The organism is Actinocorallia sp. B10E7, assembly GCF_039871655.1.
Classification (GTDB): domain Bacteria; phylum Actinomycetota; class Actinomycetes; order Streptosporangiales; family Streptosporangiaceae; genus Actinocorallia.
The window spans coordinates 165,966-223,636 of sequence record NZ_JBDPLZ010000007.1 but is presented as its reverse complement, the minus strand read 5'-3'; the positions used below and the strand labels follow the sequence as shown (position 1 = coordinate 223,636).

Here is a 57,671-nt window from a genome sequence, read left to right as displayed (position 1 = left end):
ATCGGCGGGGTCGAACGGCTCGGCGGCGGCGAGCCGATCGACGTGGTCGAGCCGCACGACCACCGCCACGTGCTGGGGACGATGCGCGACGCCACCGGTGAGGACGTCGCCGCCGCGGTCCGGGCGGCGCGCGAGGCCGCCCCGGGGTGGCGGGCGCTGAGCTTCGAGGACAGGGCCGCGGTCTTCCTGAGGGCCGCCGAGCTGCTGGCCGGTCCCTGGCGCCAGGTGCTCAACGCCGCCACCGTGCTCGGCCAGTCCAAGAGCCCCTACCAGGCCGAGATCGACTCCGCCTGCGAGCTGATCGACTTCTGGCGGTTCAACGTCGCCTACGCCCGCCGGCTGCTGGCCGAGCAGCCCGCCTCCCAGCCGGGCGTCTGGAACCGGATGGAGTACCGGCCGCTGGAGGGCTTCGTCCTGGCGATCACGCCGTTCAACTTCACCTCGATCGCCGCCAACCTGCCGACCGCGCCCGCGCTCATGGGCAACACGGTGGTGTGGAAGCCCTCGCCCACCCAGGGATTGTCCGCGCACTTCACCATGCGGCTGCTGGAGGCGGCGGGGCTGCCCCCCGGAGTGGTCAACCTGGTCACCGGCCACCACCACGCGATCGCCGAGGCCGCGGTGCCCCACCCCGATCTCGCCGGCATCCACTTCACCGGCAGCACCGCCACCTTCCAGAAGTTGTGGTCGGCGGTCGGGACGGGCATCGCCGGGTACCGCTCCTACCCCCGGCTGGTCGGCGAGACCGGCGGCAAGGACTTCGTGGTGGCCCACCCGTCGGCCGACCCGGGGCCGCTCGTGACCGCGCTGGTGCGCGGCGCCTTCGAGTACCAGGGCCAGAAGTGCTCGGCGGCGTCCCGCGCCTACGTCCCCCGCTCCCTGTGGAACCTGATCAGGGACGACCTCGCCCACGCCACCGAGTCGCTGACGATGGGCGACGTGGCCCGCGACCTCTCGCTGTTCATGGGCGCGGTCATCGACGCCCGCTCCTTCGCCAAGCAGCGGGCCGCGCTGGATCGGATCGGGCGCGACGGGGTCGAGCTGCTCGTCGGAGGCACCGCCGACGACACCGACGGCTACTTCGTCCGGCCGACGATCCTCACCTGCGACGACCCGTCGGACGAGCTGTTCACCAAGGAGTACTTCGGGCCGGTCCTGGGCGTGCACGTCTACGACGACGACGGCTACGAGGAGATGCTGGAGCAGATGGAGTCGGCGGCCGCCTACGGGCTCACCGGCTCGATCATGGCGAGGGACAGGGCCGCCATCGCCCGGGCCACCGAGAGGCTGCGCTTCGCCGCCGGCAACTTCTACATCAACGACAAGCCCACCGGAGCGGTCGTCGGGCAGCAGCCTTTCGGCGGGGCCAGGGCCAGCGGCACCAACGACAAGGCCGGCTCGATCTTCAACCTGGTCCGCTGGGTCAACGCCCGCACCATCAAGGAGACGTTCGTCCCGCCCGCCGACCACCGCTACCCGCACCAGGAGCGGACCGCGGGGGAAACCGGGGGGAGTTCGCAGAAGTAGGAGCTCCCGCCCATGGGTCGCGGGCCGGTTTCGTCCTACGATGTGCGCGTGCGCCGTGACCGTTTGATCCTCTGGAACCTGGACCACACCCTGCTCGACGCGGGGCGGGTGACCCGGGAGGCCTACGCCGAGGCGTTCACCGCGGTGACCGGCAGGCCCATGGTCCGGATGGCCCCGACGGCGGGGCGCACCGAATCGGAGATCATCTTCGAGACGCTGGCGTTCAACGGCGTCCGGACCGAGGACGAGCACCTGGACGCCTTCACCCGGGCGCTGGAGACGGCGTTCGCGGTCCGGAGGGACAAGGTGCGGGCGCACGCGCGGGTGCTGCCGGGGGCGGCCGAGGCGCTGCAGGCGGTGGGACGGCTGCCCGGGGTGGTCCAGTCGGTGCTCACCGGCTCGCTGGAGGCGACCGCCCGGATCAAGCTCGCCGAGCTGGGGCTCGACCGGCATCTGGACCTGTCCGTCGGCGGTTACTTCTCGCCGGTCTATCCCAAGGGCGCGACCATCGAGACGTCCCGGATCAAGGCGGCGCAGAAGTACGGCTCACCCGTCGCGGAGAGCGCGACGGTGCTGGTCGCCGACCACCCGCTGGACGTCCGGGCCGCGCAGATCGCCCGCGCCCGCTGCGTCGGCGTGGCCACCGGCACCGCCACCGAGACCGAGTTGCGCGGAGCCGGCGCCGATCTCGTCCTCCCGACGCTGGCCGACACCGCCGCTGTGGTCTCCGCCGTCGACAGGCTGACCCGGCCGCAGCCTTAGCGGCAGGCCTCCGGCCCGGGAGCGGCCTCGTGGGCGTCGTGCTCCGGGTCGTCCTGGCCGGAGTCGCCGGAGAGGGCGAACAGAGGGGAGCCCGGCCCCTGGGCGGCCATGGCGTCGCCCGGGTTGACCAGCGGGCACAGGTCGAGGGACAGGCAGCCGCAGCCGATGCAGCCGGTCAGGTTGTCGCGCAGCCGCAGGAGCACGGTGATGCGCTCGGTGAGCTCCCGTTCCCAGCCGCGTGAGAGCGCCTCCCAGTCCGACCGGGTGGGTGTGCGGCCCTCGGGCAGGACGGCCAGCGCCCGCCGGATGGCCGACAGCGAGATCCCCACCCCCTGGGAGCCCTTGATGAAGGCCACCCTGCGCAGCATGTCCCTGCCGTACCGGCGCTGGTTGCCGCTGGTGCGGCGGCTGTGGATCAGCCCCTCCTTCTCGTAGAAGCGCAGGGTCGAGGTGGCCACCCCGCTGCGTGCCGCCAGCTCACCGATGGTGAGCTCCTTCCTGATCCCCTCCGCCATGCCCAGACCCTAACCAAGCGGCACCCGCCGGTAGTTGTGAGTGAAATCACATGACGCTCCCGGGTCGTCCGGGAATCCCCGGTCGGGCCGGGGAACTGGAGGAAACTTCTGGTGGCAGAGCAACGAATGAGGGGTGCCGAGACGTCTGAGAGGGGAGGCGGCCGGGAACCGCGGTGACCGCTTCGGAGAAGTAACGATAGGAACGTCCTCTACTGCATGGAAGCCTCGCGCCGCTATACAGTCCATGCGAAACAAGGGTGTTTCAGACGGGGCTGAGGCGCGTAGGGGCTGTCCCACAGACAGGCGAGGCTTTGGTGTCTTTCATACAGAAGTCGGAATGACGGGGGATTGCTGGAGATGGTGGCGGCACTCAGATCTAGTGATCCGCTACGGCTGGGGCCGTACGACATAGAAGGCCGCCTCGGCGAGGGCGGCCAGGGGGTCGTGTACCTCGGAAGGCACTCGGACGGCGGCCAGCAGTTCGCGATCAAGCTGCTCCATCTGGAGTCCGACGACAAGGCCAGGGCGCGGTTCCTGCGGGAGGTCGAGGTCGCCAAGAAGGTGGCGCCCTTCTGCACGGCCCGGCTGTACGACGTCGGAGCGGACGGCGACCACTTCTACACGGTCAGCGAGTACGTGCCGGGTCCCAGCCTGCAGGCCAGGGTCCAGGAGTCGGGGCCGCTGTCGGGGGCGGAGCTGGAGCGGCTGGCCGTCGGCACCGCCACCGCGCTGGTCGCCATCCACCAGGCCGGGATCATCCACCGCGACTTCAAGCCGCACAACGTCCTGCTCGGCCCGGACGGGCCCCGCGTGATCGACTTCGGAGTCGCCAAGGCCACCTCGGCGTCCACCACGCTCACCAGCAAGGTCATCGGTACCCCGTCCTACATGTCCCCCGAGCAGGTCGAGGCCGACGAGGTGGGGCCCGCCAGCGACGTGTTCTGCTGGGCCTCCACCATGGTCTACGCGGCCACCGGCAACCCGCCGTTCGGCCAGGACTCGATCATGGCCGTGATCAACCGGATCGCCAACCACGAACCGGACCTGGGCGACCTCGACGGCCCGCTGCGGGAGCTGATCCTCGACTGCCTGGAGAAGGACCCCGCCGCCCGCCCCCGCACCCGCGACCTGCTGATGCGGCTGCTCGGCCAGGCCGACGGGATGCCCGGGGGCGCGCCCGGAGCCGTCCCGTCCGGCGAGACCACCGCGGTGCTCACCGTGGGCGCGGGGCTGGCCGACGGCGCCGACCCGAACGTCACCTCGCTCGACCCCGCGGCGGCCACCGGCGTCAAGGGCATGAGCCCGCAGGAGTGGGCCCGCCGCAACGGCGGGGAACTGCCTCCCGCCACGGTGACGGGCACCCATCCGCGCCGGGAGGCGCGCGCCCGCCGCGCGGCCAAGGTGCCGTGGTTCATCACGGCGGCCGCGGTGTCCTTCGCGGTCTTCACCGCGGGCGGCGCCGGCTTCGTGGTGTACAAGATCTCCGCGGACCAGGGGAAGATCTTCTCCCCGAAACCGGGCGAGACCAACAACGCCGAGGTCAACCCGCCGAAGAAGTCGCGCGGCCCCAGTTCGTCTCCCACGACGACCGACGAGAACGGCGACCCGGCCGTCTACACCACCACCGTGGTCCCGTCCCCGTCCTCCGGACCCTCCAAGTCCGGCGACGCCGACTCCGGCACCAAGGGCCCGCGGCCCAGCAACACCAGCAAGGAACCGGACGACCCCGCGGACCCGCCGCCCACGAGCAGGCCTCCCGTCCCCAGCCCGACCCAGACCCAGACCCAGGAGCCGACCCCGGACCCGACCACCCCGCCCGTGGACCCGGATCCCACCGTCCCCGTCAATCCCTGACGGGCTCGGCCGACCTTGGCCATCGCGGGGGAGAGCGGCACTAGGCTTGCTGAGGGTACGGGTTTCCACATCACAACGGAGTGATGAAGGGGTCGCTTCTCTCATGAGCAAACTCGATGTGGCCAAGGACGATCTGCTCCGCGAGGCCGCCGAGACCTGCGCCGACGCGTCCGAGCACGCCGCGGTGCTGCAGTTCCTCCGGCTCTACTACCGGCAGGTGGCTCCCGAGGACCTGCTGGGCAGGTACCCCGCCGACGTCCGCGGGCCGGCCCTGGCGCACCGGGAGTTCGGCCGGACGCGCCGGCCCGGCGAGGCCGGGCTGCGGGTGTTCACGCCCACGGTGGCCGAGCACGGGTGGGATCCAGGGTTCACCGTCGTCCAGGTCGTCAGCGACGACATGCCTTACCTCATCGACTCGCTGACCATGGAGCTGAGCCGGCAGGGCCACGCCGTGCAGCGGATCTTCCACCCCGGGCTGGGGGTCGACCGCGACGGGGAGGGGCGGCTGAAGCGGTTCCGGTTCAGCCGGGACATCATCGACGACATCGACGAGTCCTGGGTGCACATCGAACTGGACCGGATCGCCGACCCGGTGGTGCTGGCCGAGCTGCAGGCGGGCCTGGAACGGGTGCTGGGCGACGTCAGGGCGACCGACGAGGACGGCCCCGCGATGCGGGCCAGGGCCGCGTTGATCGCCGCCGACATCCAGAAGGACCCGCCGCCGCTGCCGCCCAAGGAGCTCGCCGAGTCGGTCGAGCTGCTGAACTGGCTGGCCGACGGGCACTTCATCTTCCTGGGGTACCGCGACTACGACCTGACCGAGGACGGGAGCGCGCTGCGGCCCGTGCCCGGCAGCGGCCTGGGCGTCCTGCGCGCCGAGAAGAAGGAGTCCGGCAGCTTCGCCGCGATGCCGCCCGAGGTCCGCGCCAAGGCGCGCGAGCCGAGGATGCTGGTGCTCACCAAGGCCAACAGCCGCGCGACCGTGCACCGGCCGCACTACCTGGACTACATCGGGGTCAAGCGCTTCTCCGGCGGCCGGGTGGTGGGGGAGCGGCGCTTCCTGGGCCTGTTCACCCACGTGGCGTACTCCGAGTCGATCTCCCACATCCCGGTGCTGCGCCGCAAGCTGGAGGAGGTGCTCGACCGGGCGGAGGTGAGTCCCGAGTCCTACAACGGGCAGGACCTCATCGAGATCCTGGAGGCCTACCCCCGAGACGAGCTGTTCCAGATCTCGGTCGACGACCTGGTGCCGATCGCGCTGGGCGTCCTGCGGCTGCGCGACCGCCGCCAGGTGAAGCTCTTCCTGCGCAAGGACGACTACGGGCGCTACATGTCGTGCCTGGTCTACCTGCCGCGCGACCGGTACACCACCCAGATCCGGCTGCGCATCCAGGAGATCCTGCGCAGCGCCTTCCACGGCGTCGCGGTCGACTACAGCGCCCAGGTGACCGAGGGCGTCCTGGCCCGGCTGCACGTGGTGGTGCGCGCCGAACGCGGGCACCCGCTGCCCGACGTGGACGTGGAGGCGCTGGAGCGGCGGCTGACGGCGGCCACCCGCTCCTGGACCGACGACCTGATCGAGGCGATCACGACCCGGCTCGGCGACGAGGCGGGGCGCCGCCTGTCGGTCAAGTACGGGGACGCCTTCCCCGAGGGCTACAAGGCCGACTTCCCGGCCGCCACCGCCGTCTTCGACCTCACCCAGCTGGACGCGCTCGGCGAGTCCCCCGGGGGCGCGCAGACGACCATGCGGCTGTATGAGCCCTACGACGCGTTCCCGGGGGAGATGCGGCTCAAGATCTACCACCGGGGCGAGCCGATCTCGCTCTCCCATGTGCTGCCGCTGCTGCAGAACATGGGCGTCGAGGTCGTCGACGAGCGCCCGTACGAGATCAGCACCGGGGACCGCAGGCGCTACTGGATCTACGACCTCGGGCTGCGCCACTCGATCTCGGAGGTCGAGGAGTTCCGTCTGCGCGAGTTGTTCCAGGACGCCCTGATGGCGCTGTGGCGCGGCGAGGTGGAGAGCGACGGCTTCAACGCGCTGGTCCTGCACGCGGGCCTCACCTGGCGGCAGATCATGGTGCTGCGGGCCTACGCCAAGTACCTGCGCCAGTCGGGCACCGCCTTCACCCAGAACTACCTGGAGCAGGTGCTGCGGGCCAACGCGCCGATCGCGCGGCTGCTGGTCGAGCTGTGGGAGTCCCGGCTGGACCCCGACCGCACCGAGGGCGAGCCGGAGCGCTCGGCCGCGATCGACGCCGGGCTGGCGGAGTCGCTGGACGGTGTCGCGAGCCTGGACGAGGACCGGATCCTGCGCAGCTTCACCGCCATGGTCAAGGCGACGCTGCGCACCAACTTCTGGCAGGGCAAGCCCTACCTGTCGCTGAAGTTCGACCCGTCCCGCATCCCGGACCTGCCGCAGCCCCGCCCCAAGTACGAGATCTTCGTCTACTCGCCCAGGACCGAGGGCGTGCACCTGCGCTTCGGCGCGGTGGCCCGGGGCGGGCTGCGCTGGTCGGACCGGCGCGAGGACTTCCGCACCGAGGTGCTGGGGCTGGTCAAGGCCCAGGGCGTGAAGAACACGGTGATCGTCCCGGCGGGGGCCAAGGGCGGCTTCGTCGGCAAGGCGCTGCCCGATCCCGCGGTCGACCGGGAGGCCTGGCTGGCCGAGGGCATCGCCTGCTACAAGGAGTTCATCTCCGGTCTGCTGGACCTCACCGACAACCTGGTGAACGGCGAGGTCGTGCCCGCGCCGAGGGTGGTGCGGCACGACGGCGACGACTACTACCTGGTCGTCGCCGCGGACAAGGGCACCGCCAGCTTCTCCGACATCGCCAACGAGGTCTCCCGGCAGTACGGCTTCTGGCTGGGCGACGCGTTCGCCTCGGGCGGTTCGGTCGGCTACGACCACAAGGCCATGGGCATCACCGCACGCGGCGCGTGGGAGTCGGTCGAGCACCACTTCCGCTCGCTCGGCCGCGACGTCCAGGCCGAGGACTTCACCGTCGTGGGAATCGGCGACATGTCCGGCGACGTGTTCGGCAACGGGATGTTGTTGTCCGAACACATCAAGCTGGTCTGCGCCTTCGACCACCGGCACGTCTTCCTCGATCCGGACCCGGATCCGGCCGTCTCCTTCGCCGAACGGCGCCGGCTGTTCGGGCTTCCGCGCAGCTCGTGGGCCGACTACGACACCGCGCTGATCTCCTCCGGCGGCGGGGTCTTCCCCCGGACCGCCAAGTCCATCACGCTCACCCCGCAGGTGAAGGCGGCGCTGGGCATCGGCGAGGAGATCGTCTCGCTCACCCCGTACGAGCTGATCAAGGTGGCCCTGCGGGCTCCGGTCGACCTGCTGTGGAACGGCGGGATCGGCACCTACGTCAAGGCCTCCACCGAGAGCAACGCCGAGGTCGGCGACAAGGCCAACGATCCGGTCCGGGTCGACGGCGCGGACCTGCGCTGCAAGGTGGTCGGCGAGGGCGGCAACCTGGGGTTCACCCAGCTCGGCCGGATCGAGTTCGCCAAGTCCGGCGGGCTGATCAACACCGACTTCATCGACAACTCCGCCGGGGTCGACACCTCCGACCACGAGGTGAACATCAAGATCCTGCTGGACCAGATCGTGCGCGACGGGCAGCTGACCGGGAGCCGGCGCGACGCCCTGCTGGACGAGATGACCGACGAGGTCGGCGCCATGGTGCTGCGGGACAACTACCGGCAGAACGTGGTGCTGGGCGGGGCCTGCGCCCAGGCCGGCGACATGATGCACGTCCACGCCCGCTACCTGCGCAAACTGGAGCGCGAGGGCAAGATCGACCGCAGGCTGGAGTACCTGCCGGACGAGAAGGCCATCGCCGAGCGGCGGCAGGCCGGCCAGGGCCTGTTCTCGCCGGAGTTCGCGGTGGTGCTGGCCTACTCCAAGCTCACCCTGGACCAGGAGATCCTCGCCTCGGACCTGCCCGACGACCCGTACCTGACACAGTGGCTGGTCGAGTACTTCCCGACCCCCCTGCGCGACAGGTTCCGCGAGCAGATGATGCGGCACCCGCTCCGGCGGGAGATCATCGCCACCCAGGTGGTGAACGACGTCGTCAACAACTCCGGCACCACCTACATCTTCCGGCTGAACGAGGAGACGGGCGCGTCGCCGGCCGACCTGGCCCGCGCCTACCTGGTGGCCCGCGAGGTCTTCCAGATGCCGCGGTTCTGGGCGGAGGTGGAGTCCCTGGACGGGCTGGTCGAGCAGCAGGTCCAGATCAGGATGCTGCTGGAGGCGCGCAAGCTCACCGAGCGAGGGGCGCGCTGGATGCTGCACAACCGGCGGGCGCCGTTCGACATCGAGGAGTCGATCGACTTCTTCTCCAAGGGCGCGCTGAGCCTGGTCGAGTCCCTGCCGGAGCTGCTCAGCGGACGGGACCTGGAGGCCTTCGAGGACCGGCGCGACGCGTTCGTCAAGCGGGGCGTCCCGGTCGAGATCGCCGATCAGGCGGCGATGATGGTGCCGGCGTACTCCACGCTGGACATCGTGGAGATCGCCCACGAGGCCGACCGCCCGATCAAGGAGGTCACCGAGGTCTACTTCGAGCTGGCCCACCAGCTGCAGCTGTCGCGGCTGCGGGACCGGGTCACCGCGCTGCCCCGGGACGACCGCTGGCGTTCGATGGCGCGCGGCGCGCTCCGCGACGACCTGTACGCCGCCCACGCGGAGCTGACCTTGGACGTGCTGCGCAAGACCGGCACGGCCGAGCCGGACGTCCGGCTGCAGGAGTGGACGACGAGGAACGCGGCGGCGGTGCGGCGGTCCCGGCAGACGCTCTCGGAGATCTGGGAGAGCGAGAGCTACGACCTGGCCACCCTGTCGGTGGCGTTGCGCGCGATCCGCACCCTGGTGCGGGCCAGCACCCTCCCCGACTGAGAGACGGCCGGATCCCGGCCGCCCGCCCCCGTGAAGAGCCGTGGAGCCGGGTGACAGGGCCCGGGTGAGAGAACAGAAGTACGCCGGTACGGAGCCGCAGCGGTCGGGAAGCTGCTCCGTACCGGCGTGGCCTTCGCGCCCGCCGATGGGCGTGGAGGGGTCAGCCGCTCTGCGCGGCGACCGTCTTGCGGTTGACGCCGACCACCGCGACCTGGCCCTCGCGGGGCACCGCGGCGAGGTACTGGACCAGGGAGGTCGAGGTCAGGCTCTTGCGGGCGACCTGGCCGCTTGGCAGCAGGCCCGCGAGTTCGCCGGCGACCGGGATCTTCTTGCCCTTGTAGTTCTCCTGCTGCTTGAGGGCGTACCAGGCGACGGCGCCGCCGTCCTGGGTGCGCAGCGCGTAGGCGGACTGCTCGGCCGGGGTGAACGAGGCGGAGAAGGTCATGCCCGACTTGCGCAGGCCCTTGCTGACCTTCTGCAGCACGTCGTAGGTCTGGGTGGTCTGCTGACCCGCCGCGAGGTGCTCGGCGCCCGCGGCCTGGGGGCCCTGGGTGAGCAGGGAGGCGTGCGCCCCGGGCAGGTCGGCGGGGCTGACCTGAAGGCCGTCCCGCGCCACCTGCGCGTAGCCGTCCTTGTCGAGCTGGATGCCCTTGATGGGGCTGGCGTTGCGGCGCTGCGGGTCGGCGGCGAGCTTCCACGCGCCGCCCTCCTCGAGGAAGAGCATGGCGTGCCTGATCTCGACGCCCCGGACGCGGGAGGCGGTGTCGACCACGAACCAGCGCGGGCCCGAGGCGATGCGGGGCACATAGAAGACCGGTTCGCTGAAGCTCGACGCCTCGGGTTTCTTGCCGTTCGCCTTGTACATCCGGTACGTCGCGGTGTCCATCTCCAGCTGGGATCCGGTGGTGATGGCGGGGAGCTGTGCCGGGTCGAGCGCGGTGTCGGCTTTCCGGTCGGCGGACTCGTACGTCTCGAAGACGCCCTTCGCCTTGTCCAGGCTGAGGGCTGGAGGCGGTGCCGCCTCCGCGTCCTTGGCCGCGCCGCCGCAGGCGGCGCTGAGGGCGAGCGGGAGAAACGCGAGCGCTGTGTACGCAGTGCGCATGGATGGCCTCGTTGGGTAAGGGACTTTGCGACGCGCAAGAGCATCGCACAGTGAGCACTCTATTACCCAGCGTTCAGGAACTTTCGATGCGAGTCGCCGCCCCGTCTTCGGCGATCACGGCCACCTTTTCGCGCTCCTTGCCCTTGCCGTCGGATTCGTCGGATTCGCCGGAGTTATTGGCCTTGCTGGGCTTATTCGGCTTAGGGGGTATCACCGCGGCGAACCGGAGGCTGCGGAACACGTGCAGCTCCCGGCCGGTGGGCTGCTCGCCGACCAGATGGGCGACGTCCTCGGGGACGTCGAGGGGGCCCTCCTCCTTCTGGCCGAGGCCCACGTCATGGGTCAGCGAGTACAGGACCAGGCAGCCGCCGTCCTCGGTGCGCAGCGGGAAGACCGGCTGGGAGGTCGCGGTGAACGTGCTGGTGTACTCCAGGCCGGCCTTGGCCGCCTTCTTCGCGGCCTTCTCGTTCTCGGTGTAGTAGCCCGTCGTGTACGGGCCCTCCTTCAACACCCGCGCCGAGTAGCTCTTGGGTCCGTCCTCGGCCACGGCGGCCTGCGGCGGGGCCACCAGGGAGGGAGCGATCAGCACGCTCTGGTCCTCGGGGGACAGGGCGGTGGCATGGCCGTCGGGGCCGACCTTCACCTTGGGGAGCTTGACGCCCCGGCCCGGCACCGCGACCAGGCTGAGCCGGAACCTGCCCTCGGCGGAGGACTTGACGAAGGCCATCAGGGTGGTCCTCCGGTCGCGGCTCACCGAGGCGACGAACCACTGCGGGTAGCCCTCCGCCTTCGGCACCCACAGCGTCGGCTTCCCGTAGACGTGGCGGGCGGGCGGGACGCCCTTGGAGGCGGCCTCGCGGTACTCGGAGGCGGTCACGGCCCGCTGGGAGTCGGACGCCCACGCCAGGGCCAGCCGCTCGTCGCCCGAGGCGCGGGCGAGATCGTCGTTGGCCGCCCAGACGGAGAAGGCCCGTGCGGCGCTCTCCGGCGTCAGCGGCAGGTCCGCGCTGGTGGTGGCGATCGCCACCGGACGGGCGTCGCGGGTCCTCTTCTCGCCGGCGCTGCACCCGGCGCCCAGCAGGAGCAGGGGGACCAGCGGGAGCGCCGTGGCCACCGTCGCGGTCGTGCGCACTGGCGCCCCCGTTTCGCTGTGGTTTCTACTCATGCCGGCGCTTGATTGTGCCATCACCCATCCTGCTCGGGTGGCCATGCCCAGCCGATAAGCTGAGCGAGTGGCAGCCATCGACCCCATGGAACAGATCAAGGAACTGGGCGCGACCCTCACCGGCATCGAGGCGGTGATGGATCTCGACGTCATGCGCCGTGACATCGCCGAGCTCAGGGACCAGTCCGCTGATCCTGACCTGTGGAGCGACCAGGAGCACGCCCAGAGCGTCACCCGCAGGCTGTCGAGCCTGGAGAGCGAGCTCGGGAAGGTCGAGTCGCTGCGCGGCCGGCTGGAGGACCTCGAGGTCCTCTACGAGATGGCCGCCGAAGAGGACGACCCCGACACCCGCGCCGAGGCCGACGCCGAGCTGGAGACCCTGGCCGCGGACCTGCGCACCCTGGAGGTGCGCACGCTGATGTCGGGCGACTACGACGTCCGTGAGGCGCTGGTGTCGATCAACGCCCAGGCGGGCGGCGTCGACGCGGCGGCCTTCGCCCAGCAGCTGCAGCGCATGTACCTGCGCTGGGCCGAGCGGCACGGCTACCCCACGGAGATCTACGAGACGTCCTTCGCCGAGGAGGCGGGCATCAAGTCCACCACCTTCGCGGTCAAGGCCCCCTACGCCTACGGCACGCTGCGCGGCGAGCACGGCACCCACCGGATGGTCCGGATCTCCGCCTACGACAACCAGGGCCGCCGCCAGACGTCCTTCGCGGGCGTGGACGTGGTGCCGGTCGTCGAGCAGAGCGACCACGTCGACATCAACGAGGACGACCTGCGGATCGACGTGTACCGCTCGTCGGGCCCCGGCGGGCAGGGCGTCAACACCACCGACTCCGCCGTCCGCATCACCCACCTGCCCACCGGCATCGTGGTCTCCTGCCAGAACGAGCGCTCCCAGCTGCAGAACCGGGCCTCGGCCATGAACGTCCTGCAGGCCAAGCTGCTGGAGCGCAAGCGCCAGGAGGAGGCCGACGAGCTCAACAAGCTCCGCGGCGAGGGCACCAGCTCCTGGGGGACCCAGATCCGCAGCTACGTCGTCCACCCGTACCAGATGGTCAAGGACCTGCGCACCCTCCACGAGGAGGGCAACCCCGAGCGCGTCCTCGACGGCTGGATCGACGACTTCCTCGAGGCCGAGATCCGCTGGCTCCGCAAGAGCGAAGCCGAGCAGAACTAGGATATTTGTCTGGTTTGTCGGCTTATGTCGATTTATATGTGATGAAGCCCGTCGAAGGCGGGGTCGCGTTCACGCCAGATGCGGGGCCAGGAGACCGAAGGCCAGGATCAGGACCAGGGCCGCGACGATCGCGAGCTGCTGGGGCGTGAAGGGGCCGTGGGAGTGGTGCAGCCGGCTCCGCGCGGCCCGGCAGCTGGGACAACGCCCCTCCTCCACGGGACCCGCGCAATAGGCGCAGATCAGGTGATCGCAGCTCATGATGCGCCCCCTTGATCCGAGTGTCCGACCGATGTCCCGAAGAGGGACTATCCATGCCAGTGTCACCCCTAGACTGCTCCAGAGCCAACTCCGAGGGGGACACCGTGGCCCATCAGCCCCTAGACTGGCGCACCGTGATGCAGCCGTGATCAATTTCGACAACGTCACCAAGGTCTACCCGAACCAGAACCGACCTTCCCTCCAGCACTGCAACGTCTCCGTTGAAAAAGGCGAATTCGTCTTCCTGGTGGGTCCGTCGGGGTCGGGCAAGTCGACCTTCCTCCGCCTGATCCTCAAGGAGGAGCGGCCGACGCAGGGCCATGTCTACGTGGCCGGCAAAGACCTCAACAAGCTGACGAACTGGAAAGTTCCCCATCTGAGGCGCCGGATCGGCTGCGTCTTCCAGGACTTCCGCCTGCTGCCGAACAAGAACGTCTTCGAGAACGTGGCGTTCGCGCTCGAGGTCATCGGAAAGCCGCGCCGGTTCATCGCCAAGGTGGTGCCCGAGGTCATCGACCTCGTCGGCCTCGAGGGCAAGCAGGGCCGGATGCCGGACGAGCTGTCCGGCGGCGAGCAGCAGCGCGTCGCGATCGCCCGCGCGTTCGTCAACCGGCCCATGATCCTGCTGGCGGACGAGCCGACCGGGAACATCGACCCCGCCACCTCCATCGGCATCATGAAGGTGCTCGACCGGATCAACCGGACCGGCACCACGGTGGTCATGGCCACCCACGACGCCGCGATCGTCGACGCCTTCCGCAAGCGCGTCGTCGAGTTGGAGGACGGCCGGATCGTGCGCGACCAGTCGCGCGGCGTCTACGGCCAGGCCTACTAAGGAACCCCCGATGAGACTGCATTTCGTGTTCCAGGAGATCTGGATCGGCCTGCGTCGCAACCTCACGATGACGATCTCCCTCATCATCACGGTGGCGATCGCCATGGCGCTGTTCGGCACCGGCATGCTGCTCAAGAGGCAGGTCGACTCCTCCAAGGGCTACTGGTACGACAGGGTCAGCGTCTCGATCTACCTCTGCTCCAAGAGCAGCTCCAACACCGGCTGCGCCAACAAGGACGCCACGGAGCAGCAGCGCAAGGAGCTCGAGGCGACGCTGGACGCGCTGCCCGAGGTCGCCGGCGTCGAGTACGAGAGCAAAGCCGAGGCCTACGAGCGCTTCAAGACGCTCTTCGCCAACACTCCCGGCTTCCTCGCGGCCACCAAGGAAGGCGACATCCCGGACTCGCTGCGGGTGCGGCTGGAAGACCCCTCGAAGTTCACCTCCGTGATCAGCGCGGCGGAGGGCTCCCCGGGCGTCGACCAGATCGTCAACGAGCGCGAACTGCTGGAGAAGCTCTTCCGCATCCTGGACGGCCTCCAGTGGGCGGCGCTGTTCCTGGCGCTGATCCAGGTGTTCGCGGCGGTCCTGCTGGTCGGCAACACCGTCCGGCTGTCGGCGTTCAACAGGCGCCGGGAGACGGGCATCATGCGGCTGGTCGGCGCCTCGAACATGTACATCCAGCTGCCGTTCATCCTGGAGGGCGCGATCGCGGGCCTGGCCGGCGGCCTCATCGCCGCGGTCCTGCTGGTCGGCAGCAAGCTCCTGCTGATCGACCGGCTCCAGAGCTCGCTGCAGTTCGCGACGCAGCTGACCTGGACCCAGGTGACCGGCGTCATCATCTTCTCGATCGCCGTGGGCGTGCTGCTCTGCGCGGGTGCGTCGTTCCTGACCCTGCGGCGCTATCTGAAGATTTAAGCTGCTGGGGTGACCCCTTGGTCCCGTGGGAAACCGCACAGGTGGTATCGCGGGGCGGCCTTCACGGCCGCCCTGCTCGCGGCGTACGGTCTGGGCGCGGCGACGGCCGAGCCCGTGCCCTCCCTGATCCAGCCGGCCGCCCATGACGACGGGCTGCTGGAGGAGGCCACCGACCGGATCGCCACCTCGGCGGACCAGCCCGTCTCCCGCGACGAGCTCCGCGAGGCGGCGATCACCGGGATGCTGCGCAGCCTCGGCGACCCCTGGGCCCGGTACTACCCGCCCCAGGAGTACGACGACTTCACCGGCTGGCTCAACGGCGACCACAAGACCGTGCTGCCCGACCCGCAGAGCGGCGACGTGGTCGTCGACCGGGAGGAGAGGCTGACCGTCATCCGGGTGGCGGTGTTCACCCGGGGGGTCGGCTCCCAGGTGCGGGCCGGGGTGTCCGGCAGCCGGGCGGTGGTCCTCGACCTGCGCGGCAACCCCGGCGGGCTGCTGGACGAGGCGGTGGACACCGCCTCGGCGTTCCTGGACGCCGGGCCGGTGGTGACGTACGAGCGCCGGGGTGAGCCCGCCAAGGTGATCAGCGTCACTTCTCCCGGCGATCCCCGGATTCCGGTCGTCGTACTGGTGGACAAGGGAACGGCGAGCGCCGCCGAGATCGTCGCGGGTTCGCTGCGCGACCGGGACCGGGCGGTGATCGTAGGATCGACTACCTTCGGGAAGGGAACCGTGCAGGAACCGGTACGGCTCTCCGACGGCTCCGCGGTGGAGCTGACGGTCGGGCGGTACCTGACCCCGGCGGGCCATAATCTCGAAGGAGTCGGGATAGAGCCGGACATCACAGCCGGCTCGTCCGACGCCGAGCGGCGGGGACGGGCCGTGCTGGACGGGCTGACCGGATCATAGGCAGGGGAGAGAACAGACAGTGCCTCGCGAGAAGGGCCAGAAGTACATCGCCCAGAACAAGAAGGCGCGTCACGACTACCACATCGAGGACACCTGGGAAGCGGGCATGGTGCTGACCGGGACCGAGGTGAAGTCGCTGAGGCAGGGCCGGGCGTCTCTCGTCGACGGCTACGCCGCGGTGGACGCGCACGGCGAGGTCTACCTCTACAACGTGCACATCCCCGAGTACTCCCAGGGCACCTGGACCAACCACAGCGCCCGGCGCACGCGCAAACTCCTGCTCAACCGGCGCGAGATAGACAAGATTCTCAAAGAGGGCGGCGAGCCCGGATTGACGCTGATCCCGCTTTCCCTGTATTTCAAGGACGGCAAGGCCAAGGTCGAGATCGCTCTCGCCCGGGGCAAGAAGGCGTACGACAAGCGGCAGACCATTGCCAAGCGCGACGCGGACCGGGAGATGGCCCGGGCCCTGCGCGCACGGAACCGGGGTCGGTGAGGGTGAGCAGGACGCGCAGGATCGTCGCGGCTTCGACGGGCGGGGCGCTGCTGCTGGGCACGTTGTCCGCCTGCGCGCAGTCCTCCCCGTTCACGACGGTCAAGGACTTCCTCGTCGCCTGGCAGGTCGGCAACTACGAGGCGGCCTCCAAGCACACCACCGGGGACCGCAAGGCCGTCGCCAAGGCGCTGGCGGACGTCAGGACCCAGCTCGACGCCGCCTCGCTGCGGCTGCGGCTCAAAGCCGAGAGCACCCCCGGCGCGCCCGACGACAAGGGCCGCATCGCCAAGACCTCCGACAGCGAGGCCCAGGCCAGGTTCCAGATCCGCATCGACCTCGGCGAGAACGGCAGGCCGCTGGAGTACCAGGGGCAGATGACGCTCAGGCTCATCGACGGAGTCTGGAAGGTCGTCTGGAGCCCCTCGGTCATCCACCCCCAGCTGCGTGACGGAGAGCGGCTCGCGGTGGTCACCCAGTCGCCCGAGCGGCAGGTCATCCTGGACGCCAAGGGCAGGCAGCTGCTCAAGAAGGTCAAGACCGACGTGTTCGGGGTGGTGCCGCAGCGGCTCCAGAACCACGACACCGTGGTCAAACGCATCAGCGAGATCACCGACCAGGACCGCGACCGGCTCAAGGGCCGCATCCTGTCCGCCCCGCCGCGGACCTTCCTGCAGCTCGCCGAGTTCCCCCACAACAGCCCTGAGGCCCTCAAACTGCGCCAGGTCGCAGGCCTGGAGGTCAAGCCCGAGGACAAGCCCACCCAGCCGCGGCAGGCCGCCGAGCTGATCGGCCGGATCGGGCCCGCCACCACCGACGTCCTCAGCCTCGTCGGAGCGCCCTACCAGCCCGGCGACACCGTCGGCTCCTCAGGCCTGCAACTGCTCTTCCAGCGGCGGCTCGCCGGCCTCCCGTCCGTCAAGGTCGTGATCCTCGACGCCAACGGCAGCCAGCGCAAGGAGATCCGGGACTTCACCCAGGGCGAGGACGCCGCGGTCCAGAGCCAGAGCGGCCAGGAGACGGCCGAACCCGGCCCCGTGCGCACCACCCTCGAGCGGGACATCCAGTTCCGGGCCGAGAACGCCCTGAGCTCCCTCGACGCGCCCGCGTCCCTGGTGGCCGTGCGCAGCGACACCGGAGCGGTCCTGGCCGCGGCCAACCACCGGACCGACGGAGAGAACCGGGCCTTCGAAGGGCTCTATGCGCCCGGCACCACCTTCAGCCCCGTCCTGGCCGCCGCCCTGGTCTCCAGCAAGCACGAGAAGGCCACCAGCGAACAGGAATGCGTCGCCGAGACCACCGTCGGCGGCGTCGTCTTCACCACCGAGGCCCGGCCCAAGTCGAGCCTCGGCCTGGACGTCGCCAACGGCTGCCGCACCTCCCTGGCCCAGGCCGGCGCCGGACTCGACGGCGACGCCATCAACGCCGCCCTGCAGAAGTTCGGCCTGACCTCCTCCAGCCCGTGGAACCTGTCGAGCGTCAAGAACCAGCGGGCCCAGGGCCTGGCCACCACCACCGCCACCGAACGCGCCCAGCTCGCCGTCGGAGAAGGCGACGTCAAGGTCAGCCCCCTGACCATGGCCCTGATCGCGTCCGCCATCCAGAACGGAACCTGGAAGGGGCCCCTCCTCATCCAGGATCCGCAGCCCACCGTTTCCGAAACACCCCAGTACATCGACCCGGCCAGCCTCACCGAACTTCAGAAGATCATGGGGATGGGCGTCAGGAACGGCACGGCCAAGACCGCCGCGTCCGGCCGGAAGAAGTTCCGCGAAGGCCTCGCCACCACCGTCACCGACGCCCAGGGCGAGACCGTCTCCTGGTTCGTCGGCTACTACCAGAGCGCCGGCATCGCACTCGGCGTCGCGATCGCCGTCGAAGGCGAGGCGGACGCGGCGAAGATCGCCTCCGACTTCGTCAACGCCTCGCCCAAGCCCCGGACGCAACCCCAGGGCGGAGAGGCCCCCACCACCGTCCAGCAGCCCTGACCGGCCGCCCCCGCGACGGCGGGAGACCGGAATAACGTTGGCAACCCCCACGTTCACCAGATAGAGTTCAACCGTTGACAACAGAACATGGGGGTGACTGGTTTCGACTGCGGTAGTCGTGCCAGGAGAAGCGGGCCGAGGGGTGCGATTGCGACCTCGTTAATCCTGCGATCGCAAACCAACAAGTGCCAACTCTAAGCGCACTGAGTTCGCCCTCGCCGCCTGAGCGAGTAGCGACTCTGTCGGCCTAGGAGAGTCTCCGACCTAGGACCCGGCATCGTTAGGGGACTCAACCTTCCGACCCGGTCGCGGGGCCGGAAGGGAAACCAAACAGCGACTGAGCCTGTCAGTGACATGCCTGCGAGAGCACTGGGGCCGAGAAAACGACTAGCAAGGCTGCGCCCGGAGAAGACCTGACCCACTGCTGTAGGACCAGGGTTCGATTCCCTGCACCTCCACTCGACGACGACCCACCGTGGTCGCGCCCCTTCGGGGCGCTTCCCGGTGGGTCGTTTTCGTCATTCCCCTCGGGGGGGGCGACCCCCCGGGCCCCCCGGTGTGGGGGCTGCGCCCCCACGCCCCCCTCCGGGGGTGCTCTGGGGTGGGGGATCTGTGGAAAGTGGTTTGTCCGGTGGTCCGGGGGTCCGGGGGTCCGGTGGTCCGGGGGTGCTCTGGGCTGGGGTGGTCGGGGTGGCTGGGGAAGTGATCTGTGGTTCTTGCCACGGGGGTAGGGCTAAGTTGTTATCGACTCGCGGCGTCCTGAAACTTGGTCTTCGCGTAGCCTGTGCCGCATGTCCGATCAGGGGGAACTTTCGGCACGTCCGGAATACGGAGTCGAAGGTGGAGCCGTGCAGCAGGAGAACGAAGGTGCCGGGAACGGGACGCCCGTAGAGGGGCGTACCGGGCCGCAGGCCGTTTTCGCCGAGCCTACGCAGTCGGGGGCGCATCCCGTGGTCCAGGAACCCGAGGACCCCGCCGAGCCTTCGATCGGCACGCCGGTGGCGGGCGCCTTCGACCGGGGGACGGAAGAACGGGATAACGGCCAGGAGGGAACCCCCGGATCGGTGGCGCCCGTGCCGCCTGCGCCCGTTCCGGCCGCGCCCTCCGGGGGATCCCGGGGAGAGGACGCGGACTTCGGCGGGCTCGACGACGGGCCCGGGGTCGCGCGGTACGCGGGAGTCGACCTTTCCGGGCCGGCGGAGCCGCCCAAGGCCGGGATCCCCAGCAGCGGGAACTGGCAGATGCCCGAATGGATGCGGGAGGAGACCGAGGCCAACCGCGCCGCGAGCGCGGAGACGGGCGGCGGATTCGACGAGCAGGAGATGCGGAAGGACCGGTCGCGGACCTTCCTGTTCGCCGGGCTCGGCGCGCTCGCCGTCGTCGGGGTCGTCGCGCTCGGGATCTTCGTGGTCAAGGGCAACGGGGACAGCGGTGAGGCCGAGGTGAAGGCCCGGCCGGGCATCACCACGCCGAGCACCGGGCAGACCGGGCAGGCCGAACCGCCCCCGCGCAAGAAACTGATGACCTTCAAGGGCGGCGGCTCCCCGGTCACCGGAGTGCTCGCCGACCCCAACTCCGGGCTGAGCGTGCCGCAGCTCGGCGGAGGCTGGGTCGAACCGACCAAGAAGAACAAGCTCGCCCAGTCGGGCTGGTCCGGCCAGCAGATCCTGGTGACCGAGAAGAAGGGCACCCAGCTGTGGTACGGGACCGTGCTCACCTCCCCGCTGGGGCCGGTGGAGCGGCGGATCTGGGCCAAGGGCGGCGACCTGGAGCAGAACGCCGCGGCGGTCGCCTCCAGCCTCGAGGACCGGCTGTACGGGTTCCCGCACAAGACCAGCGAGCTGGCCTCCCAGCCGCTGAAGGCCGGCGGCCGTGACGGCTGGCTGGTCGCCCGCTACCTCAAGTACGACCGGGCCCCCGTCCGGTCGACCGCCGAGGTCGTGGTCACCGTGCTGGTCGACACCGGGAAGCAGTACCCGTCCGTGCTGTTCGTCTCCATGCCGAACACCCACAAAACCCTCTGGCCGGACATCAACACGGTGATCTCCCAGCTCAAGGCGGGTTGAGTTACCGGCCGGTTAGGGTAACCGAATGCCGTTCTAGTACTCTCTCCTCATCCCCGAAAGGTGAGGAGCTGAGCAATGGCCATCGGCCTGACCGAAGAACATGAGGCTCTGGCCGCGTCCGTACGCGGTCTGGCCGAACGGCACATCGCCATCGAGACGGTGCGGGCGGGCGAGTCCCGGCCCGCGTTCTGGGGCGCGCTGGCGGCCCAGGGGCTCCTCGGCCTGCATCTGCCCGAGGAGCACGGCGGCCAGGGGTTCACCCTGGTCGAGCTGGCCGTCGCCACGGAGGAGCTGGGGCGGGCCATGGCGCCCGGCCCGTTCGTCCCGACCGTGCTCGCCTCCGCGCTGCTGGCGGGTTCCTCGGCCGCCGAGAAGCACCTGCCCGCGCTGGCCGACGGCTCCAGGACGGCGGCCGTGGCGTTGAGCGCCGAGCTGACCCGTGACGGGCAGAACGTGAGCGGCACCGCCGAGTTCGTCCTGGGCGGAGAGGGCGCCGACCTCTTCCTGCTGCCCGTCGGCGACGAATGGGTGCTGATCGAGGCCGCCGACGTGACGGTGACGCCGCAGGACAGCCTGGACGTCACCCGGGGTGTGGCCTCGGTGACCGTGGACGGCGTCGCCGCCGAGGCCCTGACGGGCGTCGGGGACGTGCGCGCGCTCTCGTCCGTCATCCTGGGCGCCGAGGCGTGCGGCGTGGCCGGACGGGCGCTGGACGAGGCGGTCGCCTACGCCAAGCTGCGGGAGCAGTTCGGCCGGCCCATCGGCCAGTTCCAGGGCGTCAAGCACAAGCTCTCCCGCATGCTCGTCTCTCTGGAGCGTGCCAGGGCCGTGGTGTGGGACGCCGCCCGCTCCCTCGACCCCTACGCCGTCGAGTCCGCCGCGTGGCTGGCCGCGGACGCCGCCGTCAAGTGCACCGCCGACAACATCCAGGTCCACGGCGGCATCGGCTACACCTACGAGCACGACGCGCACCTGTTCTACCGGCGCGCCCTGACGCTGCGCGCCCTGGTCGCCAAGGACGGCGCGCGGCTGGCCGCCCTGGTGCTCGACGAGGGCGTGCGGCCCGAGGCCGTGGTGGAGCTGCCCGCCGACGCCGAGCCGCTGCGCGAGAGCGTCCGCGCCCGCGTGGCCGAGCTGGCGGCGATGGACGTCACCGCCCAGCGCGCCGCGATGGCGGAGGAGGGCTGGGTCACCCCGCACCTGCCCAAGCCCTGGGGCAAGGACGCCGGGCCGCTGGAGCAGATCGTCATCGCCCAGGAGCTCAAGGCCGCCAAGGTCCGCCCCGTCCCGCTGATGATCGGCGCGTGGGTGGTGCCGTCGCTCGTCCAGTACGGCACGGACGAGCAGCGGGAGCGCTTCCTGCCGGCGACGCTGCGCGGCGAGCTGATGTGGTGCCAGCTGTTCAGCGAGCCCGGCGCCGGCTCGGACCTGGCCGGGCTGAAGACCCGGGCGGTCAAGGTCGAGGGCGGCTGGGAGATCACCGGCCAGAAGATCTGGACGTCTTTGGGCCAGTACGCCCAGTGGGGCATCTGCCTGGCCCGCACCGACCCGGACGCCCCCAAGCACGAGGGCATCACCTACTTCCTCGTGGACATGAAGAGCGCCGGGGTGGACGTCCGCCCGCTCAAGGAGCTGACCGGCGACGAGATCTTCAACGAGGTGTTCCTGGACTCGGTGTTCGTCCCGGACGACCTCGTCGTCGGCCCGATCGGCGCCGGCTGGCAGGTCGCCCGCAACACCCTGGCCAACGAGCGCGTCGGCCTGACCTCGTCGTTCCAGCTCGGCGGCGACATGGCCAAGCTCATCAGCATGATCGGCGAACTGGGCGTCGGCGGCGACCCCAAGGTGCGCGAGGGCCTGGCCGAGATGGCGGTGGACGAGCACTCGTACCTGATGCTGGGGCTGCGGGCCACGCTGAAGCAGCTGTCGGGCACCGACCCGGGCGTCACCGCGACGGTCCGCAAGCTGGTCTCGATGGAGCACGGCCAGCTCGTCACCGAGTTCGGCTTCGAGCTGCTGGGCACCCGCGGCGTGCTCACCGGCGGCAGGAAGAGCGAGCTGCCCCTGCGCTGGACGCGCTACCTGCTGGCCTCCCGGGCGATGACCATCGGCGGCGGCACCACCGAGATCAACCTCAACGTGATCGGTGAGCGCATCCTGGGCCTGCCGAAGGACGCCTGAGCCGACCGGCGCGGGCCTCGCGGCCCGGAACACCAGACGGCCCCCCTCGGAAGTCCGAGGGGGGCCGTTCGGCGTTCAGGGGGACGCGGTCACTTCATCTCGGCGTAGATGACGCCGACGCCGAGGGCGTTGACGACGGTCGCTCCGTTCAAGGCGGCGAAGAAGGTGTGGTCCTTGGCATCGGCGTGGAGTTCCGCCTTCATGCCCAGCAGAGCCGCCTCCTTGGGGAGGAGCTCCATGACGTCCGGGGGGAGCTTATCGAGGATGTTCTCACCGGCGGAAAGGTCGACCACGTACTTGTAGAGCTTCGTCTTGGGGTCGCGGGACTTCTTGACGCCCGGAACGTTCTTGATGTTGCGCGTCAGGGTCCGCGGGTCCGCCTCGTACTTCAGCTGGTCGATCTCCTCGGGGGTCAGCGGCTCCTTGTCGACCGTGCCGTCGGGGTGCCGGGTGGCCTTGACGCGGTTCTTGATGACCACCTTGGTGACGCCGGTCGGCTTCCACTTCTGGCCCTTGAGGACGTACTCGGTGGTGGTGGCGGTCATGGTGAAGCGCGGCTTCATCGTGAACAGGGCCTCCTCCTGGGTGCTGGTGGCGCCGGAGGAGTCGATGCGGGCAATGCCGACATATCGCTTGAAGGAGGTCAGTTCAGCGGGGAGGGGCTTGTTCGCGGGCGGCTGGGAGCTCGGCGGTGCGGCGGGGTCGGCGCCGCTGGGGATCGGCGGCAGCGCGATCGGCTGCTGGGTCTGGGTCGGCATGGGGGCCGGCTTGGGCGCGCCGGGGTAGTTCTCCGTGACCGGGGTGACGGAGGACTCCGACGGTCGTCCCGCGTCGAATCCGCCGCCCACCTTGACCAGGGCCAGCGCGGCGGTCGGGATGAGGGCCACGGCGATGATCGTGGTCAGTGCGATCGCCTGATCGGTACGACGGTTCACGGGGGGTGTCCTCCTGAATGGGTCAGGAAAGATTCAATACCAAATGACCCATGGGTAACAACGTACGACGCAGCACGGTGCCCGAGATCAACCCGCTCCGAGGGGGTGCCGGAACAGTACTGAATTGATGTACCTCGTCCCTGGAAACAGTACCCGGCTGGGAAATGACCGGGTGAGCTGAGCGGCATGCGACCGCTGATGCGATGCCAGATCGAAATCTTCCAGTGGCCGCCATCGGCCGTCCGCGAGGACCCGCCCCCGGTACCCCCAGCCGGAGAGGAGGCCCACGACCGGATCCAGCGGCTGATGCCGGGTCTCCAGCTCCAGCAGGAGCACCGGCAGATCCCGCCGGATCGTGTGTTCCGCCCCGCGCAGCGCCGGCAGCTCGTGGCCCTCGATGTCGAGCTTGACGAACCGCACGTCCTCCAACCCCAGCCCGTCGATCGTGATCCGGGGCACGGAGGCGGAGGTTCCCCCGGTCGCCTCCGACGGCTCTCTCAGCGAGGAGATGCCGACGAGGGCTCCCGCGGCCGGGGACCACAGGGTCGCCCGCCCCTCCCGGTCGGAGGCGGCGGCGGCCACGACCCGGGCCCCGGGGAAGGTGCGCTCCAGCAGCCCGGCCAGCCCCGGATCGGCCTCGACCGTCACCACCCGGTCGGCCCGGCGCAGCAGCCGCTCCGTCCAGGGGCCGAACCAGCCCCCGACGTCCACGGCGGTGCCGCCGCGGGGCACGAACTCCGCCAGCCGTCCCAGCTCCGGCTCCAGCCGGGGGTACACCCGCCGGATCAGGGAGCCGAGGAGGGGCTTGGGCAGCGTTTCGGCGACCGCCCGGGACAGACGTTGGCTCATGGGGCGAACGTACCGTGCGCCTCGCGCGGCCCGTCCGCGGATGCGGACGGCGTCAGCAGCAGCGCCGCCGCCGCCACGAGCAGGCAGGCGGGGATCCATTCGGTGAGCAGCGGATAGACGGCGGGAAGGCCGGGGAGGTAGAGGAACCCGGCGGCGACGGTGGAGCAGGCGGCCAGAGCCGTCAGCACCGGCGGGGAGGCGGAGGGAAGCCTGCGGGCCAGCGGGACGGCGACGAGGCCCGCGAGCAGGCCCACCCAGCCCGCCGCCCAGAGGCCGAAGACCGGGACGGCCCAGAGGAGCAGGGCTCCGCGAGGCCGGGACTCCCGCGGCGCGGGACCGGTTCCCGGGCGGAGGGCCAGCGCCGCGATGCCGAGCACCAGCAGCAGCCCGGCCGCCAGGGACCAGCGGTAGACCCGGTCCGGCTCGTAGACCAGCCGCACCGGGCCCGAGGCGTCGGCGGGAAGCTCCCAGGCCTGCTTCCAGCCGTCCAGCTTCACCGCGGTGAGGGGCTTCCCGCCGAGGAAGGCCTTCCAGCCCTCGTTGAAGTTCTCCGCGACGACCAGATACGACGCCCGGTCGGTGCGGACGGAGACCTCCCGCTCGGCGGCCTCCCAACGGCGGAGGACCGCGCCCCCTCCGGCGGGGGCCGCGGCGGTTCCGGCGGTCTGCGCGGCGCCCGGCAGCAGCGCGGCGGTGGCGACGAGGAAACCGGAGCCGTGCAGGCTCAGCGTCTGGCGGCCGGAGTCCAAGGAGACCGGAGCGCAGGACTCGTAGCGGACGGGCCGCCCGGCCAGTAGGTCCTCCCGGGAGGCGTCGACGAGCCGGGTTTCGACCGCGGTGGAACCGAGCCGGAAGACGGGACCGGAACCGCACCGCCGGGGAACCGTGCCCGAGGAGTCCAACGCGGGCACCTCGGGGATCTCCAGCTCCGCGACCTGCACGGCCTGGGAGCCGGTGAACTCCACGGAGAGGGTCCGCGTCCGCATCGGGGCGAAACCGAGCACGCCCTTCTTGTCGATGACCCCCTCGCGGACCTGGCCGCGGTCCCCGGTCAGGGTGACCCGGATCGGCCCCCGCTTGGCGGGGAAGCGGAAGACCAGCCGGGAGAGCGTGTGCGGGGCGTCCAACTCGCGGGTGAGGACGGGGCTCTCCGCGTCCAGGGAGCTGATCCAGACGGTGGACCTGTCGCCGTCGAAGGCGGACCGGGCCATGACCGCCGGATGCTCCACCATGACGGAGGAGGACGACGCCGTCTCCGCTCCGGTGAGGGAGGAGACGCGTTCGAGGTCGGTGAGGATCGCGGTCCCCGCCAGCCGCACCGCGCCGCCCGGGGAGGAGAAGGTGCGCTCGAAAGCGCGGCCCTCCTCCGGATCGCTCCCCAGGTAGGGCGAGCACACCCAGGAGCGGGAGCCGCGCATGCAGGCGGGGGAGTAGCCGTCGAGCCCGGTGAAGACCTGCGAGGCGGCGCTCCAGGGGACCGCGAGGGAGCGGCGCGGCTCGATCCCGGGGATCTCCAGCTCCTCGATCGCCACCCGGTTGCCCAGGGTGTCCTTCGCGGAGGTCCGGGTGATCTCGAGGCGGAGCCAGGAGGTGGCGCCTTCGGGGACGCGGAGCCGCTGGGGCTCGGCGGTGGCGCGGACGGGCTGGACGAGCCGGCCGGCGGCGGTCTCCACCGCGACCTGCCGCACCACGGGGCCGAGCAGCCTCCCCCGGGCGAAGGAGACCGTGATCTCCCGGGGCCGCCGCGCCTCGGTGAACTCGACCTTCAGCCACTCGCCGACCGGAGGACGCCAGCCCGAGGAGGTCCACCGGGTGCCGGGGTCGCCGTCGAGCGCGGCGAAGGGATGGCTGGAGAGGGAGTCGGGGGAGGAGACCGCGGTGATCTGGGCGGAGCTGGAGGAGGCTGTCACCGCCTTGATCCCCGACAGCTCCGCGACCGTCCGGTAGCCCTCCCAGCCCGGTTCGGTGAAGTCCTTGGTCACGGCGCTCCCCGAGTACGGCTCGTCGGCCGTCAGCGTGGGGGAGGAGCCGCCGCGCAGGTCCGAGAAGGCGACCTCCCGCTTGCGCAGGGTGTCGGTGGCGACGTCGGGCTCGCCCTCGTTGAACAGTACGGGGCGGCTGTCGTCCAGCAGCCCCTGGTCGGCCAGCGCGATCAGCGCCTCGGGACCGCCGCCGACGCGCAGAGGCTCCCCGACGGCGACCGTGGCCACGGGGACGGCGCTGGAGACCCGGTAGATCTCCACGGGCGGATACTCCTGGTCCACGGAGCCGATGGCGTCGCTGTACTCCATGCCGACGGGCTCGCCGAACTCGGCGGCCTTCTCCAGCTCCGGCATGGCCGCGAGCGCGTCGTGCAGCCGGGCGGGCCAGGCGCCGTCCAGCACCCCGCGGTCGACGTCGTTGCGGATCAGCACGTACTCCACGCCCATGCGGGACAGCAGGGTCGCCAGCCCGGACGAGCCCTGGCCGGTCGCGAACCTCCGGTCGATCGCCTCCATCAGCCGGGCCATGCCCACCGAGCCGCCCGGCGTCACCATCCGGCCGGTCCAGCGGTCCTCCAGCAGCGACTGGAGGGGGTCGTCCATCATCTGCCCGTACAGGTACTGGCCGAACGGCTGTCCTGGCAGCGCCAGCACCGCGCCGTCCCGTTCGGTGAGCCGTCCGTTCAGCCAGTCCGCGGCGTCCAGCAGATAGCGGGGGACGCCGCGGGGGGCGCCCGGGGAGCCCAGACCCGGGCTGAGGGCCGGTGTCACGGACAGGGCCACCAGCACCGCGGCCGCCACCCGGGCCGCGCCCCGGCGGTGCAGGGCCTCGCGTACGCCGCGGGTGCTCTCGGCCCACCGGCGGGGGAGGAACCGGGCTCCTCGGAGGCGGGGCAGGGCGCGACGGGAGCCGGCGGGCAGCAGTGCCAGGCCGAGTGCCAGGGGGAGGCGGATCAGCGCGTCGAACTTGTGCAGGTTGCGGAAGGACGCCAGCGGGCCGTCGAGCAGCTCCCGGAAGTGATCGGCCAGAAAGGCGCCCGGATGGCCGGTGACGATGATCGCCAGCCCCAGCAGCAGGGAGGAGGCCAGGAACGGCCGATGGAGGGAGCGGCGAAGGCCCAGCAGCCCCAGTCCGGCGACCAGCAGGGTCACCGCGGTCAGCCAGGAGGAGGTGGCCAGGGTGTTCCCGGCCGGCCACCAGGGGCTGAAGCCGGTGGGCAGATGGGCGGTCCACTGGGAGAGGCCGCGCAGCGCGTTGGTCAGCGAGGTGACCGACGTGGTGGTGGCCGCGGTCTCGGTGTAGGGGAGGAAGTCGAAGATGTAGCGGCCCATCAGATAGGTGGGGGCCAGCCACCAGAAGCACGCCGCGGCGGTCAGCGGAAGCCACCGGAGCAGCAGTTCGCGGCGGTGCCACAGCAGGTACAGCAGGGGCACGACGAGGACCGCCAGCACGGCCGTGGCGTTGATGCCGCCGCAGGCCGCGACCGCCAGCGCCGACAGGGCCGCGGCCCGGCGCGGGGAGCGCACCGTGACCAGCGGCAGCAGGATCCAGGGCAGCATCGCGGTGGGCCAGAACTCCGAGGAGTTGGTGCCCAGCAGCACCTGGGCGCGGGGGGCCAGCGCGTAGGCGAACCCCGCGAGCAGCCGGGTGGAGCCAGAGCCCAGGCGCAGCGCCTCGGCGAGCCGGACCACGCCGAGGAAGGCCGTGCACAGCACCACCCCCAGCCACAGCCGCTGCACGATCCAGGGCGGGAGGTGCAGCAGGTCGCCGAGCAGGTAGAACGGGCCCATCGGGAAGAAGTAGCCGTAGGCCTGGTTCTGTACCTGGCCCAGTGATCCGGACGGGTCCCACATGTGGGCGGCGCGGGCGAGGAACCCCGAGGGGTTCAGCGCCATGTCCAGCTTGGTGTCGGGCAGGACGCGTCCGGGCCGGACGGCGAAGGCCAGAGTCTGCAGCACCAGCAGGGAGACGGCGAGCCGGACCCTGTCCTGCGGGGGTCGGGCGGAGCCGGGACTGCACGAAGCAGAGGGCTCAGAAGGCATCTAGCTCGTCCTGGATGAGGCGGTGCATGCGCTCGCCGCTGGCCTCCCAGGTGAAGCCGCCCGCCCAGGCGGTGCAGGCGGCCCGGATCTGGGGGCCGCGGTCGGCGAGTTCTTTCAGGGCCCGGCGGACGGTGTCGGCCAGGTCTTCTCCGGGCGGGGCCAGCCAGCCGGTCTCCCCGTCCCGGATGGCGTCTCGCAGCCCGTTCACGTCGTAGGCCACGGTGGGCACGCCCAGGGCGGCGGCCTCGATCCCCGACAGGCCCCAGCCCTCGTAGCGGGAGGCCGAGATGTGCAGGTCGGCTCCGGCCAGCAGCCGGTTCTTGGCGTCCTCGGGGAGGAAGCCGTGCAGGGTGACATGGCGTTCCAGGCGCAGTTCGCGGATCTGGGCGGCCAGCGCGTCGTGCTGTTCGCCCCTGCCGACGATGTGCAGGCGCACGTCCGGCAGGTCCTGCCGCAGCCGGTCGGTCATGGAGACCAGCAGGTCGAGGCGCTTGTGGGCGACGAGCCGTCCCACGCAGACGATGGACGGGTCGCCGTCGGAGACCGTCTCGGCGGGGGCGCCGGGCGGGGGGGCTCCGTTGGGCACGATGTAGAGGGGTCCGCGCCAGCCGAGCTGGTCGCGCAGGGCCTGGGCGGTGGAGGGGGAGACCGCCACGGTCTGCCGGTCGCGGTACAGGCGGCGGGCGACCGGGCCTTCCAGGAACCGGCCGAATGCGGCCATGAGCGGGCCGAAGTAGACGAAGAACTGCTCGGAGTGCACATGGTGCACCAGCAGGATGATCTTGGTGCGTCGGGAGAGGGCCAGCGGGGAGAAGAACGGGATGCCGTTCATGCAGTCGATCGCCACGTCGAAGGAGTTCCGGTGGCGCAGCAGCCAGGACAGCACCAGCGGATAACGGGAGTAGACCCCGCCCATGCGGACGATCTCGATGCCCGAACGCCACTCCCGCCGGGCCTGCCCGGCCTCCCTGCTGGTGACGAAGGTGACCTGCGCTCCCCGGCGGCTCAGCTGCTCGCTGATCTGCCAGGCGTACAGCTCCGCGCCCCCCGCCGTGCGCTGCCAGGGGTCGCGCCAGTTGACCATCGCGACCCGCAGGGGCTTCCCGCCCTCGTCTCGCAGGGGTACGACCTCCCCTACCGTCCCCGTTGACTGTGCCACATCGCCGCGCGGTCAGCGCGTCCCGTAGTCGTAGAGGGGTTTGACGCTGGGGGCGGGCTTGGAGGTGGAGGCGTTGACGATGGCCGCGGACGACGCGGTGGCGAGCAGCACTCCAGTGATGATCGCGAACAGGATGCGCATCGTCGGCCTTTCTCAGCGGTGCACCATCGGGGAAGGACCCAGAGTAGAGCTATTTCTACCAAATTAACCAGAGTGCCCCAGGCGATAGACGATCAAAGTGGGGCCTTCTATGACACGTTCGGCACCGTGCAGCCGCGAGGTCCAGGCCTGTTCTGAGTGATCCCGACTGATCACCACATAGCGAAAACCTGACGCGGCCAGCTTCGGGGCCAGCTCGCCCCCGGCGCGCAGCAGCGCGTCGGTGTCCGCCGCCCAGGGGTCCTCCTGCGCGAGGGAACGGCCGCCGACCCGGAGGCCGTCGTCCCACACCACCCGGCGGGCCGCCAGCCGGGGCCAGGGGTCGAGCACGGCCCGCCCCCCGTTCCACTCCGGCCGCCGGTAGGCGCCCCACGGCAGCGACAGCAGATCGCCCCCCACCGGATCGGCGTTGATCAGGCGCTGCGCGGCCCGCCACTCCGCGGGGTAGTCCACCGCCTGCAGCCGAGCGGAGATCCCCCAGGCCAGGGTGGGCAGCAGCAGCACGGGCACGGCGGCGACCCAGGTCAAGCCCCAGCCGTCGCGGCGCCGTCGCAGCTCCTCGCGCGGCCGGGACGGGGAAGGGTCTTCCCGGGGAGCGGGACGGGCCGCCAGCAGGGAGAGGCCGAGGGCGACGGCCAGGGCCAGCGGGGCGAGATAGAGCTGTCCGTCGCGCAGCGCCCCGAAGCCGGGCCAGAACTCGACCAGGGAGCGCAGCAGCGCCCGGCCGGGGGCGGTGGCGCCCAGGCAGGCCAGGGCCAGCCCCGCCGTGCCGGAGTAGAGGGCGGCGCGGGCCGCGGGCGAGCGGTGCAGGGCCAGGGCGGCCAGCGCCGCCAGGCACAGGAGCAGGCGCAGGAAGGCGGGCAGCGGGGCCGTATAGCCGGGGGGAACGGTCTCGGCGTTCCAGATGCCGCCCAGGGAGAGCAGACTGCCCAGGGTGCCGAAGGGGGTGTCGGCACGGGCGGCGAAGAGGTCCACGCCGCCGGGGTCGGTGCGCGTGTCCGAGGCGTTGAGCAGGGCGGGGACCAGCCAGGGGAGGGCCATCGCAGGGAAGACCAGCAGGACGCGCAGGGCGCCCCGTCCCCGGACGGCGGCCAGCCCGCCGGCCAGGACGAGGGCGGTGACGTTCATGGCGGCGAAGCCGCCGACGGCCGCGGGCAGCAGGGAGGCGGCCAGCACGGAGGCGCGGCGCCGCCGCAGCACGGCGTCGAGCACCCAGGGCAGCCCGGCGTAGCCGAGCAGCAGGGCCCAGTGCCCCAGCAGCAGGCGTTCGGCGAGGTAGGGGTTCCACAGGTAGACGACGACGGCCGCGAGCTTGGCGGGCAGGCCTCCGGGGACCAGCCGGCCCACGCCCCAGGCGGCCAGCACGAAGACCGACAGCAGGATGAGCTGCTGGGAGTGCGGCAGGAAGGAGAGGGCCGCGGCGAACGCGTCGCTGGGCACCTGGCGGGGGAAGCCCCCGGTGCGGCCGAACATGGCCGCGGTCGCCGGAGGGTCGGGGACGAACACCATGTCGTAGCTCAGCACGAAGCCCGGGCGCAGGGCCGGGCCCAGGATCAGCAGGCCGAGGCCGAGCCCGGTGAGCGGGGGAAGGAGCCGGCGCGCCGTCAGGACGACTCTCCGTGTCTGGGGTCGGTGTGCGTGGGCCCGAGACTACGGCCTGGTATCAGGTTCTCGGACAAAAGATCCTAGAAACCGTGCTCCGGTATGGTTACGCGCTAGTACGGGCAGAGGCCGTAAATCCGGCCTGGAACTGGTGTTCTCCGGAGGTACGGAAATCATGAAGCGCGGCGGCTTCCTGCTCGTGATGCTGGGGGCGTTCTTCCTCACGATGGCGCCCCTCACCCGCTTCTACATCGCCGACCGGGTGATCGCCGCCCCGCTGGACTTCGGTGAGAACCTCACCCTGGCCGCCGAGGAGGCGTCCTACTACGACGTCATCCGCAACAAGGTGCGCTCCGGAGTGGAGCTGAAGGCGAGCCTGAACCTCGGCGGGGACATCAAGTCCAGCGACGACGACCTGATGGTCGCGAACGGCATCCTGGAGCTGTACTCGGGGAAGTCGCTGATCTCCCTCAACGAGTTCCGGATGGCGTTCGACCGCCGCACGGGCCTGCTGAAGAACGCCAAGGGCTCGGGCGTCGACCGGAACACCGAGATCACTCAGACCGGATACTGGATGATGCTGCCGATCGGCAACGTCCAGAAGGAGACCTACCAGCTCTTCGACCTCATCACCGGCCGGACGTGGCCCGCGCGCTTCACCGGCGTCGAGGAGGTCGCCGGGATCAGCGCCTACCGGTTCGAGCAGCACGTCGAGCCCACCCTGGTCGCCCACTCCAAGAACAAGGTGGCCCCGAGCGTGGTGGGACTGCCCGACAAGGCCAAGCCGGGGAAGATCGACCGGTACTACGAGTCCACCAACACCCTGTGGGTCGACCCGCGCACCGGGATGCCGATCAAGCTGCGGCAGAACGTGAACTCCACCCTGCGCACGGCCGACGGCCACGAGGGGGTCTTCGTGGAGGCCGATCTGGTGCTGGACGACAAGGGCGTCCAGGCGCTGGCGAAGGCGTCGGCGGGGTACGCCGACACCATCTCCATGCTCCGCACCACTCTGCCGGGCGTCTCGCTGGCCGTGGGCCTGGTGCTGCTGGCCGTCGGCGGGGTGCTCAGCCTGCTGGCCGGCGGGCGCCGCCGCCGGGGCCCGAAGCACGGCCGCGAAGTAGAACAGGTTCCGGCTGGTTCCAACCCTTACCTGGCCGGGAACGCGCAATCAAAGTAGAACCTGTTGCAGTTTCGCACCCTCGCGGCTTACAGTGCGGGGGTGCGGACACGTGTAACCGAGATGTTCGGTATCGAGTACCCGATCTTCGCTTTCAGTCACTGCCGCGACGTCGTCGTGGCGGTGAGCCGCGCAGGCGGCATGGGCGTCCTGGGTGCGCTGTACTTCACGCCGGAAGAGCTCGAGCTCGAGCTCAAGTGGATCGACGAGCACATCGGCGGCAAGCCGTACGGTGTGGACGTCGTGATGCCGGCCAAGTACGAGGGCGCGGACCTGGGCGACGCCGAGGAACTCCTGGGCAAGCTCCAGGCGATGATCCCCCAGCAGCACAAGGACTTCCTTGAGAACCTGCTGGCCGAGCACGGCGTCGAGCCGTCCACCGAGAGCGCCGACAGGGTGCTGCTCGGCTGGACGGACCAGACGGCCAGGCCGCAGGTGGAGGTGGCGCTGAAGCACCCGATCGCGCTGCTGGCCAACGCGCTCGGCCCGCCGCCCGCGGACGTGGTCGAGCTGGCGCACCAGCACGGTGTGAAGGTCGCGGGCCTGGCCTCCAGCGCCCACCACGCCCTCAAGCAGGAGGCCGTGGGCGTCGACATCATCGTCGCGCAGGGCACCGAGGCCGGCGGCCACACCGGTGAGGTCTCCACGATGGTCCTCATCCCGGACGTGGTCGACGCGGTCGGCGAGGACACCATCGTCCTGGCCGCCGGCGGCATCGGCCGGGGCCGCCAGGTCGCCGCGGGCATGGCACTGGGCGCAGAGGGCGCCTGGACGGGCAGCATCTGGCTGACCGTCGAGGAGGCCGACACCCCCGAGAACGCCGTGCCCAAGCTGCTGGCCGCCACCAGCCGCGACACGGTGCGCTCCCGCGCCTGGACGGGCAAGCCCGCCCGCTTCCTCAAGACCGCGTGGACGGACGCCTGGGAGGCCGAGAACTCCCCCGGCTACCTGCCGATGCCCATGCAGTTCATGCTGATCTCCGACGCCCTCAAGCGCATCGGCCGCTCGGGCGACGGCGAGCTGGTGACCTTCCCGGTCGGCCAGATCGTCGGCTCCATGAACCAGGTCAAGCCGGCCGCCCAGGTCGTCTACGACCTCATGGAGGAGTACATCGAGGCCATCGAACGCCTCAACAAGATCACTAACGAGGACTGAGGCCGCCTTCAGTTCCTGACCGGACGCCCTCGACCCCCGCGGTCGGGGGCGTCCGGTCTGTTCGGGGAAGAGCGGGAGCGCGTTCGTGTCGGCGCACGGGCGGGCCGCCGTCGAAAGAGATGGTTTCAGGAGATTTCCATTCCTTTTCTTTCGGACCGGATCCGATCCTGCATGAATAGGGAAGCCCGTCCTGATTTCAATGGGTATTGATCTATGAACAGGCCCGGCGATATGCTCCCGAAAGCTGAAAGCCGTATGGCATTCGGATTCCTTTCGAAAGGAAATGACTCGTGAAAGTCAGGGCTTCTTTTCTGTCGGCCGCCCTCGGGATCGCCGCCGTTTCCGCGGTCCTGACGGCCTCCCCGGCCCAGGCCTGGGCCTGCAACAACGGGACCGCCGTCACCAACAACTCGTCGTACGCGGGGCAGTTCACGTACAAGTACCAGAACTACAACCTGAGGTCGGGGCCCTCCACCTCCTGCAGCACGGTGGACACCGTGCCGGCTGGGACCCAGGTCTACGGCTGGTGCGGACTGCAGATCAACGGAGTCTGGTGGGGCTATATCCGCATCGCGGGAACCCAGACCAAGGGATGGACCTCGCAGGCCAACCTGACCTATCAGGCTGAAGGGCAGTGGGGTTTCTGCCCCTGAGGCGAGGTTTTTTGCTCGACGGGCCGGGTGCCTGAATCTTTTTCGGCCCGGGCGGTTGCTTTTCGTTCCTGAATATTCCGCTACCTCGGATAATGCATCGGATGGCGGTGTTTCCTTCACCGCCATCCGATGAGAAGGATTCCGCAGAAGGTTCCCGCCGGTCCTGTGCCGGCGGGAACCGGTACCCTGGGCCCGCTCGGCGGCCGGACAGGGGTTCCAGGGCCGGAGCGGCGCTGCGGAGGTGGAGATGGCGGCTCTGTTCGCCCGGCGGGAGCGGCCGGACGGGCCCGGCCACCTGGCCGCTCTGGACGGGTTGCGGGCGGCGGCGATCCTGCTCGTGGTCTGCACGCACGTGGGGGCGGCCACCGGGGCCAACTGGTGGGGGGGAATCCCTTGGCGGATGATCGGCAACGGCACCGTGGGGGTGCCGATCTTCTTCGTGCTGTCGGGGTTCCTGCTGTACCGGCCGTTCGCGCGGGCCGCGTTGGGGGACACGGACCTTCCGGCGGTGCGGGGGTATCTGCGACGGCGGGCGCTGCGCGTCCTTCCCGCGTACTGGCTCATGCTGCCGTTCGGGCTGCTGGTGGCGGAGAACGCGAGGGCCGGGCAGCCGTTCACCTGGCTGCAGCTGGTCACCCTCACCCATATCTACGATCCCGACCGGTGGTGGGAGGGGGAGAGCCTCTCCTCGATCTGGAGCCTGGCGGTCGAGGCCTTCTTCTACCTGCTGCTGCCGCTTCTGGCGTGGGCGATGCACCGGTGGGGCCGGGGATCGGCGCGGCGGCTGCTGGCCATGGCGCTCGGGCTGGCCGCGGTCTCGCTGGCCCAGGCGATGATCGTGCGGTACGCGTTCGATCTGAAGGTCGTCTTCTACCTCGAGCCGCTGCCGCCCCGGACCCTCGGCTACTTCGGGCTGGGGATGGCGCTGGCCGTCATGGCCGAACGGCCGGGGCGGTGGGCCGCGCGGATCGGGGCCGCGCCGGGCGTCGGGTGGGTGATCGCGCTGTGCCTGCTGGCGCTGGTCGCCACTCCGCTGGGCACGCCCCTGTCAGGCCCGCAGAGCGCGCACCAGTATCTGGTCGCGGGTCTGCTCTTCCCCGCCATCGCGGTGGCGGCGGTCGCGCCCGCGGCCTTGGCCCCGGGACATCCGTTCACCCGGGCGGTGCTGGGCAACCGGGTGGCGGCGGGATTCGGCCGGATCTCCTACGGGGTGTTCCTGTGGCACACCCCGATCCTGATGGCCTGGTACCGGTGGACCGGCCGGCCCATGTTCCTCGGAGACTTCTGGCTGGTCCTCGGCGTGGTCCTGCCGCTCTCCCTGCTCGTCGCCGTGCTCAGCCACGACCTGGTGGAGCAGCCCCTGCAGCGGTTCGCCCGCCGTGCCCCCCGCCTGCGGGCGACGGCGGACGGCGGAGAAGGCGGCGCCCGCAGGGTCTCCGTCCCGCCGGGCGGGACGGAGACCCGCGAGGGCGTCGGCGCGTGATGAGGTCCGGTCAGACGCACCTGGGCTTGAAGGCCGGGTCGGCGGGGCCGTTGCGGGTGAGGGCGTGGTCGACCCACTGGACGGTGAGGTCGGTGGTCACGATCAGGGCGTGCTCGGAGAAGTGGCTCGGGCAGGCGTCCTGGAGGACGACGTTGGTGAGCTGGTGGGCGGGGCCGCTCAGCTTCTGGCCCTGCCAGGGGACGACGGCCTCGTCGTACTTGGTGATGATGGTGGTGTAGTCGACGCCGGGTTCGACCTCACGGCCCTCGTTGAGCTTGGTGAGCAGGGCCGAGCCGGGGGTCTGGTCGATGCAGGCGTTGCAGATCTGGAAGCCGATCTCGGGGAACCAGGTGCCGTGCCAGGTGCCGTGGTTGGACGGGGCGATGCCGACCATGTCGTTCACCTTGGCGGCGCCGCCGAGGAAGCGGAGGTAGTAGCGGGGCATCATGCCGCCCTGGCTGTGGCCGACGAGGTCGACCTCGTCGGTGCCGGTCGCGGCGAGCACGCCGTCGACGAACGTGGCGAGCTGCGGGGCGGACTGCTCGATGTGCGCCATGCCGGGGAACGGGTTGCCGGGCAGGTGCCCGTACTCCAGGGCGAACACGCAGTACCCGCGTGAGGCGAGCGCCTCGGACAGGTAGATCCAGTTGGCCCACCCGATCCCCATGGTGCCGTGCACCAGCACGAGCGGGCGCGGGCGCTGCGGGGTGAGTTCGCAGTCCCAGTCGTTGGCGCCGCGCACGCCCGGAGCCTGCAGTTCCTTGGCGGCGGCGATCAGTTCGGCCTCGGACGGGGTCGCGTGGGCGGTTCCGGCGAACGCCGTTCCCGCGATGGCGGCTCCCGCGAGGAGCGAGAGGAGAACGCGGATGGCAACACGCAAGGGGGTCTCCCGGGATCCGTCGCACCGCTTTTGACGATGCGTCCAATTGGCCCCGTGAGTGTAGGTCGGCAATCACTTACTTGCCTAGATCGGACTGGAGCATCCCGCCTTCCGGACATGACGAAGCCCCGCCCCTCGGGTGAGGGGCGGGGCTTCGGTGGAAGGCCGGCGTTACTGGCGGATGACGAGGGTGATCAGGGCCGCGATGGCGGCCAGGGCGATGGCGGAGAAGCCCCATCCGATGCCGCTGGGCTCCCACTTGCGGCCGTGGTCGAGGCTGTAGCGGCCGGGGCCGGTGAAGGCCAGGGCCGCGGCGGCGAAGGCGAAGAGCATGGGTTTCTCGGTGCTCATGTAGAAGCCCTTCTCCCAGTCCACGATGACGGCGTTGATCATGACGCCCATCACCATGGCCGCGCCCAGGGGGGTGAAGAGGCCCAGGGCCAGCAGCAGGCCGCCGACGAACTCGCTGAGGCCGGCGACGACCGCGAAGACCTCTCCCGGCTGGTAGCCCAGCTGGTCGAAGTACATCCCGGTGCCCTTGATGCCGAACCCGCCGAACCATCCGAACAGCTTCTGCGCCCCGTGCGAGGCGATCGCCAGCCCGAAGAACAGCCGCAGCACCAGCAAACCGAAGTCCATGGCCACTCAGCGTAATCACCGCCGCTCCACCCCCCGGCAAAGCCGGACGGCCGGGGGTCGGGGGAGGTGCACCGAAAGCGAAAGTCCGGTCAAAGCGAGGAACGAGCGGATCAACGCCAGGCGACGCGGGCCAGCAGGTTGCTCACGACCATGCCCACGACCGCGTACACGACGGCGGCCAGGCCCCAGTTCTGGTAGATGGCGTTCTCCGGGTCGTCCGGCGTGAACACGTCGCGGAACGGGGTCGCCAGCCACTCGCCGCAGTCCAGGATGAAGCCGACCAGTTCGTTCCCGCGGTTGGCGTCCGCCCACACCAGCAGGATCCCGATGACGAGGATCCCCACCACGACCCCCGTGAGCACCTTGACCACCGTGCCGACCGGATTGCCGCGCATCATCGTTCGGTTCCTCCATGTCGTGTTCATGGGAAACCCGTGCCCGATAACGCCGCGCTTTCAGCCCCGCACCAACTTTTGTCCACATCCGGACATTTCGACAGTGGAAGTTTCGCGACCGTCTGTGCTTAGGGAGCGGAGGGGCGCCGGCCCGCGGCCGGCGCCCCCGGGAGGCCGAGCCGCTATTTGCCCTGGAAGTTCGCGGGGCGCTTCTCGCGGAAGGCGAGGGCGCCCTCCTTGGCGTCCTCGGAGGCCATGACCTCCCAGCCGATGGTGTCGGAGACCTTCAGGGCCTCCTCCTCGGGCAGGTGGAAGGTCTCGCGGTGGGTGCGCAGGATGGCCTGGACGGACAGCGGGGCGCAGGCGGCGATCTGGTCGGCCAGTTCGCGGGCGGCCTTCAGCGCCTCCCCGTCCGGGACGATCTTGTTGATGAGGCCCATGGCCAGGGCCTCCTGCGGGCTCACCGAACGGGCGGTGAGGAGGATGTCCATGGCGGCGGCGTAGCCGATCTGGCGGGGCAGGCGCAGGACGCTGCCGCCCATGGGGAACAGGCCGCGCTTGGCCTCGAAGAGGCCGAGGGTGGCCGATTCGGCGACCACCCGCAGGTCGGTGCCCATCAGCAGTTCGGTGCCGCCCGCCACCGCGTAGCCCTCGATGGCGCAGATGATGGGCTTGGTCGGGACGCTCTCGCGCAGCAGGCCCTTCCAGTGGTAGTTCTCGATCTCCGAGGCGCGCTGCCGCACACGCTCGTCGTCGGAGGGCCTGCTCATCGCCTTCAGGTCCGCGCCGGAGCAGAAGTCGCCGCCCGCGCCCGTCAGGATGCCCACGCGCACCGACGGCTCCGAGCTGATGTACGCGAAGGCCTCCGCCATGCCGACGAGCATGTCCGTGCTCAAAGCGTTCTTGGCTTCCGGGCGATTCATCGTCACGATGACCACATGGCCGTCCTGTTCGACGGTGCAGTGCGACGTGCTGATCGGCAGAACTTCCGGCATCAGGGGCCTCCACGGGGGTCTGAATGAGAACGGATTCTAGTTAGCAGATCGCCTGCCCAACAAGAGTAAAACCAACCCTTGCCGACTCAAACTAGAACGTGATCTACTGCAGTTCTGGACTCGAGTCTCACTCACATCCACCCCCGAGTGCAAGGGAGATGCTCATGGGCACCCTGGGCTTCTGGCGTCTCGCGGAGCAGGATCCGACCTGGATCGCGGCCGTCGACCCCGACGGCACGGAGTACACCGCAGGAGAGCTGCTGAGCCGGTCGAACCGGCTGGTCCACGCGCTGCGCGGGCTGGGCCTGGAGAAGAACGACGGCATCTGCGGGCTGGTGCCCAACGGCGTCGACGGGCTGGTGCTCTACCTCGCCGCGCTGCAGGCCGGCTGGTACTACACGCCGATCAACTGGCACCTGACCGGACCCGAGATCGGCTACATCGTGGCCGACTCCGAGGCCAAGGCCTTCTTCGTGCACGAAAGGCACGCCGAGGCGGGCGCCAAGGGCGCCGACGAGGCGGGCCTGGAGGCGTCCCGGCGCTTCTCCTTCGGCGCCGTCGAAGGCTTCACCCCGGTCGAGGAACTGCTCGACGGACACCCCGACACCAAACCCGAAGACCGCAGCAACGGCGCGACGATGCACTACACGTCCGGGACGACCGGGCGGCCCAAGGGCGTGCGCCGCGCCCTCTACGGCATCGACCCCGACGACAGCGCCGAGTTCATGACGTTCCTGCTCAGCCTGTTCGGGATCCCGCCGGGCGTCGCGGTCACGGGCGAGCCCCAGGCGCACCTGATCACCTCGCCGAACTACCACACGGCCGTGACGCAGTTCGGCGGCACCGCCCTGCAGATGGGCCACACGCTCGTCTACATGGACAAGTGGGACGCCGAGGACACCCTCAAGCTGATCGAGAAGTACAAGGTCACCAACACCCACATGGTGCCCACGCACTTCAAGCGGCTGCTGTCCCTGCCGGAGGAGACCCGCGAGAAGTACGACGTCTCCTCCATGAAGTGGGCGATCCACGCCGCCGCGCCCTGCCCCGTCCCGCTCAAGTACCAGATGCTCGAGTGGTGGGGCCCGTGCATCTGGGAGTACTACGCGGCCACCGAGGGCGGCGGCACCATCGCCTCGCCGGAGGACTGGCTGGCCCACCCGGGCACCGTCGGCAACGCCTGGCCGATCTCCGAAGTGATCGTCGTGGACGACGACGGGAACGAGCTCCCCGCGGGCACCCCCGGCACGATCTACATGAAGATGGCCGGCGCGGACTTCGAGTACAAGGGCGACAAGGAGAAGACCGCCAAGTCACGCCTGCGCGACTTCTTCACGCTCGGGGACGTCGGCTACCTCACCGAGGACGGCTTCCTGTTCCTGTCCGACCGCAAGTCCGACATGATCATCTCCGGCGGCGCCAACATCTACCCCGCCGAGATCGAGAACGAGATCATCCTGCACCCGAAGGTCGCGGACGTCGCGGTGTTCGGCATCCCCAACGACGAGTGGGGCGAGGAGATCAAGGCCGTGATCCAGCCCGCCGAGGGCGTCGAGCCGGACGAGGCCCTCACCGAGGAGCTCTTCGAGTTCCTCAAGCCCCGCCTGGCCAGGATGAAGTGGCCGCGGACCATCGACTACACCGAGGCGCTGCCCCGCGAGCCCAACGGCAAGCTCCTCAAGCGCAAGCTCCGCGACCCGTACTGGGCCGACCGCACGACCGCGATCTGACGCTGGAGAAAGACCTTGCCCACCAATCATGTCCTGGAGTTCCCGGGCGGTTACACCCGCTCGGTCGGCCCGGTCATCGGCCGGTTCCTCTCCGAACTGCGCGACGGCCGCCTCGTCGGCGTCAAGACCCGGGAGGGGCGGGTGCTCTTCCCGCCCGTCGAGTACGACCCGGCCAACGGCCACGAGGTGACCGGCGAGTTCGTCGAGGTCGGCCCGTCCGGCACCGTCGAGTCCTTCGCCTGGGTGCCCGAGCCGCTGCCGACCCACCCGCTGGACCGCCCCTTCGCCTGGGCGCTGATCCGCCCGGACGGGGCGGACACCGCGATCCTGCACGCCCTGGACGTCGGGGAGTACGAGCGCGGCGCCAAGGTGCCCAAGCGGCTCAAGGCCGGCCTGCGGGTCCGCCCGGAGTACCGCGACGAGCGCAAGGGCGATATCTCTGACATCAAGGCGTTCCGCCCCGAGGTCAGCATGACCAACGCCCCGACCCGGGTGGAGTACTCCCTCCAGCCCGGCAAGGCGCTGGACCGCTTCTTCGAGGGCGTCGCCGAAGGAAGGCTCCTCGGCCACCGCTGCGACGTCTGCGGCAAGGTCATCGTCCCGATGGCCGGCCTGTGCGCCAAGGACGGAGTGCCCACGACCGAGGAGGTCGAGGTCGCCGACACCGGCACCGTCACCACCTTCGCGGTCAACAACCTGCCCGACCCGCGCGCCCCCGAGGTGCCGTTCGTCTCCGCCTACATCCTGCTGGACGGCGCGGACATCACGATGCTCGCCCTGGTCGCCGGAATCCCCGCCGACCAGGTCCGGATGGGCATGCGGGTCAAGGCCGCCTGGAAGCCCCGCGAGGAGTGGGGACCCACCCTGGCCAACATCCGCTGGTTCGAGCCCAGCGGCGAGCCCGACGTCCCCTTCGAGACGATCGAGGAGTACCTGTGAAAGACATCGCGATCGTCGCCTTCACCCAGTCCCGGCACACCGCCGAGGACCAGGGGCTGAACGAGACGGAGCTGCTGCTGCCGCTGATCAACGAGATCAAGGAGCAGACGGGCGTCAGCCGGTTCGACTTCACCTGCTCGGGCTCGTGCGACTACCTGCTCGGCTCGCCGTTCTCGTTCGTCTCCGCGCTGGACGCCGTCGGGGCCTGGCCGCCGATCTCCGAGAGCCACGTCGAGATGGACGGCGCGTGGGCGCTGTACGAGGCGTGGGTGAAGATGCAGTACAGCGACGAGGTGCAGACCGCGCTGGTCTACGGGTTCGGCAAGCCGTCGCAGACGAACGTGCGCCAGGTCCTCGGCCTCCAGCTCGACCCGTACTACCTGGCTCCGCTCGGCGTCGACCAGGTGTCGATGGCGGCCCTGCAGGCGCAGTCCTACCTGGCCCGCTCCGGCGCCAAGGAGGGCGACCTCACCGCGATCGCCGCCCGCTCCCGCGCCGACGGCCGGAACAACCCCTTCGCCCTGCACCTGGACGACCCGGCGGACGACGCCCCCTACGACGTCGCCCCGCTGAAGGTCCACGACGTCGCCCCGCAGGCGGACGGCGCCGCCGTCGTCGTCCTGGCCACCGGCGACAAGGTCAGGGAGATCAGCGAGCGGACCGGGCTGAAGCCCGCCTGGATCCGCGGCATCGACCACCGCGCCGACTCCCACTCCCCGGGATCACGGGACCTGTCGGTCTCGCCGTCCGCCCGGATCGCCGGCGAGAAGGCCGGCGCGGCGGGCGTCGAGGTCGCCGAACTGCACACGCAGTTCAGCCACGAGGAGCTGATCCTGCGCGAGGCGCTGGACCTCGGCGAGAACGTGCGGATCAACCCGTCCGGCGGGCCCCTGTCGGCCAACCCGGTGATGGCCGCCGGCCTGATCCGCATCGGTGAGGCCGCCGCCCTCATCCACCGCGGCGAGGCCCGGCGGACCCTGGGTCACGCCACCAGCGGCCCCTGTCTGCAGCAGAACCTCGTCGCCGTCCTGGAGGCCTGATCATGGGCAACCCCTGTGCAGTCATCGGGGTCGGCCAGACCCACTACACCACCAAGCGGCTCGACGTCTCGATCGCCGGCCTGCTGCGCGAGGCGGCCGTCCGCGCGCTGGAGGACGCCCAGCTGACCTGGGACGACATCGACGCCGTCGTCATCGGCAAGGCCCCCGACATGTTCGAGGGCGTCCCCATGCCCGAGGCCTACCTCGCGGACGCCCTGGGCGCGACCGGCAAGCCGATGATGCGGGTGCACACCGCCGGCTCGGTCGGCGGCTCGACCGCCATCGTCGCGGCCAGCATGGTCCAGTCGGGGGTGCACCAGCGGGTGCTGACCGTCGCCTGGGAGAAGCAGTCGGAGTCCAACGCCACCTGGGCGCTGACCGTGGACAAGCCGCACAACAACTCCCTCGTGGTCGGCGCGGGCGGCTACTTCGCCCCCCACATCCGCGCCTACATGCGCCGCTCCGGCGCTCCCGACCACATCGGGATGCTGGTCGCGGTCAAGGACAGGGAGAACGCGCTCAAGAACCCGTACGCGCACCTGAAGATCCCCGGCATCTCCCGCGAGATCGTGGAGATGACGCCGATGCTCTGGGAGCCGATCCGCTACCTGGAGACCTGCCCGTCCTCGGACGGTGCCGTCGCGATGATCCTCGCGAGCGAGGACGCGGCGAAGAAGGCACCGAACAGGCCGGCCTGGATCCACGGGACGGCGATGCGCTCGGAGCCGATCTTCTTCGCCGGGCGCGACACCGTGAGCCCGCAGGGCGGCAAGGACTGCGCCGAGGACGTCTACCGGCAGGCCGGGATCACCGACCCGCGCCGGGAGCTCGACGTCGCCGAGGTGTACGTCCCGTTCTCCTGGTACGAGCCGATGTGGCTGGAGAACCTGGGCTTCTGCGGCGAGGGCGAGGGCTGGAAGCTCACCGAGTCCGGCGCCACCGCGATGGACGGCGACATCCCGTGGAATCCGTCCGGCGGAGTCCTGTCGTCCAACCCGATCGGCGCGTCGGGAATGATCCGCTTCGCCGAGGCGGCCCTGCAGGTCAGAGGGCTGGCGGGCGAGCACCAGATCGAGGGCGCGCGGCGCGCGCTCGGCCACGCCTACGGGGGAGGCGCTCAGTTCTTCGCGATGTGGATCGTAGGGAGCGAGAAGCCTTGACAGTCTTCAACCACGCCGACCTCTTCGAGGGGATCGCCGACGCCATACCCGACCGGCTCGCCCTGGTCTGCGGGGACGAGCACCTCACCTACGCCGAGCTGGACCGGCGGGCCAACCGGCTCGCCCACGCCCTGCTGGCCGAGGGCGTCCGGCCCGGCCAGCACGTGGGGATGCAGCTGTACAACGGCATCGAGTACGCGACCGCGCTCCTGGCCACCTTCAAGATCCGCGCGGTGCCGATCAACGTGAACTACCGGTACGTCGAGGCCGAGCTGGACTACCTCTACGGCAACTCCGACATCGTGGCCCTGTTCTACGACACGGAGTTCGGCGACCGGGTCGCCGCCGTCGCCCCGCGGTTCCCCGCGCTGCGGCTGCTGATCGGCGTCGGCGGGCCGACGCCGGTGCCGGGCGCGCACGAGTACGAGGCCTTCGTCTCCGGACGGCCCGACACCCGCGGGTTCGGCCCGCGCGGTGAGGACGACCACTACATCATCTACACCGGCGGCACCACCGGCATGCCCAAGGGAGTGGTGTGGGGGGTGAAGGACATGCTCTTCGCCTTCGCCAACCCGACCTACCCGCCGCCGGAGACCCCGCAGGGCTGGATCGACCACGCCGCCTCCAGCGGACTTCTGACAATGATGTCGGTGGCGCCGCTCATGCACGGCGCGGCCCAGATGAACACGTGGATCGCCTGGTGGATGGGCGCGACCATGGTGTACGTCCGCAAGTTCGACGCCGACACCGTCTGGCGGACGGTCGGGCGCGAGAAGGTGAACTCGCTCACGGTCACGGGCGACGCGATGGCCATCCCGCTGGCCGACGCGCTGGAGAAGGGCTCCTACGACCTGTCGAGCATGTACGCGTTCGTCTCGACGGGGGCGATCCTCACCGGCGCCGTCCGGGACAGGATCGCCGCGCTGCTGCCGAACGTCATGATCCTCGACCGATTCGGCTCCACCGAGTCCGGATCCACCGCCCAGGCCATGCCCGGCTCGTCCCCGGAGAAGGGGCTGCGCTTCTCCTCGGACGTCCCGGACGTCGCGGTGCTGGACGAGTCCCTGCGGCCGGTCGAGCCGGGGTCGGGGGTGCTCGGCCAGCTGGCCCGCACCGGTTTCATCGCCCGGGGCTACTACAACGATCCGGAGAAGACCGCGAAGACCTTCCCGGTGGTGGACGGCAGGCATTGGCTGCTCACCGGCGACATGGCCACCGTCGAGGAGGACGGGACGATCGCGGTGTTCGGCCGGGGCTCCCAGGCGATCAACACCGGCGGGGAGAAGGTCTACCCCGAGGAGATCGAGGCGGTGCTGAAGGGCCATCCCGCGGTCTTCGACGCGGTGGTCACCGGCATCCCCGACGAGCGGTTCGGCTCCCGGGTCGCGGCCGTGGTCCAGCTGCGGGAGGAGGGCGCCACCTCCGAGGAGCTGGACGCCCACTGCCGCAAGGAGCTGTCGGGCTACAAGGTGCCGCGCACCTACGCCTTCGTCCCGGAGATGCGCCGTTCCCCCGCGGGGAAGGCCGACTACAGGTGGGCCAGAGAGGTCGCGGAACAGGCCTGACCAAACGATTGACGGACCCGGCAGGAGTCCCTGCTCCCTGAGGCGGCTAGTCTCAGAGCCAACGGGAGCAGGGAAAGAAGTCGTTTTTGTCTAGCGAAGCGAAATCAAAGCAGGAACTCCGGGAGAGAGTGCGCCGCCACGCCGTCTGGGCTGTGACGTTGCACAACGCGGGCGCGGCCAAGGCGGGTCTCAACGCCTCGGACGCCCAGGCGCTCAACCTGTTGGAGGTGCACGGGACGATGACGCCCGGCCGGCTGGCGGAGGCGATGAGCCTCACCACCGGCGGGTCCATCACCGCCCTGATCGACAGGCTGGAGAAGGCGGGCCTGGTCCGCCGGGTCCGGGACGCCGCGGACCGGCGCCGGGTGCTGGTGGAACTGGTGGAGGACCGGACCAGGGAACTGCTCGAGCAGTTCACCTCGGTCGACGAGGCGGCCTGGAAGCGGCTGTCGGGCTACACCGAGGAGGAGCGGCAGGTGCTGATCCGGTTCTTCGACGACGTTCACGAGAACGTCCCGGAGATCCTGGCGGATCTGCGCTCCCTTCCCTGAACCGAGGTCCGCTTGCCCGGTCAGCGGGACTCGGGTTGCCTCCGGCGCGTTTCCGCGCATTAATTCTACCGATCGTTTGGTCGGTTTTCGGGAGGTAGCGTGCTCAAGGAACGCAGGCTCGCCATCGAGGGGTGGTTCACCACCGACCCGGTGGCGCTGATCGGAACGCGCTGCGGGGAGTGCGGCACGCCGTACTTCCCGCGCAACGCGCTGGCCTGCCGGAACCCCGGCTGCACCGGCCCCAAGGACGGCTCGGAGCTCGCCGAGTACGCCTTCTCCACCCGCGGGCGGATCTGGTCCTACGCCGACTCCCGGTACAAGCCGCCGGCCCCCTACATCTCGCCCGAACCGTTCCGGCCGTACGTGCTGGCGGCGGTCGAGCTGGACGTCGAGAAGATCGTGATCCTCGGCCAGGTGGTGCCCGGCCTGACGGTGGACGACCTGGCCGTCGGGCAGGAGGTCGAACTCACCCTCGGGACGCTCTACACCGACGACGAGGCCGAGTACGTGGTGTGGATGTGGAGGCCCGTCTCATGAGCGGCAGGGAGATCGCGATCCTCGGCGCGGGCATGCACCCGTGGGGCAAGTGGGGACGCAGCTTCATCGAGTACGGGCTGGCCGCCGCGCGGGCCGCGCTCGCCGACGCCGGCCTGTCCTGGCAGGACGTGCAGTACGTGGCGGGCGCCGACACCATCCGCAACGGCTACCCCGGCTTCATCGCGGGGGCGACCTTCGCCCAGGCGCTCGGCTGGTCCGGCGCGCAGGTCTCGTCCTGCTACGCCGCCTGCGCGTCCGGCGCGCAGGCGATCGCCAACGCCCGCGCCCAGATCCTCTCCGGACTGTGCGACGTCGCGCTGGTCGTGGGCGCCGACGCCGCGCCCAAGGGCTTCTTCGCGCCGGTCGGCGGGGACCGCCCCGACGACCCGGACTGGCTGCGGTTCCGCCTGCTCGGCGCGACCAACCCCATGTACTTCGCGCTGGCCGCCCGCCGCCGCATGGCCCTGCACGGCTCGACGTCCGAGGACTTCGCCCAGGTCAAGGTGAAGAACTCCCGGCACGGGCTGAACAACCCCAACGCCCGCTACCGCAAGGAGGTCGCGGTCGGGGAGGTGCTGGAGTCCGCGGTGGTGGCCGACCCGCTGCGGCTGCTGGACATCTGCGCCACCAGCGACGGCGGCGCCGCGCTCGTCCTGACCTCCATGGAGTTCGCGCGCTCGCGCGGCCTGGAGCCGGTCCGCATCTCCGGCCTGTCCACGGTCACCCCGACCTTCCCCAAGACGGTCCTGGACCTGCCGGACTTCGCCACGGACTCGGCGATGACCGTCGAGGCGCCCGAGCGGCCCTTCCGCGCCGCGCTGGCCCACAAGGCCTACGAGGAGGCGGGCGTCGGCCCCGAGGACGTCTCCGCGGCCGAGGTCTACGACCTGTCCACCGCGCTGGAGCTCGACTGGATGGAGGACCTCGCCCTGTGCGAGCCCGGCCAGGCCGAGTCCCTGCTGCGGGCGGGGGAGACCTCGATCGGCGGCCGGATCCCGGTCAACCCCTCCGGCGGTCTGGCCAGCTTCGGCGAGGCCATCCCCGCCCAGGCCATCGCTCAGCTGTGCGAGCTCACCTGGCAGCTGCGCGGCCAGGCCGAAGGCCGTCAGGTGGAGGGCGCCCGGGTCGGCATCGCCGTCAACCAGGGACTCTTCGGACACGGCAGCGCCACGATCGTGACCCGCTGAGCCCGGCGGTACCTCGCACCGGCCCGTCCCCGTTTCGGGGGCGGGCCGGCGGCGTTCCGGGCGGTTCCTCCAAAGGGGCGGTCAGCCCCTGAGGAACTCGCGGGTGCGGGAGTCCAGGTCCAGGCCGGCCGTGGTGCGGCGGAGGGTGGACAGGAGCAGGTCGTGCACCTCGCGGTGCGCGGCCAGGCGGGTGACGTCGAGTTCCAGGTCGCGGCCCGCGCCGTCCTCCAGGAAGAGGGTGGGGCGGCGGGAGGCGGTGTTCAGCCGGACGTGGCGCAGCCCGCCGGTCTTCACCCAGGAGGCGCCGTAGCGGAACCAGTCGGCGCCCGCCGCGATCGACGGGGTGCGGGCCCACACGAACAGGGCGAACAGCGCGGACAGCACGACGGGGACGGTCCACAGCAGCGGTTCGGCAGCCCAGGAGAGCCCGCCGTCGGCGAGGCTGAACAGGGCCGCGGACAGCAGCAGCGACCCGAGGAAGGCGGCGAGGAATCCGCGCGGGTCGCGGGAGGTCCACGCCAGGGGCGAGGTCTGGCCCGGCGGTGGTTGGGGCCTGCGTGCCATGGCGCGACTCCGTTCCGTCACTGCGGCCCTGTCACTCGTGGAGCGACTGGACGGCGTAGCGCAGGCGTGCCTCGACGATGAGGTGCTCGTCTTGCGGGCAGTCCAGCATCTCCCTCGCGCGGGCGACGAGCTGCTCGTCGGTGAGCGTGGTTTCAGCGGCCAGCCTACGCACGAGTTCGACCAGCTCGTCCCGGCGGTAGGCGACGATGGAACGGCCCGGCGTGAGGTCGAGCGGCTCTTCACCGGAACGGGGCGCGGGGACCTCGGGGCGTTCCGGCGGGGGAGAGGGAAGCCTCCGTCCGCCGTCCGAGCCCATCTCCAGCACCGGGAACCGGGCGGCGAGCGCGCCGAAGAACGTCGTCTCCGGAGTGAGGTCCCGGTCCGCGGGCACGGATCCGCCCTCGCCGAGGATCATCACCTGGGCCGCGTGCCACAGCAGGAAGAGCGACTCCACGCCCTCACCCGCGTGGTCGACCACCACGACGTCGAAGCGGTCCCGGGCGCCGGGCAGGGCGGAGACGGCCTCGGCGGGCGGCATGATCCACAGGGGCGGCGGGGCGTCCGGCCGGGACAGCACCCAGCCCCACGCCTGGGCGTAGGAGAGGGTGGCGCCGGCCTCGACGGCCTGTTCGCGGGTCCGCTCCAGCGCCTCGGCCAGCTCCAGGTCCTCGCGGGCGCGCGGATGCTCCAGCAGCAGGGACGACACGTGCGCCCAGCGCCAGGCCTCCTCCCACTCCTCGGGCACCAGCGTCGGGCGCCGGGCCAGGTCGGGGTGGACCTCGCGCAGCCGTTCCAGCAGTTCCACGCAGCGCAGCTCCGCCGCCTGCTCCCTGCGGGCGCGGTCCAGGCCCTCCAGGCACCTCTCGTAGGCGGGCAGGTCGCGGGCGGACAGGGCGGCGGCCGCGGCCTGCAGCTCCGGCGGGGCCTGCCCCTCGCCGATCTCCAGCTCGACCGTCTGCCGCAGGGACGCCAGCGCCGCCCAGGCCGTCGAGGCCCGCTGGCGGACCCGGACGAGCTCCAGCGCCCGCCGGTACTCCCGCCACTCGGCAGGGGTGCGCAGCGGGACCTGCAGGCCGATGCGGCGCAGCAGCCGGTTGGTCTCGGTGACGGCCCGCAGCGCCGTCCTGACCTGGCCGAGCTTGGCGTACAGCACCGACAGCTGGGCGACCAGCCCGTCGAGCGCCTGGCTGTCGGCGAGTTCCACCCCGACCGAGCGCCACGCCTCGGCCAGCTCGGCCACGGCCTGCCTGCTCTCCAGCGCGGCGATGACCACGTCCAGGCGTTCGGGTGTCCTGGGCGGGCCTCCGTCGACGGTGGCCTCCGTCAGCAGCGGCTCGGCGCGCTTCTGCACCGCGGGTTTGATCGGGCCGCGCTTCAGCACGCCCCCGGAGGCCAGGTGGCGGCGCAGTTCCAGCGCCGCCTCGATGAGCTCGCCCTCGGCTCCGGGCGGCAGCACCACCCAGTGCCCGCCGACCGCGCGCAGGGCCCTGTCGGCGGTCGCGGCCCGGCCCGCCAGGTCGCCCAGGTACTCCCACAGCGGGGCGGGCCCGGCCAGCCCCTCGCGCAGGGCGCGGGCGGTCCAGTCGCTGCTGCCCCAGTCGATGCCCAGGTCGTCCATGGCGCTCTGGACGACCCCCGCGTACTCCTCGAGCCGCTGCAGAGCCTCGGGTTCGCGGTCGGAGAGCCGCTGGGCGAGGTCGCCCGGCTCGGTCGCGGGCACCTGCGCCATCGCCACCAGCAGCCGCACCCTGCCGGGAGCGGGCAGCGCCGACGGGTCGGGGAGGCGCTGGCCGGCCCTGGCCTCGCGGGCGGGGGTGCGGGTGGCCAGCAGCTCGGTGAGCTCGGCCGCCTCCTCACAGGTGAGCGGGGGCTCGGCGGGCAGGCCGCGGAGCACTGGCAGCCAGGGGAAGCCGGGGGACAGGGCCGCCTCCAGCTCCTCCCGGGTGCCGTGGTAGCCGGGGGCGAGGTCCAGGCGCTCCTCCTGCCGGAAGGCGGCGAGCCGGGCCCGCAGCCCGGCCGCCTCGTGCTGGAGGTCGACGGCCCTGGCATGGCGCTCGGCCAGCGCCCGGTCGTAGCGCTCGGGGTCGTGGGCGGCGAAGCGGGCGCCCAACTCCCGGGTGCGCTCGGCGAGGTCGGATCCGCCGCCGGTGAACGTGACGGCCAGCCCGGCGAGCTCGGCGGGCAGCCGGCCGCGGACCTTCTGCGGGTGCCTGGTGGTGACCAGGACGCGCCGGCCTCGGGCGAGCAGCGCGGTGAGCAGACCGCCCACGGACGAGCGGTCCGGCAGATGCGCCAGCCGGTCGTCCGGGCCGGGCCTGAGGAAACGGGCGATCCCCGCGGGCACCGGCCCGTCGTCCAGGTCGGCGAGCATGCCCTCCAGCAGCCCGACCAGGGCGGAGCCGGAGCGGGAGCGCAGGACCAGGGCGGGCGCGAGCCGGATCCTGGTGCCGGGGCCGCCCTCGTCCGCCCAGTCCTCGCGGAAGGGGACGGGCCCGGGGAAGGCGGACGACCCCCATTTGCGCAGGACGTCGGAGACGGAGGCGTGGAGGGCCGCGCCCTGCCCGGCCCTGACGGCCTCGCGCAGCCAGTCGGTCCGGGCGGGCTGGAAGCCCGGGGTGTCGCCGAGCACGTCGAGGTCCTGCAGGACGGCGGGACCATGGCCGACCACCACGTCGACCCGCCCGGTGCGGGGGTCGGGCTCGACGCGCACCGGGGTGGCCAGCAGGTGGTTGCGCACCTGGACCGGCTCGTCTTGGGCGCCGTCCGTCCAGGTGAACAGGCCGGTGGCCAGCACGAGCTCCCTGCCGTGCGGGTCGCCGGGCTCCTGCGGGGAATCGATAGCCTCGGCCAGGCCGCTCAGCGCGCGGTACCAGCGGCGCAGGCCGAGCCAGGTGTCGAAGCCGGCCGCGTCGGCCACCGAGTCGGGCGGCTCCAGCGGGATCGGCGGAAGCCCGAAGAGCACCTCGCCGGGGCCCGCGTCAGGGTGCAGCCGGACGTCGGAGGGCAGCTCCGAGAGCCAGTGCACCTGGTCGTAGGCGGCGAGGTCGGGCACCCTGACCCGCCGGGACACCGCGACGTCCCGCAGGGAACGCAGCAGCTCCTCCGCCTCGGCCTCGATCTCTCCGGCCTTCAGCTCGCCGCCCACCCGCGCCCCCTTCGGTGACCTCGGTGTCCGGGGTGGCCCCGGTGTCCCGGGCGCCCCTCGCTCAATCAATCAGACTAATGTCCAATAGTGCTGCGATTCAGTTGGTAGCGTACGGTGACCCGAGGAGCACCGTACGCATTTTCCCGTGTTTTGGGGACCGGCTGTCAGATCCGGGTGGCCCGGTACTTCTCCTCGTTCGGCATCATGATCCACAGGATCACGTAGGCGATGAACTGCGGTCCGGGCAGCAGGCAGGACAGCAGGGCCAGTATGCGGACGAGGCCGGGGCTCAGGTCGAACCTCCGGGCCAGTCCGGCGCACACTCCCGCGATCATCCTGCCCTGCCGGGGACGGTAGAGGCCTTCCATGTCGACTCCTTCACTGGTGGTGTGGATGACCACCACGCTACGAAGCCACCAGGCCTGACAAATCGGTCTTATGTACTGTTCTTAGCTGGTCCTTGAGGGTTAAGGGAAGTCCCTTAAGGGGCCAGGAGCGGGGGAAGTTCGGCGAGCGAGCCCAACTGGAAGCGGCAGCGGGCGAGCGCCTCGTCGTCCCGCTGCACGTTGCCCCAGGGGCCGCGCCGGAGGAAGGCGACCTGGAAGCCGGCGGCGAGTCCGGGCCTGACGTCGTTGTCGATGCGGTCGCCCACGTAGAGGATGCGCTCGGGCGGCAGGCCAGCCTCGGCGCAGACCCGGGCGAAGAACCCGGGAGACGGCTTCTCCACGCCCCAGTCCTCGGACATGCCCACGATGTCGGCCTCCAGGCCGAGCGCGGCGAACTGGGCGGCGGCCTCCTTCGGCTGGTTGCCGGCCACCCCCACCAGCAGCCCCATCGCCCGCAGGTCGGCCAGGCAGCGCCGCGCGTCAGGGTAGAGGTCCTGCGGGCCGAAGCCGTTCGGCACCCCGGCGGCGCGCCGGGCCGCCTCCTCCGCGGCCAGGTCGAAGCCCGGCCTGAAGTGCTCCAGGACGGCCAGGTGGTGCTCGCCCCGGGCGATCACCCCGCCGAGGACCGCGTTGAAGGTGTGCCGAGGCACGCCCAGCCAGTCGGCCCACTCGCCGTAGATGCGCCCTTCGTTGATGAGGGTCTCGCCGACATCGAAGAACACCGCCTTGATCTCCATTTTCCCCATCCTAAGGACGCCCTTCACATGTTCGTGCTCAGGGTTTACCGTCACAGAACCTACCTAGCGCTTGGTAAGAGAGGAGGGCGGTGTGCCGGTACCCGACCAGCGCGACCCCGCGCTCACCAGGGAGATCCTCACCCGCTGGCTGGACGGGCGGCTGCCCGGAGCCGCCGTGGAGCACCTGGAGACCCCGGTCTCCAGCGGGTTCTCCGCCGAGACCCTGATCTTCCGCGCGGGCGGCGCGGACTACGTCGCCAAGGTCGCGCCGACCGGTCACCAGATCTTCCCCGAGCCCCGCTTCGAGGAGCAGTACCGCGTGCTGCGCGAACTGCACGGGCGGGGCGTGAAAGTGCCGGAGGTGTTCTGGTACGAACCGGACCCCTCGTTGCTGGGCGCACCGTTCTTCGTCATGGCCGCCCGCCCCGGACGCGCGCCCTCCGACATGCCGCCCTACCACCAGGAAGGGTGGGTCACCGAGATCACCCCGGCGGAACGGGCCGCCCTGTGGGACAACGGGCTGCGCGCCATGGCGGACGTCCACGCCCAACCGGTCGACGGGCTGGAGTACGTCGACCAGACGGAGTACGGGCCGACGGGGCTGGTGCAGCGGCTCAACTACTACGAGCACTACCTGCACTGGTCCTACGAGGGGAAGGTCCCGATCGCGGAACGGGCGCTGGAGTGGCTGCGCGCGAACCGTCCCGAGGAGAAGCGCCCACCGGCACTGCTGTGGGGGGACTCGCGGATCGGCAACATGCTGTTCGTGGACGGCGAGGTCAGCGCGATCCTCGACTGGGAGATGGTCACCCTGGGACAACCCGAAGAAGACCTCGCCTGGTACCTCTACCTGGACCGACACCACTACACGGCCGTCGGTCTTCCGCCCCTGGAAGGGTTCCCGGGAAGAGAACGGACCGTCGTGCGGTACACCGAACTCCTCGGACGCCCGATGGAGAACCTGCCCTACTACGAGGTGCTGTCCGGCCTGAAGTTCGCGGTCGTGATGGCACGGATCGGCCGGCTGTTCATCGAGTACGGACTTGTGCCGCCGGACGACCCCTTCCCCCACACCAACACCGCCACCTCGCTACTGGCCACCGTGCTGGAGGAAGCGTGAGCCTTTCCCCGCCGAGTCCGCGCCCCTCATTCGAGTGACGGGGATTCTGTCGGTGGTGGCCGTTAGCGTCCGGCTGTGAACGACACAGTGGTGAAGACCGTCCACGGCATGGTTCGGGGGATCGACCAGGGCGGCGTCGTCTCCTTCCGGGGGATTCCGTACGCCGCCGCGCCGGAAGGGGAGCTGCGGTTCCAGGCCCCCTGCCCGCCGGAAGGCTGGGAGGGGGTGCGTGACGCCGTCGGGTTCGGGCCCGCGGCGCCTCAGCTTCCCCCGGCACCGGGGGCGCCGCCGGTGTGGCGGCCCGGTGACGGGCTGGACTGCCTGCGGCTGAACGTCTGGACGCCGGACGCGGGCGGGGCGGGTCTGCCGGTCATGGTCTGGATCCAGGGCGGCGCGTGGAAGGCGGGTTCGGCCCGCATGCCGCACTACGACGGCGCCTTGCTCGCCGGTTCCGGGGTCGTGGTGGTGACACTCGACTACCGGGTGGGTTTCGAGGGCTTCGGGCACCTGCCCGGCGCTCCCGACAACCGCGGGCTGCTCGACCAGCTCGCGGCGCTGCGCTGGGTACGGGAGAACATCGCGGCCTTCGGCGGCGATCCCGACGCCGTCACCGTCTTCGGGCAGTCCGCGGGCGCGGCGTCGGTCGTGCTGCTCCTCGCCGCACCGGCCTCCGAGGGGCTGTTCCGACGGGCGATCGCGCAGAGCGTCCCGGAGGGGGCGCGCACCGCGGACGAGGCCGGGCGGATCACCGCCTCGCTGGCCGCCGCGGCGAGGGTGGAGGCGACCCTGGAGGGGTTCGCGGCGCTGCCGCCCGAGTCGATCCTCGCCGTGCAGGACGCGCCGCTGACGGGGCCGGGCGCGGGCGTCAGCGCCTTCGGGCCGGTCGTCGACGGCGAGCTCGTCACCGGGCAGCCGTGGACGGGGATCGGGGAGGTCGCCGCCCGGAGGGTGGAGCTCGTCTGCGGGTACACCCGAGAGGAGTTCCGCGGGCTCTTCCCCGGGCCGCCCCCGCCCGGCGTCGGCCCGGCGGACGTGGCGGCCTCCCTCGGGCTCGGCCCCGACGCGGTCGCCGCCTACCGCGAGGCGTACCCCGGCGCGGACGACGCGGGCCTGTTCATGGTGATGATGTCGGACGCGGTGGTGCGTGTGCCGACGATGCGGGTGGCCGAGGCGCACGCGAGGGCGGGCGGCCGCACCTGGCTGTACGAGTTCGCCTGGCGGGGCCCCGTGCTCGGCGCGGGTCACGGCGTGGACGTGCCGTTCGTCTTCGGCAACGTCCAGGGCGGGTTCGCGGCGCGTGTGCTGGGTTCCCCGCCGCCGGAGGACTTCGCGGGGCTCTCCGCGCGGATCCGCGAGTCCTGGACGTCCTTCGCCGCGGCCGGCGACCCCGGCTGGCCGCGGTTCGACCTCGATGAGCGCAGGGCCAGGGTCTGGGACACCGAGCCGTCGGACACGGCCCGCCCGTTGGAGGCTTCCCGCCTCATCTGGGAGCAGGCGGCCGGTTGAAGACGAAGGGTCCGCCTCGCCCGGTGGGGCGAGGCGGACCCTCGGGTCGTTCGGTGCGGCTCAGGCCGTGGGGGCCAGCGCGCGGACCGCCTCGACGCCGTTCAACTGGCTGTTCGGCAGCAGCATGAGGATCGGGGTGGTCAGGCCGTTCGCGACGTACTCCTTGATGCGCTCGCGGCAGTCGGCGGGTGAGCCGTGGACGATGAGGTCGTCGACGACCTCATCGGGGATGGCCTTCAGCGCGCCCTGGCGGTCGCCCGCCGCCCACGCCTCGTTCATCGGGCGCATCGCCTCGCCGCGGCCCAGCCACTCGTGGAACTTCTGGTAGACCGGGACGTTCAGGTACGCGGTGATGAGCCAGCGGCCCAGCTTGCGCGCCTCGTCGGCGTCCTCGGTGGGGACGACGAAGAGCCGGGCGAGCAGCTCCTTGTCCGGGTCGAATGCCCCGCGCACCGTCCGGACGTCCTGCGGGGACAGCCAGTTGGTGATGGCGGCGTCGGCCTCGCGGGCGGCCAGCCGCAGCATGCCGGGCCGCAGCGCCGCAAGCGCGATCTTCGGCGGGACCTCCGGCGCGGACTCCAGCTTGAAGCCCTTCACGCCCAGCGCCTCGTCGGTGACCTTCTCGCCCGCGAGCGCGCGGCGCAGGAACCGCAGGGTGTCGCGCACCTTGGCGAACGGCTCGGTGAACGGGATGCCGTTCCAGCGCTCCACGATGGTGTCGCTGGAGGTGCCGATGCCGAGTACGAACCTGCCGGGGGCCAGGTCGGCCAGGGTCGCGGCCTGCTGCGCCAGCAGCGCGGGTCCGCGCGTGTAGACCGGCACGATCGCGGGGCCGAGCCGCAGTTCGGGCGCCCACTGCGAGGCGAGCGCGAGCGGGGTGAATCCGTCGTTGCCGTTGGTCTCGGCCGACCAGACGTCGGTGTAACCCAGCCCGGGCAGTTCCTGGACGAGGTCTTTGTGCTCGGCGAGCTTGATGCCGGGCAGCGGAATGGTCAGTCCCCAGTTCACGTTGTCTCCTCAGGCTTGTTCGTCAGGCGATGGACGGGCGGATGATGGATCCGCCGTCGACGACCATGGTCTGCCCCGTCATCCAGGAGGAGGCGTCGCCGGCCAGGAAGACCGCCGCGTTGGCGATGTCCTCGGGCACGCCCAGGCGACCCAGGGGCAGGTCCTTGCTGATCGCCTCCTCGTTCTCCTCCCACAGCGCACGCGCGAGCTTCGTCTTCACCAGGCCGGGCGCGATCGCGTTGACCCGCACCTTGGGCGCCAGCTCCATCGCGAACTGCCGGGACAGGTGGATGACCGCGGCCTTCGTGGCGTTGTAGTACCCGATGCCGTGCTCGGTCACGAGTCCGCCGACGCTGGCGATGTTGATGACGGAGCCGCCGTTGGCCTCCATCGACGCGCGCCAGGCGAGCTTCGTCCACAGCACGACCGCGTACTGGTTGACCTCGACGGTCTTGGCGGCGAGGGAGGCGTCGATGTCCACCATCGGCCCGTAGTGGGGGCTGGTCCCGGCGTTGTTGACCAGCACGTCGAGCCGGCCGAACTCGGCGACCGCGGCCTCGACGCAGGCCCTGGCCTGCTCCTCGTCCCCCACGTGCGCGGCCTTGGCCAGCACGCCCACTTCCGGGTGCGCGGCCCGGATCTCGGCCGCGACCTCGTCCAGTGCCTCCTGCTTGCGCGAGGAGAGCACCACGTTGGCGCCCTCCGCCGCCAGCCCGAAGGCGATCGCCTTTCCGATGCCGCGAGACGCGCCCGTGATCAGCGCGGTCTTGCCTTCCAGTCCAGTCCGCATGCCACCCTCCAGAACGTGATTCGCCGCGCACTCTACCCACTAACTGACTCACGGGTTACTTGGGCCCCCGGGGGTGGGGAAGGAGATGCGTGAGTTCACGTTCGGGCACGAACTTCCCGGGTACGACAGGCATCTAAGGCTTCAAGCGATGCTGTGATCGCGGCGCTGACGTTATGCACCTTCGAACCTGGATATGGTCACTTCTATGCCGAACGAGACCTCGAGTGACCGGTTGCTGGCACGTCGATACCGGCTTCACACGCAGGTCGGCCGGGGCGGGATGGGAACGGTCTGGCAGGCCTTCGACGAAGTCCTGGGCCGGGACGTCGCCGTCAAGGAGGTGATCCTGCCCTACGGGCTGAGCGACGACGAGCGCGAGCTGCAGCACCGCCGCACGTTCCGCGAGGCGCGCACCGCTGCGCGGCTCGCCCACCCGGGGGTCGTCACGGTCTACGACGTGGTGGAAGAGGACGACCGCCCCTGGATCGTCATGGAGCTCATCAAGGCGCGCTCCCTCGACCAGGTCATCAAGAAGGACGGCACGCTGCCCTACCAGCGCGCCGCGTCCATCGGCGGGCAGATGCTCAGCGCGCTGCACGCCGCGCACGAGGCCGGCGTGCTGCACCGCGACGTCAAGCCGTCCAACGTGCTGATCACGGCCGACGACCGGGCGGTCCTGACCGACTTCGGCATCGCCACCGCCACCGGCGACGCCACGTTGACCGCGACGGGCCTCGTCATGGGCTCTCCCGCCTACATCGCGCCGGAACGGGCGCGGGGCAAGGTCGCCGGGCCCGCGTCCGACCTGTGGTCGCTGGGCGTCACCCTGTACGCGATGGTCGAGGGCCGCTCGCCCTACGACCGGCCCGAGCCGATGGCGTCGCTGATCGCCATCATCACCGACCCGGTGCCGCACTCGCAG

At 70.8% G+C, this 57,671-nt stretch carries 47 protein-coding genes and 1 other RNA gene (2 of these 48 cut by a window edge); 28 read left to right on the top strand and 20 right to left on the bottom strand.

Annotated features, from left to right (window positions below):
• Together pruA and ABGB12_RS24850 are read left to right on the top strand one after the other, a co-directional pair.
• Positions 1–1,527 carry the 3' portion of an L-glutamate gamma-semialdehyde dehydrogenase gene (gene pruA, locus ABGB12_RS24855; protein ID WP_347681849.1) on the top strand. The gene continues 135 nt to the left of window position 1, outside the view, so the window shows 1,527 of its 1,662 coding nt (coding positions 136–1,662); its start codon lies beyond the left edge, outside the window; it ends in the stop codon at positions 1,525–1,527.
• A 48-nt stretch (positions 1,528–1,575) separates the two neighbouring features.
• Positions 1,576–2,289, top strand: coding sequence for a haloacid dehalogenase-like hydrolase (locus ABGB12_RS24850; RefSeq protein WP_347681848.1), 714 nt, complete (start codon positions 1,576–1,578; stop codon positions 2,287–2,289).
• Here the strand turns inward: ABGB12_RS24850 and soxR are convergent.
• Positions 2,286–2,804: a redox-sensitive transcriptional activator SoxR gene (gene soxR, locus ABGB12_RS24845; protein WP_347681847.1), complete on the bottom strand. Its 519-nt coding sequence runs from the start codon at positions 2,802–2,804 to the stop codon at positions 2,286–2,288. The two genes, ABGB12_RS24850 and soxR, sit on opposite strands and share 4 nt — an antisense overlap.
• Positions 2,805–3,161: 357 nt before the next feature.
• Here soxR and ABGB12_RS24840 point away from each other — a divergent pair, with 357 nt between their 5' ends.
• Positions 3,162–4,658 (top strand): serine/threonine-protein kinase, encoded by a 1,497-nt coding sequence (locus ABGB12_RS24840; protein WP_347681962.1) that lies wholly within the window; start codon positions 3,162–3,164, stop codon positions 4,656–4,658.
• 103 nt (positions 4,659–4,761) lie between these two features.
• Complete coding sequence (locus tag ABGB12_RS24835; RefSeq protein WP_347681846.1) at positions 4,762–9,576, top strand: NAD-glutamate dehydrogenase; 4,815 nt, start codon at positions 4,762–4,764, stop codon at positions 9,574–9,576.
• A gap of 160 nt (positions 9,577–9,736) precedes the next feature.
• On the opposite strand, the gene ABGB12_RS24830 is transcribed toward ABGB12_RS24835, so the two are convergent.
• The gene (locus ABGB12_RS24830) at positions 9,737–10,678 is read right to left on the bottom strand and encodes a hypothetical protein (RefSeq protein WP_347681845.1); all 942 of its coding nucleotides are present in this window, start codon (positions 10,676–10,678) and stop codon (positions 9,737–9,739) included.
• A 73-nt stretch (positions 10,679–10,751) separates the two neighbouring features.
• The gene (locus tag ABGB12_RS24825) at positions 10,752–11,810 is read right to left on the bottom strand and encodes a hypothetical protein (RefSeq protein ID WP_347681844.1); all 1,059 of its coding nucleotides are present in this window, start codon (positions 11,808–11,810) and stop codon (positions 10,752–10,754) included.
• A 100-nt stretch (positions 11,811–11,910) separates the two neighbouring features.
• Between ABGB12_RS24825 and prfB the strand changes: the two genes are divergently transcribed.
• Complete coding sequence (prfB, locus tag ABGB12_RS24820) at positions 11,911–13,026, top strand: peptide chain release factor 2 (protein ID WP_347681843.1); 1,116 nt, start codon at positions 11,911–11,913, stop codon at positions 13,024–13,026.
• A 69-nt stretch (positions 13,027–13,095) separates the two neighbouring features.
• Here prfB and ABGB12_RS24815 read toward each other — a convergent pair whose 3' ends face one another.
• Positions 13,096–13,284: a hypothetical protein gene (locus ABGB12_RS24815; RefSeq protein WP_347681842.1), complete on the bottom strand. Its 189-nt coding sequence runs from the start codon at positions 13,282–13,284 to the stop codon at positions 13,096–13,098.
• Positions 13,285–13,429: 145 nt separating this feature from the next.
• Between ABGB12_RS24815 and ftsE the strand changes: the two genes are divergently transcribed.
• The 8 genes from ftsE to ABGB12_RS24775 all read left to right on the top strand — a co-directional run bounded on the left by ftsE (position 13,430) and on the right by ABGB12_RS24775 (position 22,675).
• Positions 13,430–14,119 (top strand): cell division ATP-binding protein FtsE, encoded by a 690-nt coding sequence (gene ftsE, locus ABGB12_RS24810; RefSeq protein ID WP_347681841.1) that lies wholly within the window; start codon positions 13,430–13,432, stop codon positions 14,117–14,119.
• Positions 14,120–14,129: 10 nt separating this feature from the next.
• The gene (gene ftsX, locus ABGB12_RS24805) at positions 14,130–15,035 is read left to right on the top strand and encodes a permease-like cell division protein FtsX (RefSeq protein WP_347681840.1); all 906 of its coding nucleotides are present in this window, start codon (positions 14,130–14,132) and stop codon (positions 15,033–15,035) included.
• Positions 15,036–15,044: 9 nt separating this feature from the next.
• Positions 15,045–15,947, top strand: a complete 903-nt coding sequence (locus ABGB12_RS24800; protein WP_347681839.1) for a S41 family peptidase — start codon at positions 15,045–15,047, stop codon at positions 15,945–15,947.
• Between the two features lie 19 nt (positions 15,948–15,966).
• Positions 15,967–16,443: an SsrA-binding protein SmpB gene (gene smpB, locus ABGB12_RS24795; protein WP_347681838.1), complete on the top strand. Its 477-nt coding sequence runs from the start codon at positions 15,967–15,969 to the stop codon at positions 16,441–16,443.
• 2 nt (positions 16,444–16,445) lie between these two features.
• Complete coding sequence (locus ABGB12_RS24790) at positions 16,446–18,428, top strand: penicillin-binding transpeptidase domain-containing protein (RefSeq protein ID WP_347681837.1); 1,983 nt, start codon at positions 16,446–16,448, stop codon at positions 18,426–18,428.
• An 89-nt stretch (positions 18,429–18,517) separates the two neighbouring features.
• Positions 18,518–18,889: a transfer-messenger RNA gene (gene ssrA / locus ABGB12_RS24785) on the top strand.
• Between the two features lie 387 nt (positions 18,890–19,276).
• Positions 19,277–20,494 carry a hypothetical protein gene (locus ABGB12_RS24780; protein ID WP_347681836.1) on the top strand — a complete coding sequence of 406 codons (1,218 nt, stop codon included), beginning with the start codon at positions 19,277–19,279 and terminating at the stop codon, positions 20,492–20,494.
• A gap of 75 nt (positions 20,495–20,569) precedes the next feature.
• Complete coding sequence (locus tag ABGB12_RS24775) at positions 20,570–22,675, top strand: acyl-CoA dehydrogenase (protein ID WP_347681835.1); 2,106 nt, start codon at positions 20,570–20,572, stop codon at positions 22,673–22,675.
• A gap of 89 nt (positions 22,676–22,764) precedes the next feature.
• On the opposite strand, the gene ABGB12_RS24770 is transcribed toward ABGB12_RS24775, so the two are convergent.
• The 6 genes from ABGB12_RS24770 to ABGB12_RS24745 all read right to left on the bottom strand — a co-directional run bounded on the left by ABGB12_RS24770 (position 22,765) and on the right by ABGB12_RS24745 (position 31,326).
• The gene (locus ABGB12_RS24770) at positions 22,765–23,610 is read right to left on the bottom strand and encodes a hypothetical protein (RefSeq protein WP_347681834.1); all 846 of its coding nucleotides are present in this window, start codon (positions 23,608–23,610) and stop codon (positions 22,765–22,767) included.
• An 87-nt stretch (positions 23,611–23,697) separates the two neighbouring features.
• Complete coding sequence (locus ABGB12_RS24765) at positions 23,698–24,459, bottom strand: FkbM family methyltransferase (protein ID WP_347681833.1); 762 nt, start codon at positions 24,457–24,459, stop codon at positions 23,698–23,700.
• A complete protein-coding gene (locus tag ABGB12_RS24760) occupies positions 24,456–28,484 on the bottom strand; it encodes an alpha-(1->3)-arabinofuranosyltransferase family protein (RefSeq protein WP_347681832.1) in 4,029 nt (1,342 codons plus the stop codon). Before ABGB12_RS24760 ends, ABGB12_RS24765 begins: the two co-directional genes overlap by 4 nt.
• A complete protein-coding gene (locus ABGB12_RS24755) occupies positions 28,474–29,643 on the bottom strand; it encodes a glycosyltransferase family 4 protein (protein ID WP_347681831.1) in 1,170 nt (389 codons plus the stop codon). The genes ABGB12_RS24760 and ABGB12_RS24755 overlap by 11 nt, the downstream gene beginning before the upstream one ends.
• A 12-nt stretch (positions 29,644–29,655) precedes the next feature.
• Positions 29,656–29,784 (bottom strand): hypothetical protein, encoded by a 129-nt coding sequence (locus ABGB12_RS24750; protein WP_347681830.1) that lies wholly within the window; start codon positions 29,782–29,784, stop codon positions 29,656–29,658.
• Between the two features lie 63 nt (positions 29,785–29,847).
• A complete protein-coding gene (locus ABGB12_RS24745) occupies positions 29,848–31,326 on the bottom strand; it encodes a hypothetical protein (RefSeq protein ID WP_347681829.1) in 1,479 nt (492 codons plus the stop codon).
• 253 nt (positions 31,327–31,579) lie between these two features.
• On the opposite strand from ABGB12_RS24745, the gene ABGB12_RS24740 reads away from it, so the two are divergent.
• The 4 genes from ABGB12_RS24740 to ABGB12_RS24725 all read left to right on the top strand — a co-directional run bounded on the left by ABGB12_RS24740 (position 31,580) and on the right by ABGB12_RS24725 (position 35,875).
• On the top strand, positions 31,580–32,584 hold the full coding sequence (locus tag ABGB12_RS24740; protein ID WP_347681828.1) for a DUF3068 domain-containing protein: 1,005 nt from the start codon (positions 31,580–31,582) through the stop codon (positions 32,582–32,584).
• A gap of 42 nt (positions 32,585–32,626) precedes the next feature.
• Complete coding sequence (locus tag ABGB12_RS24735) at positions 32,627–33,739, top strand: nitronate monooxygenase family protein (protein WP_347681827.1); 1,113 nt, start codon at positions 32,627–32,629, stop codon at positions 33,737–33,739.
• A gap of 290 nt (positions 33,740–34,029) precedes the next feature.
• On the top strand, positions 34,030–34,392 hold the full coding sequence (locus ABGB12_RS24730; protein ID WP_347681826.1) for a hypothetical protein: 363 nt from the start codon (positions 34,030–34,032) through the stop codon (positions 34,390–34,392).
• Between the two features lie 247 nt (positions 34,393–34,639).
• Positions 34,640–35,875 (top strand): acyltransferase, encoded by a 1,236-nt coding sequence (locus tag ABGB12_RS24725; protein WP_347681825.1) that lies wholly within the window; start codon positions 34,640–34,642, stop codon positions 35,873–35,875.
• A gap of 10 nt (positions 35,876–35,885) precedes the next feature.
• Here ABGB12_RS24725 and ABGB12_RS24720 read toward each other — a convergent pair whose 3' ends face one another.
• The 4 genes from ABGB12_RS24720 to ABGB12_RS24705 all read right to left on the bottom strand — a co-directional run bounded on the left by ABGB12_RS24720 (position 35,886) and on the right by ABGB12_RS24705 (position 38,784).
• Positions 35,886–36,755, bottom strand: a complete 870-nt coding sequence (locus tag ABGB12_RS24720) for an alpha/beta fold hydrolase (protein ID WP_347681824.1) — start codon at positions 36,753–36,755, stop codon at positions 35,886–35,888.
• Between the two features lie 171 nt (positions 36,756–36,926).
• Complete coding sequence (locus ABGB12_RS24715) at positions 36,927–37,394, bottom strand: DoxX family protein (RefSeq protein ID WP_347681823.1); 468 nt, start codon at positions 37,392–37,394, stop codon at positions 36,927–36,929.
• A 110-nt stretch (positions 37,395–37,504) separates the two neighbouring features.
• Positions 37,505–37,792, bottom strand: coding sequence for a hypothetical protein (locus tag ABGB12_RS24710; RefSeq protein WP_347681822.1), 288 nt, complete (start codon positions 37,790–37,792; stop codon positions 37,505–37,507).
• A gap of 179 nt (positions 37,793–37,971) precedes the next feature.
• The gene (locus ABGB12_RS24705; RefSeq protein WP_347681821.1) at positions 37,972–38,784 is read right to left on the bottom strand and encodes a crotonase/enoyl-CoA hydratase family protein; all 813 of its coding nucleotides are present in this window, start codon (positions 38,782–38,784) and stop codon (positions 37,972–37,974) included.
• Positions 38,785–38,948: 164 nt separating this feature from the next.
• Here ABGB12_RS24705 and ABGB12_RS24700 point away from each other — a divergent pair, with 164 nt between their 5' ends.
• From ABGB12_RS24700 to ABGB12_RS24665, 8 genes are all read left to right on the top strand, one after another.
• Entirely contained in the window at positions 38,949–40,514 is a 1,566-nt protein-coding gene (locus ABGB12_RS24700) for an acyl-CoA synthetase (RefSeq protein ID WP_347681820.1), read from the top strand.
• Positions 40,515–40,529: 15 nt separating this feature from the next.
• The gene (locus ABGB12_RS24695) at positions 40,530–41,453 is read left to right on the top strand and encodes an OB-fold domain-containing protein (RefSeq protein WP_347681819.1); all 924 of its coding nucleotides are present in this window, start codon (positions 40,530–40,532) and stop codon (positions 41,451–41,453) included.
• Positions 41,450–42,493 carry a thiolase domain-containing protein gene (locus ABGB12_RS24690; protein ID WP_347681818.1) on the top strand — a complete coding sequence of 348 codons (1,044 nt, stop codon included), beginning with the start codon at positions 41,450–41,452 and terminating at the stop codon, positions 42,491–42,493. The genes ABGB12_RS24695 and ABGB12_RS24690 overlap by 4 nt, the downstream gene beginning before the upstream one ends.
• Positions 42,494–42,495: 2 nt before the next feature.
• Positions 42,496–43,653, top strand: coding sequence for a thiolase domain-containing protein (locus ABGB12_RS24685; protein WP_347681817.1), 1,158 nt, complete (start codon positions 42,496–42,498; stop codon positions 43,651–43,653).
• Positions 43,650–45,218: an acyl-CoA synthetase gene (locus tag ABGB12_RS24680; RefSeq protein ID WP_347681816.1), complete on the top strand. Its 1,569-nt coding sequence runs from the start codon at positions 43,650–43,652 to the stop codon at positions 45,216–45,218. Before ABGB12_RS24685 ends, ABGB12_RS24680 begins: the two co-directional genes overlap by 4 nt.
• Before the next feature lie 152 nt (positions 45,219–45,370).
• Positions 45,371–45,769: a MarR family transcriptional regulator gene (locus ABGB12_RS24675; protein WP_347681815.1), complete on the top strand. Its 399-nt coding sequence runs from the start codon at positions 45,371–45,373 to the stop codon at positions 45,767–45,769.
• A gap of 99 nt (positions 45,770–45,868) precedes the next feature.
• Complete coding sequence (locus ABGB12_RS24670; protein ID WP_347681814.1) at positions 45,869–46,306, top strand: OB-fold domain-containing protein; 438 nt, start codon at positions 45,869–45,871, stop codon at positions 46,304–46,306.
• Positions 46,303–47,493, top strand: coding sequence for a lipid-transfer protein (locus ABGB12_RS24665; RefSeq protein ID WP_347681813.1), 1,191 nt, complete (start codon positions 46,303–46,305; stop codon positions 47,491–47,493). Before ABGB12_RS24670 ends, ABGB12_RS24665 begins: the two co-directional genes overlap by 4 nt.
• Before the next feature lie 81 nt (positions 47,494–47,574).
• Here ABGB12_RS24665 and ABGB12_RS24660 read toward each other — a convergent pair whose 3' ends face one another.
• The 4 genes from ABGB12_RS24660 to ABGB12_RS24645 form a co-directional block, all read right to left on the bottom strand.
• Positions 47,575–48,057 (bottom strand): hypothetical protein, encoded by a 483-nt coding sequence (locus ABGB12_RS24660; RefSeq protein WP_347681812.1) that lies wholly within the window; start codon positions 48,055–48,057, stop codon positions 47,575–47,577.
• A 31-nt stretch (positions 48,058–48,088) separates the two neighbouring features.
• On the bottom strand, positions 48,089–51,202 hold the full coding sequence (locus ABGB12_RS24655) for a hypothetical protein (RefSeq protein WP_347681811.1): 3,114 nt from the start codon (positions 51,200–51,202) through the stop codon (positions 48,089–48,091).
• A 164-nt stretch (positions 51,203–51,366) separates the two neighbouring features.
• Positions 51,367–51,570, bottom strand: coding sequence for a PspC domain-containing protein (locus ABGB12_RS24650; protein WP_347681810.1), 204 nt, complete (start codon positions 51,568–51,570; stop codon positions 51,367–51,369).
• Positions 51,571–51,683: 113 nt separating this feature from the next.
• Positions 51,684–52,325 carry an HAD family hydrolase gene (locus tag ABGB12_RS24645; RefSeq protein ID WP_347681809.1) on the bottom strand — a complete coding sequence of 214 codons (642 nt, stop codon included), beginning with the start codon at positions 52,323–52,325 and terminating at the stop codon, positions 51,684–51,686.
• Positions 52,326–52,416: 91 nt separating this feature from the next.
• Between ABGB12_RS24645 and ABGB12_RS24640 the strand changes: the two genes are divergently transcribed.
• Both ABGB12_RS24640 and ABGB12_RS24635 read left to right on the top strand, forming a co-directional pair.
• Positions 52,417–53,445, top strand: a complete 1,029-nt coding sequence (locus tag ABGB12_RS24640; protein WP_347681808.1) for a phosphotransferase family protein — start codon at positions 52,417–52,419, stop codon at positions 53,443–53,445.
• Between the two features lie 75 nt (positions 53,446–53,520).
• Complete coding sequence (locus ABGB12_RS24635) at positions 53,521–54,951, top strand: carboxylesterase family protein (protein ID WP_347681807.1); 1,431 nt, start codon at positions 53,521–53,523, stop codon at positions 54,949–54,951.
• Between the two features lie 60 nt (positions 54,952–55,011).
• On the opposite strand, the gene ABGB12_RS24630 is transcribed toward ABGB12_RS24635, so the two are convergent.
• Together ABGB12_RS24630 and ABGB12_RS24625 are read right to left on the bottom strand one after the other, a co-directional pair.
• Positions 55,012–55,959, bottom strand: coding sequence for an LLM class F420-dependent oxidoreductase (locus ABGB12_RS24630; protein WP_347681806.1), 948 nt, complete (start codon positions 55,957–55,959; stop codon positions 55,012–55,014).
• A 22-nt stretch (positions 55,960–55,981) separates the two neighbouring features.
• Positions 55,982–56,749 (bottom strand): SDR family oxidoreductase, encoded by a 768-nt coding sequence (locus tag ABGB12_RS24625; protein ID WP_347681805.1) that lies wholly within the window; start codon positions 56,747–56,749, stop codon positions 55,982–55,984.
• Between the two features lie 205 nt (positions 56,750–56,954).
• Between ABGB12_RS24625 and ABGB12_RS24620 the strand changes: the two genes are divergently transcribed.
• On the top strand, positions 56,955–57,671 hold the 5' portion of the coding sequence (locus ABGB12_RS24620) for a protein kinase (RefSeq protein ID WP_347681804.1). The gene runs 966 nt beyond the window's last position; the window shows 717 of its 1,683 coding nt (coding positions 1–717); the start codon lies at positions 56,955–56,957; the stop codon falls past the right edge of the window.

Bases quoted from the DNA above. Each gene is read 5' to 3' on its own strand.
- soxR (WP_347681847.1), bottom strand. From the start codon at position 2,804: ATGGCGGAGGGGATCAGGAAGGAGCTCACCATCGGTGAGCTGGCGGCA.
- ABGB12_RS24840 (WP_347681962.1), top strand. From the start codon at position 3,162: ATGGTGGCGGCACTCAGATCTAGTGATCCGCTACGGCTGGGGCCGTAC.
- ABGB12_RS24835 (WP_347681846.1), top strand. From the start codon at position 4,762: ATGAGCAAACTCGATGTGGCCAAGGACGATCTGCTCCGCGAGGCCGCC.
- ABGB12_RS24830 (WP_347681845.1), bottom strand. From the start codon at position 10,678: ATGCGCACTGCGTACACAGCGCTCGCGTTTCTCCCGCTCGCCCTCAGC.
- ABGB12_RS24815 (WP_347681842.1), bottom strand. From the start codon at position 13,284: ATGAGCTGCGATCACCTGATCTGCGCCTATTGCGCGGGTCCCGTGGAG.
- ftsX (WP_347681840.1), top strand. From the start codon at position 14,130: ATGAGACTGCATTTCGTGTTCCAGGAGATCTGGATCGGCCTGCGTCGC.
- ABGB12_RS24775 (WP_347681835.1), top strand. From the start codon at position 20,570: ATGGCCATCGGCCTGACCGAAGAACATGAGGCTCTGGCCGCGTCCGTA.
- ABGB12_RS24765 (WP_347681833.1), bottom strand. From the start codon at position 24,459: ATGAGCCAACGTCTGTCCCGGGCGGTCGCCGAAACGCTGCCCAAGCCC.
- ABGB12_RS24760 (WP_347681832.1), bottom strand. From the start codon at position 28,484: ATGCCTTCTGAGCCCTCTGCTTCGTGCAGTCCCGGCTCCGCCCGACCC.
- ABGB12_RS24750 (WP_347681830.1), bottom strand. From the start codon at position 29,784: ATGCGCATCCTGTTCGCGATCATCACTGGAGTGCTGCTCGCCACCGCG.
- ABGB12_RS24740 (WP_347681828.1), top strand. From the start codon at position 31,580: ATGAAGCGCGGCGGCTTCCTGCTCGTGATGCTGGGGGCGTTCTTCCTC.
- ABGB12_RS24725 (WP_347681825.1), top strand. From the start codon at position 34,640: ATGGCGGCTCTGTTCGCCCGGCGGGAGCGGCCGGACGGGCCCGGCCAC.
- ABGB12_RS24715 (WP_347681823.1), bottom strand. From the start codon at position 37,394: ATGGACTTCGGTTTGCTGGTGCTGCGGCTGTTCTTCGGGCTGGCGATC.
- ABGB12_RS24710 (WP_347681822.1), bottom strand. From the start codon at position 37,792: ATGATGCGCGGCAATCCGGTCGGCACGGTGGTCAAGGTGCTCACGGGG.
- ABGB12_RS24705 (WP_347681821.1), bottom strand. From the start codon at position 38,784: ATGCCGGAAGTTCTGCCGATCAGCACGTCGCACTGCACCGTCGAACAG.
- ABGB12_RS24700 (WP_347681820.1), top strand. From the start codon at position 38,949: ATGGGCACCCTGGGCTTCTGGCGTCTCGCGGAGCAGGATCCGACCTGG.
- ABGB12_RS24685 (WP_347681817.1), top strand. From the start codon at position 42,496: ATGGGCAACCCCTGTGCAGTCATCGGGGTCGGCCAGACCCACTACACC.
- ABGB12_RS24665 (WP_347681813.1), top strand. From the start codon at position 46,303: ATGAGCGGCAGGGAGATCGCGATCCTCGGCGCGGGCATGCACCCGTGG.
- ABGB12_RS24660 (WP_347681812.1), bottom strand. From the start codon at position 48,057: ATGGCACGCAGGCCCCAACCACCGCCGGGCCAGACCTCGCCCCTGGCG.
- ABGB12_RS24650 (WP_347681810.1), bottom strand. From the start codon at position 51,570: ATGGAAGGCCTCTACCGTCCCCGGCAGGGCAGGATGATCGCGGGAGTG.
- ABGB12_RS24645 (WP_347681809.1), bottom strand. From the start codon at position 52,325: ATGGAGATCAAGGCGGTGTTCTTCGATGTCGGCGAGACCCTCATCAAC.
- ABGB12_RS24625 (WP_347681805.1), bottom strand. From the start codon at position 56,749: ATGCGGACTGGACTGGAAGGCAAGACCGCGCTGATCACGGGCGCGTCT.